Source organism: Amnibacterium sp., from assembly GCF_036559085.1.
Classification (GTDB): Bacteria; Actinomycetota; Actinomycetes; order Actinomycetales; family Microbacteriaceae; genus Amnibacterium.
Genome location: NZ_DATBTU010000064.1, coordinates 1 through 48,726, shown reverse-complemented (window position 1 = coordinate 48,726; position 48,726 = coordinate 1). Strand labels below are relative to the sequence as shown.

At 74.1% G+C, this 48,726-nt stretch carries 51 protein-coding genes and 1 pseudogene; 28 read left to right on the top strand and 24 right to left on the bottom strand.

Annotated elements, in window-relative coordinates; translation table 11 throughout:
• Window positions 1-586: pseudogene (locus tag VIG76_RS11555) on the top strand (thioredoxin domain-containing protein); the annotation flags it as partial.
• 294 nt (window positions 587-880) lie between these two features.
• Here VIG76_RS11555 and VIG76_RS11550 read toward each other — a convergent pair.
• Genes VIG76_RS11550 through VIG76_RS11540 form a run of 3 tightly spaced genes read right to left on the bottom strand, consistent with a single transcriptional unit; the run spans window position 881 to window position 4,591 of the window.
• Window positions 881-1,663, bottom strand: a complete 783-nt coding sequence (locus tag VIG76_RS11550) for a CPBP family intramembrane glutamic endopeptidase (protein WP_331954260.1) — start codon at window positions 1,661-1,663, stop codon at window positions 881-883.
• Window positions 1,664-1,709: 46 nt separating this feature from the next.
• On the bottom strand, window positions 1,710-2,462 hold the full coding sequence (locus tag VIG76_RS11545) for a PspA/IM30 family protein (RefSeq protein ID WP_331954258.1): 753 nt from the start codon (window positions 2,460-2,462) through the stop codon (window positions 1,710-1,712).
• A gap of 38 nt (window positions 2,463-2,500) precedes the next feature.
• A complete protein-coding gene (locus tag VIG76_RS11540) occupies window positions 2,501-4,591 on the bottom strand; it encodes a TPM domain-containing protein (protein ID WP_331954256.1) in 2,091 nt (696 codons plus the stop codon).
• A 156-nt stretch (window positions 4,592-4,747) separates the two neighbouring features.
• Between VIG76_RS11540 and VIG76_RS11535 the strand changes: the two genes are divergently transcribed.
• Together VIG76_RS11535 and VIG76_RS11530 are read left to right on the top strand one after the other, a co-directional pair.
• Window positions 4,748-6,136, top strand: a complete 1,389-nt coding sequence (locus tag VIG76_RS11535; RefSeq protein ID WP_331954254.1) for a GH1 family beta-glucosidase — start codon at window positions 4,748-4,750, stop codon at window positions 6,134-6,136.
• Window positions 6,137-6,402: 266 nt separating this feature from the next.
• Window positions 6,403-7,332, top strand: a complete 930-nt coding sequence (locus VIG76_RS11530; RefSeq protein WP_331954252.1) for a ferritin-like domain-containing protein — start codon at window positions 6,403-6,405, stop codon at window positions 7,330-7,332.
• A gap of 64 nt (window positions 7,333-7,396) precedes the next feature.
• On the opposite strand, the gene VIG76_RS11525 is transcribed toward VIG76_RS11530, so the two are convergent.
• Window positions 7,397-7,798, bottom strand: a complete 402-nt coding sequence (locus tag VIG76_RS11525) for an NUDIX hydrolase (RefSeq protein ID WP_331954250.1) — start codon at window positions 7,796-7,798, stop codon at window positions 7,397-7,399.
• A 50-nt stretch (window positions 7,799-7,848) separates the two neighbouring features.
• Here VIG76_RS11525 and VIG76_RS11520 point away from each other — a divergent pair, with 50 nt between their 5' ends.
• Window positions 7,849-9,063 carry an MFS transporter gene (locus VIG76_RS11520; protein WP_331954248.1) on the top strand — a complete coding sequence of 405 codons (1,215 nt, stop codon included), beginning with the start codon at window positions 7,849-7,851 and terminating at the stop codon, window positions 9,061-9,063.
• 21 nt (window positions 9,064-9,084) lie between these two features.
• Entirely contained in the window at window positions 9,085-9,219 is a 135-nt protein-coding gene (locus VIG76_RS11515; protein ID WP_331954246.1) for a hypothetical protein, read from the top strand.
• 169 nt (window positions 9,220-9,388) lie between these two features.
• Here the strand turns inward: VIG76_RS11515 and VIG76_RS11510 are convergent, their stop codons facing one another.
• Window positions 9,389-10,759: a protein kinase domain-containing protein gene (locus tag VIG76_RS11510; RefSeq protein ID WP_331954244.1), complete on the bottom strand. Its 1,371-nt coding sequence runs from the start codon at window positions 10,757-10,759 to the stop codon at window positions 9,389-9,391.
• Window positions 10,760-10,983: 224 nt separating this feature from the next.
• Here VIG76_RS11510 and VIG76_RS11505 point away from each other — a divergent pair, with 224 nt between their 5' ends.
• Window positions 10,984-11,499, top strand: a complete 516-nt coding sequence (locus tag VIG76_RS11505) for a MarR family winged helix-turn-helix transcriptional regulator (protein ID WP_331954242.1) — start codon at window positions 10,984-10,986, stop codon at window positions 11,497-11,499.
• Window positions 11,500-11,504: 5 nt separating this feature from the next.
• Window positions 11,505-12,506 (top strand): DUF389 domain-containing protein, encoded by a 1,002-nt coding sequence (locus VIG76_RS11500; RefSeq protein ID WP_331954240.1) that lies wholly within the window; start codon window positions 11,505-11,507, stop codon window positions 12,504-12,506.
• Here VIG76_RS11500 and malQ read toward each other — a convergent pair.
• From malQ to VIG76_RS11480, 4 genes are all read right to left on the bottom strand, one after another.
• A complete protein-coding gene (gene malQ / locus VIG76_RS11495) occupies window positions 12,463-14,565 on the bottom strand; it encodes a 4-alpha-glucanotransferase (protein WP_331954238.1) in 2,103 nt (700 codons plus the stop codon). The two genes, VIG76_RS11500 and malQ, sit on opposite strands and share 44 nt — an antisense overlap.
• Before the next feature lie 56 nt (window positions 14,566-14,621).
• Window positions 14,622-15,563, bottom strand: coding sequence for an SMP-30/gluconolactonase/LRE family protein (locus VIG76_RS11490; protein ID WP_331954236.1), 942 nt, complete (start codon window positions 15,561-15,563; stop codon window positions 14,622-14,624).
• Window positions 15,560-16,312, bottom strand: a complete 753-nt coding sequence (locus VIG76_RS11485) for an SDR family oxidoreductase (protein WP_331954234.1) — start codon at window positions 16,310-16,312, stop codon at window positions 15,560-15,562. Before VIG76_RS11485 ends, VIG76_RS11490 begins: the two co-directional genes overlap by 4 nt.
• 292 nt (window positions 16,313-16,604) lie before the next feature.
• A complete protein-coding gene (locus tag VIG76_RS11480) occupies window positions 16,605-16,859 on the bottom strand; it encodes a zinc-ribbon domain-containing protein (protein WP_331954232.1) in 255 nt (84 codons plus the stop codon).
• 81 nt (window positions 16,860-16,940) lie between these two features.
• Between VIG76_RS11480 and VIG76_RS11475 the strand changes: the two genes are divergently transcribed.
• Window positions 16,941-18,368: a serine hydrolase domain-containing protein gene (locus tag VIG76_RS11475; RefSeq protein WP_331954230.1), complete on the top strand. Its 1,428-nt coding sequence runs from the start codon at window positions 16,941-16,943 to the stop codon at window positions 18,366-18,368.
• 49 nt (window positions 18,369-18,417) lie between these two features.
• Here the strand turns inward: VIG76_RS11475 and VIG76_RS11470 are convergent, their stop codons facing one another.
• Entirely contained in the window at window positions 18,418-19,275 is an 858-nt protein-coding gene (locus VIG76_RS11470; protein ID WP_331954228.1) for a fumarylacetoacetate hydrolase family protein, read from the bottom strand.
• A gap of 64 nt (window positions 19,276-19,339) precedes the next feature.
• Window positions 19,340-20,047, bottom strand: a complete 708-nt coding sequence (locus VIG76_RS11465) for a hypothetical protein (protein WP_331954226.1) — start codon at window positions 20,045-20,047, stop codon at window positions 19,340-19,342.
• 142 nt (window positions 20,048-20,189) lie between these two features.
• On the opposite strand from VIG76_RS11465, the gene VIG76_RS11460 reads away from it, so the two are divergent.
• The 3 genes from VIG76_RS11460 (at window position 20,190) to VIG76_RS11450 (ending at window position 21,726) form a co-directional block, all read left to right on the top strand.
• Window positions 20,190-20,360: a hypothetical protein gene (locus tag VIG76_RS11460; RefSeq protein ID WP_331954224.1), complete on the top strand. Its 171-nt coding sequence runs from the start codon at window positions 20,190-20,192 to the stop codon at window positions 20,358-20,360.
• A 43-nt stretch (window positions 20,361-20,403) separates the two neighbouring features.
• The gene (locus VIG76_RS11455; RefSeq protein ID WP_331954222.1) at window positions 20,404-20,787 is read left to right on the top strand and encodes an HNH endonuclease; all 384 of its coding nucleotides are present in this window, start codon (window positions 20,404-20,406) and stop codon (window positions 20,785-20,787) included.
• Between the two features lie 123 nt (window positions 20,788-20,910).
• Window positions 20,911-21,726 carry an alpha/beta fold hydrolase gene (locus VIG76_RS11450; RefSeq protein WP_331954219.1) on the top strand — a complete coding sequence of 272 codons (816 nt, stop codon included), beginning with the start codon at window positions 20,911-20,913 and terminating at the stop codon, window positions 21,724-21,726.
• Window positions 21,727-21,819: 93 nt separating this feature from the next.
• Here the strand turns inward: VIG76_RS11450 and VIG76_RS11445 are convergent, their stop codons facing one another.
• Window positions 21,820-22,347, bottom strand: coding sequence for a hypothetical protein (locus VIG76_RS11445; protein WP_331954217.1), 528 nt, complete (start codon window positions 22,345-22,347; stop codon window positions 21,820-21,822).
• Window positions 22,344-23,387 (bottom strand): Gfo/Idh/MocA family protein, encoded by a 1,044-nt coding sequence (locus tag VIG76_RS11440; RefSeq protein ID WP_331954215.1) that lies wholly within the window; start codon window positions 23,385-23,387, stop codon window positions 22,344-22,346. Before VIG76_RS11440 ends, VIG76_RS11445 begins: the two co-directional genes overlap by 4 nt.
• A gap of 59 nt (window positions 23,388-23,446) precedes the next feature.
• Here VIG76_RS11440 and VIG76_RS11435 point away from each other — a divergent pair, with 59 nt between their 5' ends.
• From VIG76_RS11435 to folE, 7 genes are all read left to right on the top strand, one after another.
• A complete protein-coding gene (locus VIG76_RS11435; RefSeq protein ID WP_331954213.1) occupies window positions 23,447-24,175 on the top strand; it encodes an SGNH/GDSL hydrolase family protein in 729 nt (242 codons plus the stop codon).
• 3 nt (window positions 24,176-24,178) lie between these two features.
• Window positions 24,179-24,805 (top strand): uracil-DNA glycosylase, encoded by a 627-nt coding sequence (locus tag VIG76_RS11430; protein WP_331954211.1) that lies wholly within the window; start codon window positions 24,179-24,181, stop codon window positions 24,803-24,805.
• A 215-nt stretch (window positions 24,806-25,020) separates the two neighbouring features.
• Window positions 25,021-25,665 (top strand): TetR family transcriptional regulator C-terminal domain-containing protein, encoded by a 645-nt coding sequence (locus VIG76_RS11425; protein ID WP_331954209.1) that lies wholly within the window; start codon window positions 25,021-25,023, stop codon window positions 25,663-25,665.
• Window positions 25,666-25,779: 114 nt separating this feature from the next.
• Window positions 25,780-26,520 (top strand): hypothetical protein, encoded by a 741-nt coding sequence (locus VIG76_RS11420; protein ID WP_331954207.1) that lies wholly within the window; start codon window positions 25,780-25,782, stop codon window positions 26,518-26,520.
• Window positions 26,521-26,566: 46 nt separating this feature from the next.
• Window positions 26,567-27,373: a dihydropteroate synthase gene (folP, locus tag VIG76_RS11415; RefSeq protein ID WP_331954205.1), complete on the top strand. Its 807-nt coding sequence runs from the start codon at window positions 26,567-26,569 to the stop codon at window positions 27,371-27,373.
• Entirely contained in the window at window positions 27,370-28,221 is an 852-nt protein-coding gene (folK, locus tag VIG76_RS11410) for a 2-amino-4-hydroxy-6-hydroxymethyldihydropteridine diphosphokinase (protein WP_331954203.1), read from the top strand. Before folP ends, folK begins: the two co-directional genes overlap by 4 nt.
• Window positions 28,218-28,787 (top strand): GTP cyclohydrolase I, encoded by a 570-nt coding sequence (gene folE / locus VIG76_RS11405; protein ID WP_331954201.1) that lies wholly within the window; start codon window positions 28,218-28,220, stop codon window positions 28,785-28,787. The genes folK and folE overlap by 4 nt, the downstream gene beginning before the upstream one ends.
• Window positions 28,788-28,794: 7 nt before the next feature.
• Here the strand turns inward: folE and VIG76_RS11400 are convergent, their stop codons facing one another.
• The gene (locus tag VIG76_RS11400; protein WP_331954199.1) at window positions 28,795-29,097 is read right to left on the bottom strand and encodes a putative quinol monooxygenase; all 303 of its coding nucleotides are present in this window, start codon (window positions 29,095-29,097) and stop codon (window positions 28,795-28,797) included.
• A 120-nt stretch (window positions 29,098-29,217) separates the two neighbouring features.
• Between VIG76_RS11400 and pepN the strand changes: the two genes are divergently transcribed.
• From pepN to VIG76_RS11385, 3 genes are all read left to right on the top strand, one after another.
• Window positions 29,218-31,755, top strand: coding sequence for an aminopeptidase N (pepN, locus tag VIG76_RS11395; RefSeq protein WP_331954197.1), 2,538 nt, complete (start codon window positions 29,218-29,220; stop codon window positions 31,753-31,755).
• Window positions 31,756-31,917: 162 nt separating this feature from the next.
• Window positions 31,918-32,826: a hypothetical protein gene (locus tag VIG76_RS11390; protein ID WP_331954195.1), complete on the top strand. Its 909-nt coding sequence runs from the start codon at window positions 31,918-31,920 to the stop codon at window positions 32,824-32,826.
• A 35-nt stretch (window positions 32,827-32,861) separates the two neighbouring features.
• On the top strand, window positions 32,862-33,686 hold the full coding sequence (locus tag VIG76_RS11385) for a PPK2 family polyphosphate kinase (protein WP_331954193.1): 825 nt from the start codon (window positions 32,862-32,864) through the stop codon (window positions 33,684-33,686).
• 76 nt (window positions 33,687-33,762) lie between these two features.
• On the opposite strand, the gene VIG76_RS11380 is transcribed toward VIG76_RS11385, so the two are convergent.
• From VIG76_RS11380 to VIG76_RS11365, 4 genes are read right to left on the bottom strand one after another with little or no spacing between them, the layout of a single operon-like run.
• On the bottom strand, window positions 33,763-34,197 hold the full coding sequence (locus VIG76_RS11380) for an SRPBCC family protein (protein WP_331954191.1): 435 nt from the start codon (window positions 34,195-34,197) through the stop codon (window positions 33,763-33,765).
• Window positions 34,198-34,201: 4 nt separating this feature from the next.
• Window positions 34,202-34,507: a DUF503 domain-containing protein gene (locus VIG76_RS11375; protein ID WP_331954189.1), complete on the bottom strand. Its 306-nt coding sequence runs from the start codon at window positions 34,505-34,507 to the stop codon at window positions 34,202-34,204.
• A gap of 2 nt (window positions 34,508-34,509) precedes the next feature.
• Window positions 34,510-34,935 carry an SRPBCC family protein gene (locus VIG76_RS11370; RefSeq protein WP_331954187.1) on the bottom strand — a complete coding sequence of 142 codons (426 nt, stop codon included), beginning with the start codon at window positions 34,933-34,935 and terminating at the stop codon, window positions 34,510-34,512.
• A 40-nt stretch (window positions 34,936-34,975) separates the two neighbouring features.
• Window positions 34,976-35,149 carry an Rv0909 family putative TA system antitoxin gene (locus VIG76_RS11365; RefSeq protein ID WP_331954185.1) on the bottom strand — a complete coding sequence of 58 codons (174 nt, stop codon included), beginning with the start codon at window positions 35,147-35,149 and terminating at the stop codon, window positions 34,976-34,978.
• Window positions 35,150-35,276: 127 nt separating this feature from the next.
• On the opposite strand from VIG76_RS11365, the gene VIG76_RS11360 reads away from it, so the two are divergent.
• A complete protein-coding gene (locus VIG76_RS11360; protein WP_331954183.1) occupies window positions 35,277-38,303 on the top strand; it encodes a DEAD/DEAH box helicase in 3,027 nt (1,008 codons plus the stop codon).
• Window positions 38,304-38,372: 69 nt separating this feature from the next.
• Here VIG76_RS11360 and VIG76_RS11355 read toward each other — a convergent pair whose 3' ends face one another.
• Complete coding sequence (locus VIG76_RS11355; RefSeq protein WP_331954181.1) at window positions 38,373-39,449, bottom strand: trans-sulfuration enzyme family protein; 1,077 nt, start codon at window positions 39,447-39,449, stop codon at window positions 38,373-38,375.
• 81 nt (window positions 39,450-39,530) lie between these two features.
• Here VIG76_RS11355 and VIG76_RS11350 point away from each other — a divergent pair, with 81 nt between their 5' ends.
• Window positions 39,531-40,151, top strand: coding sequence for a GNAT family N-acetyltransferase (locus VIG76_RS11350; RefSeq protein WP_331954179.1), 621 nt, complete (start codon window positions 39,531-39,533; stop codon window positions 40,149-40,151).
• Here VIG76_RS11350 and VIG76_RS11345 read toward each other — a convergent pair.
• Window positions 40,148-41,263 (bottom strand): helix-turn-helix transcriptional regulator, encoded by a 1,116-nt coding sequence (locus VIG76_RS11345; protein ID WP_331954177.1) that lies wholly within the window; start codon window positions 41,261-41,263, stop codon window positions 40,148-40,150. The genes VIG76_RS11350 and VIG76_RS11345 overlap by 4 nt on opposite strands.
• 198 nt (window positions 41,264-41,461) lie before the next feature.
• Between VIG76_RS11345 and VIG76_RS11340 the strand changes: the two genes are divergently transcribed.
• Window positions 41,462-42,835 carry an FAD-binding oxidoreductase gene (locus VIG76_RS11340; protein ID WP_331954175.1) on the top strand — a complete coding sequence of 458 codons (1,374 nt, stop codon included), beginning with the start codon at window positions 41,462-41,464 and terminating at the stop codon, window positions 42,833-42,835.
• Between the two features lie 41 nt (window positions 42,836-42,876).
• Here VIG76_RS11340 and VIG76_RS11335 read toward each other — a convergent pair whose 3' ends face one another.
• Window positions 42,877-43,527 carry a histidine phosphatase family protein gene (locus VIG76_RS11335; RefSeq protein ID WP_331954173.1) on the bottom strand — a complete coding sequence of 217 codons (651 nt, stop codon included), beginning with the start codon at window positions 43,525-43,527 and terminating at the stop codon, window positions 42,877-42,879.
• 51 nt (window positions 43,528-43,578) lie between these two features.
• Window positions 43,579-44,145 carry a hypothetical protein gene (locus VIG76_RS11330; protein ID WP_331954171.1) on the bottom strand — a complete coding sequence of 189 codons (567 nt, stop codon included), beginning with the start codon at window positions 44,143-44,145 and terminating at the stop codon, window positions 43,579-43,581.
• On the opposite strand from VIG76_RS11330, the gene VIG76_RS11325 reads away from it, so the two are divergent.
• Window positions 44,138-44,398, top strand: coding sequence for a hypothetical protein (locus VIG76_RS11325; RefSeq protein WP_331954169.1), 261 nt, complete (start codon window positions 44,138-44,140; stop codon window positions 44,396-44,398). The genes VIG76_RS11330 and VIG76_RS11325 overlap by 8 nt on opposite strands.
• Here the strand turns inward: VIG76_RS11325 and VIG76_RS11320 are convergent.
• Window positions 44,395-45,138, bottom strand: coding sequence for a hypothetical protein (locus VIG76_RS11320; protein ID WP_331954167.1), 744 nt, complete (start codon window positions 45,136-45,138; stop codon window positions 44,395-44,397). The two genes, VIG76_RS11325 and VIG76_RS11320, sit on opposite strands and share 4 nt — an antisense overlap.
• Before the next feature lie 101 nt (window positions 45,139-45,239).
• Between VIG76_RS11320 and VIG76_RS11315 the strand changes: the two genes are divergently transcribed.
• The gene (locus VIG76_RS11315) at window positions 45,240-45,626 is read left to right on the top strand and encodes a DUF1304 domain-containing protein (protein ID WP_331954165.1); all 387 of its coding nucleotides are present in this window, start codon (window positions 45,240-45,242) and stop codon (window positions 45,624-45,626) included.
• 119 nt (window positions 45,627-45,745) lie between these two features.
• On the top strand, window positions 45,746-46,213 hold the full coding sequence (locus tag VIG76_RS11310; protein ID WP_331954163.1) for a BLUF domain-containing protein: 468 nt from the start codon (window positions 45,746-45,748) through the stop codon (window positions 46,211-46,213).
• Between the two features lie 34 nt (window positions 46,214-46,247).
• On the opposite strand, the gene VIG76_RS11305 is transcribed toward VIG76_RS11310, so the two are convergent.
• On the bottom strand, window positions 46,248-47,549 hold the full coding sequence (locus VIG76_RS11305; protein WP_331954161.1) for an HNH endonuclease signature motif containing protein: 1,302 nt from the start codon (window positions 47,547-47,549) through the stop codon (window positions 46,248-46,250).
• Between the two features lie 332 nt (window positions 47,550-47,881).
• On the opposite strand from VIG76_RS11305, the gene VIG76_RS11300 reads away from it, so the two are divergent.
• A partial coding sequence (locus VIG76_RS11300) for a DUF4232 domain-containing protein (RefSeq protein ID WP_331954159.1) occupies window positions 47,882-48,726 on the top strand: 845 nt, incomplete at its 3' end.

Below are 48,726 nucleotides of genomic sequence, written 5' to 3'. Positions count from 1 at the left end.
GGACGGCCTGCTCGCGCTCGCCGTCGCGACCGGCCGCGCGGACCTCGCGGTGGTCGGCCGCGACCTCGTCGACGCCTGCCTCGCCGACGGCCGCGTCGTCCTGCCCGGCGGCGGCGACCCGGTGCTCGGCGCCCAGGGCGTGACCGCCGACGCGGATGCGGGGGAGGGCGCGTACCCGTCGGGAACGACCCTGATGGCGCGGGCCGCGTGGCGGCTGCATCTGCTGACCGCGGAGCCCCGCTACCGGGATGCGGCGGCCGCGGCGATCGCCCCGCTCGCGGCCCAGGCGGCGGCGCGGCCGATCGGCTTCGGCGGCCTGCTCGGGGTCGCGCTGGCCATGGCCGAGCCGGTGCGGCAGCTCGTCGTCGTGACCGCGGAGCCGGACGGCCCGCTGGCATCCGCGGCCCGGTCCGTGCCGACGTCGGTCACCGCGATCGTCTCCCCTGATGCGGTGCGCGCGTTCGCGGATGCGGAGTTCGAGCTGTTCGCGGAGCGCGGGCTCGTCGGCGGTGCGGCGGCCGCCTACCTCTGCCACGACTTCGTCTGCCGCCTGCCCGTCACCGATCCAGCGGCCCTCGCCGGCTGACCCGATCCTTCCTCCTGCACGAACGACGGAGTTTCTGCGCCGGAGGGGCTGCAGTCGGGCTGAACCGGTCGACGAAGTGCGATTCCTCCGTCGTTCGCGCAGCCGTCTGCGCAGGGGATGCGCGGCGACGCCCGCCGTCAGGTGAGGCCGGCGCGGCGCAGGGCGCGGGCGACCCAGAAGGCCGCCACCACGACGAGCACTCGCAGCCAGAGCTTGGGCTTCTGCACGTCTCGACCGTAGCGGGTGGCCCTGCGCGCGAGCCTCGACCCGGTCGGATGACGCCGTCAGGTCCGGTCAGTGTGCCAGGGAGACGGCCGCCGCCAGCGCGAGTGCGTTCACGAGGGCGTGCGTGACGATGCCGGGCCCGAGCCGGCCGGTGCGCGTCGCGAGCCAGGCGACGACGAGCCCGATCGGGAAGATGCTGAGCACCAGGGCCACCGCCGTCACGAGGTCCGGCGCCTCGTGCAGGTGCAGCACCGTGAACACCGCCGCCGACAGCAGCACGCTGGCGTCCACCGCGAGGTGCCGCCGGACCTCGGTCGGCTCGACGGCACGGCGCAGGATCGCCGCGCGGATGGCGCGCATCAGCATGCCGCGGGTGATCAGCTCCTCGACAGCGGGCCCGACGAGCACGGCGACGATCCCGAGCACCACGTTCCCGGCCGTCGAGCCCGCCAGGTGCACGTTCGTCGTCGGCCGCAGCGGCGTGACCGACGTCAGCACCGCGCCGATGAGCACGCGGACGATCTCGATCCCGATCGCGGCGAGCAACCCGATCCCGAGGTCGATCGGGCGGATGGCGAGCCCGAAGTCGCGGCGGAGGGACCCGGATCCGGCGCGCCGCGAGACGAGGACCGCGTAGCCGACCGCCACTGCGTAGGCGCCGAGGCCGATCGCGATGCCGCCGGCGGTCGAGACGTGCACGCCGAGGGCCGCGAGGCCGACGCCGACGAGGGGCTCGAGGGCGAAGAACACGAGCACCACGACCGCGGCGGGCAGCCCCCACCGCATCGTCTGCGGCGGCCGCCACGCGATCGAGCGGTAGTCGCCCGGATCGGTGGCGGTGCGCAGCGTCATCGGGCCGTCCGGCGGATGCCGGACGGCCAGGTGGGCCGCAGCGCCGCTACTCGCTGATCGCGCGCCGCGGCGTCGCGGTCAGCTGGTTCGAGCCCGACTTCAGGGCGGCGAGCCGCGCCTCGATCTCCGTCTGCTTCCCGAGGTCCTCGAGGCTCTCGAACTGCTGGTCGAGGCTCGACGCGGCCAGCTCCTGCTGCCCCATGACCTTGGCCTCCTCGCGGCGCACCTTCGCCTCGAAGCGGCCGAGGTCGCTCGTCGGGTCCATCACGTCGATGCTGCGCATCGCGTCGTGCACCTGCGACTGCGCGGCCGCCGTCTTCGACCGGGCGACCAGCTCGTCGCGCTTGGACGTCAGCTCGGAGAGCTTCTGGCGCATCCCGTCGAGGCCGGCCTTCAGCTGCTCGACGACCTCGTTCTGCGACGCGATCGTCGGCTCCGCGGTGCGGGCCTCCTTCTCGGACTGCATCTGCTTGCCGATCGCGACCTTGGCGAGGTTGTCGAACTTGTCCGCATCCGCCGCCTTGCCGGCCGCGCGGAACTCGTCGGCCTTCGCGCTCGCGGCCAGCGCCTTGCGGCCCCAGTCCGCGGCCGCCGAGACGTCCTCGTCGTGGTCCTGCTCGAGCAGCCGCAGGTTGCCGATCGTCACCGCGACGGCGTCCTCCGCCTCCGCGATGCTGTTCGAGTAGTCGCGGACGAGCTGATCCAGCATCAGCTGCGGATCCTCCGCCTGGTCGATCATCGCGTTCACGTTCGCCCGTACGAGCTGTGAGACGCGGCCGAGGATCGATTGCTTCGCCATCGTCGAACCCTTCCGTTGTCTGTTCCAGAGTCTGCCCATCAGAACCCTCCACCACCACCGGAGTCGCCGCCGCCGAAGCCGCCCCCACCCCCGTCGAACCCGCCGCCGCCACCGAAATCGCCGCCGCCGACGTCGCCGCCCCAGCCGCCGCCACCGCCCCAGCCGTCGCCACCCCAGCCGCCGCCCCCCCAGCGGTCGCCGCCGAGGGCGCCGCCGAGGATGCCGCCGAGCAGTGCGCCGGTGAGGAACCCGCCGCCACCACCGCCGTACCGGCCGCCGCCGCCCCACGGGCCGCCGCGGAAGTCGTCGACGTCCTGCTGCGCGAGCTCGTAGGCCTCGTTCGCGAGGGACTGCGCACGCTGCGCGGCCGCGAGGGCGCCCACCGGGTCGTCGTGCTGGGCGGCGGTCGCCGTGTCGAGCTGGCGCTGCGCCTCCACGATCCGGGTGCGCGCGTCGGTGCCGACGCCGCCGCGTCGGGTGTCGATGTACCGGCGGGTCGCCTCGACGGAGCGCTCCGCGCCGTCGAGCACCCTGGGGAGCGCGGTCACCGCCCGCTTCGTGCTGTCGGCCCGGCTGCGGACGCGATCGAGCACGTCGTTGAGCGCCGCGTTCGCCTGCTCGAGCGGCGGGAGGGCCGCGTTCGGCGCGGTTCCGGCCGCGGCCGCCACCGCGGCATCCGCATCCTTCACCGCCCGCTCCAGCGCCTGGCGGTCGCCGCCGGCCCGAGGGAGCAGCCGTCGCGCCTCGTCGGCGTCGCTGCGGGTGTCCGCCACCGTCGCGTCGAGGCGGCGCTTCGCGGCCTCGAACTCGCCGGGCGCGGCGCTGATGCCGGCGAGCAGGGTGCCCGCCTGCCCGAGCGCCTGCTGCGCGCCGCGCAGCGCGACAGCGCCCTCACCGGCCTTGCCGCCGGCGGCGCCCGCGCGCATCAGCGCCTGCTGCGCGAACGCGAGCAGCGACCGCGCCTGCGTGAGGTCGTCGGCACTGCCGCGGGTCGCATCGTCGCCGTACCGGCTGCGCAGCTGCGTCAGTGCGGACTCGGCGGCGTCCGCCTGCGCGGCGAGGCGGGCTCGGTCGCCGTCCGCGGCCCGTACCGCGTCGGGCAGCTGCGCCTCGAGCTTCCGCAGCGAATCGAAGGACTCCTTCTGGGCGTCGAGGCCCGCGTCCGCCTCCTTCGCGAGCTGGATGATCCGCTGGGTCATCGCCCGCCGCTGGTCGGGCGTCTCGGGGATCTCGTCGTCGAGCTGCTGGCGGATGCCGAAGGCCTCCTTCGCCTTCGCCTTCGCCGTCTCGAGGGCGGCGCGGAAGGGCTTCGCGGCCTCCTCACCGAACTCCGCCTCGGCGAAGCCGAGCTCCTGGTCGCTCGTCGTCAGCTCGTCATCGAGCGCGATGAGGGCCCGCGCGGCCTGGGTGTCGAGCTCCTTCTGGTCGACCGGCGGCGCGGCGGGCGGCCCCACCGGCGACGGGCCCGCGCCCGCGCCGACGGTGACGGCCCGGCGGCGGCGCAGCACGCGCACGACGACCAGCACGACGGCGACGAGCGCGACGAGCAGGAACAGGGTGAGGAACACGGAGCCTCCGCTCGTGCCGGACGACGAGGCGCTCTGCCCCGGATCGGATCCGGACCCCGAGGATCCCGCGGATCCCGAACCGCCGCCTTGGAGCCGGGTGTCGAGCGCCTTCGAGAAGGAGATCGCGGCATCCGCCCACTGATGCTGCTTGAGGTCCGGGATCAGCGCCGAGTCGACGAGGCTCTGCACCTCGGCGTGGGAGAGCGGGTAGTCGTTCGAGCGGGCGAAGCCGTACTGGTGCGACTGCGTCGCGACCGCGACGAGCAGGTCGCCGCTGCCGAGCCCGCTGCGCTGCGCTGACGCGATCGCCCACGCCTGGTCGTTCGCCGGGTCACTGAACGTGTCGACGTAGACGACCGTGAGGTGGGTGCTGGAGTCGCTCGCCACCCGATCCACGGCATCGGTGACCTGCGGCACCTGGGCCGAGGTGAGCGCGTGCACCTGGTCGACGACCGAGGAGCCACCCGTGTCGACGGGCGTGGCGGCCTCGGCGGCGGCCGTGCCGGCCACCGAGAGCAGGACGCCGAGCACGAGGCCCGCCGTCATCCGGCGAAGACGCATCGCGCATCCCTCCTCAGGAACAGACCTCATGGTATCGAGCCAGGCTTCGCAGCGGGTGCCGGATGCCCAGGGAACCCCTATGCCGTGGGAGAACCGGCGTCGCGCTGCGGAATACTCGGTCGGGCTGGATTCGCGAGGAAGCGCAAGGAGTGTCGGATGGGATTCCCGGAGTCGTTCGTGTTCGGATCGGCCACCGCGTCGTACCAGATCGAGGGGGCGGTCGACGAGGACGGCCGCCGCCCGAGCATCTGGGACACGTACAGCCACACGCCCGGCAGGACGGTGAACGGCGACACGGGCGACGTGGCGGACGACCACTACCACCGCCTCGACGCCGACCTCGACCTCATGGCCGACCTCGGGCTGCAGGCGTACCGCTTCTCCATCGCCTGGCCGCGCATCGTCCCCGAGGGCCGGGGCGCCGTGAACCGGGCCGGGCTCGACTTCTACTCCCGGCTCGTCGACGGCCTGCTCGCGCGGAACATCTCGCCGGTCGCGACCCTCTACCACTGGGACCTCCCGCAGCCGCTCGAGGATGAGGGCGGCTGGACGGTCCGCAGCACCGCGGAGGCGTTCGCCGACTACGCCCGGGTCGTCGGGACGGCGCTCGGCGATCGCGTCGCCACCTGGACGACCCTCAACGAGCCCTGGTGCGCCGCCTACCTGGGGTACGCCTCCGGCGTGCACGCGCCCGGCCGCACCGACCGGCTGGCGAGCCTGCAGGCCGTGCACCACCTCAACCTGGCGCACGGGCTCGCGCTCACGGCGCTCCGTGAGGTCGTGACCAACGACCCGGAGTTCTCGGTCACGCTGAACCTGCACGTCTTCCGGCCCGAGGGGCCGAGCGGCGAGGCGGCGAAGCGCAAGGTCGAGGCGCTCGGCAACGAGGCGTTCCTCGGCCCGATGCTCGAGGGCCGGCTGCCCGAGGAGCTGCTCGAGGCCACGAAGGAGATCACCGACTGGTCCTTCGTGCAGGACGGCGACCTCGAGGCGATCCAACAGCCGATCGACGTGCTCGGCGTCAACTACTACTCGACGAGCCGGGTGCGCCTCTGGGACGGGGCGACACCGAAGCAGCAGGCGGACGGCCACCAGGGCGCCGAGGCGACGCCGTGGCCGGGCGCGGAGGACGTCGAGTTCCTCCCGCAGCCGGGCCCGTACACCGAGATGGGCTGGAACATCGAGCCGCAGGGGCTCGCGGACCTGCTCACCGTGCTGCACGAGCGCTACCCCGACCTGTCGCTGATGGTGACCGAGAACGGCGCCGCGTTCGACGACCGGGTCGAGGACGGCGCGGTGCACGACGCCGACCGCATCGACTACGTGCACCGGCACCTGCAGGCGGTCCTCGACGTGATCGACGCCGGGGTGCCCGTGCAGGGCTACTTCGTCTGGTCGCTGATGGACAACTTCGAGTGGTCGTGGGGCTACACGAAGCGGTTCGGGATCGTGCGGGTCGAGTACGACACCCAGGAGCGGATCCTCAAGGACAGCGCGCACTGGTACAAGCGCGTCATCGCGGAGCGGGCGCTGCCCGGATCCTGAGGCTCGGACGCGGCCGGGGAATCCCATTCCGACGGCACCGAAAGCGTTCTTCTCCGGGTCGGATGCGGCAGACCGCATCCGTCGGCATTCCGGTATTCGGAGCCGACTCTCGAATGCGGCCCTTCTGTAGGCGTTCTGCCAGGTTCGGCTACTTGCGGATGGCTTTCCCACTCCTACATTTCGGGCAGTTCACGGTGACGGCGACCCGTCGGCGCCGGGGCGGCGCGATCCGAGAAGGTCGCAAACCCGATGAAGGAGAACCCCACATGTACGACAAGCGATTCATCGCGAACGCGATCGAACGCAGCGCGGAGACCCAGGTCGACCGCCGCAGGCTCCTCACCCTCACCGGCCTCGCCGGCGCCGGCGCCGCAGCCGCGGCCTTCCTCCCGGCGGCGTCCGCGTCGGCCGACACCGGCGGCGTCAGCGACGGCTCGGTGCTGAACTTCGCCCTGAACCTCGAGTACCTCGAGGCCGAGTTCTACCTCCGCGCCGCCTACGGCGAGGGACTGCCCGACAGCATGACGACCGGTACGGGCGAGCGCGGCCGTGTCTCCGGCGGCCACCGCGTGCCCTTCCGTTCGCGGAAGATCAAGAACTTCGCTCACGAGATCGCGAAGGACGAGAAGCAGCACGTCGAATTCCTCCGCGCCGCACTCGGCAGCGCGCGGGTGTCGCAGCCGGCGATCGCCCTCGACGCCGCCTTCACGGCCGCGGCTCAGGCAGCCGGTCTCATCAAGCCGGGGCAGAAGTTCGACGCCTTCGCGAGCGACAACAACTTCCTGCTCGCCGCATTCATCTTCGAGGACGTCGGCGTCACCGCCTACAAGGGCGCAGCCCCGCTCATCACGAACAAGACCTATCTCGGGGCCGCCGCCGGCATCCTCGCGGTCGAGGCCTACCACGCGGGCCTCATCCGCGGCGCCCTCTACGACGAGGGCTTCGAGACGAGCGGCATCTTCGACGCCGTGCAGAAGATCTCGAACGCGCGCGACAGCCTCGACGGCAAGAGCGACGACGACCAGGGCATCGGCAACAGGTCCTACTCGAACATCGTGCCGACGGACGACAACTCGATCGCGTTCGGTCGTACCCCAGGGCAGGTGCTGAACATCGTCTACCTGAACCCGGGCAGGACGACCAAGGGCGGGTTCTTCCCGAAGGGCGTCAACGGCGCCATCACCACGAGCGCCTGACCCGGGCGCTCGCCCTCCGGCCCCGCCGCGCACCCAGCGCGGCGGGGCCGTTCCATGTCGCGGCTCAGCAGAGGGCGAGCAGGTGCCGGGCGAGCGGCGCGAGGCGCGGGCCGAGGTCGTCGGCCTCGGCGACGGTGCACCAGCGCAGCTCCGCGATCTCCGCTGCCGCCTCGACCGGGCCGGCCACCGTCAGCCGGAACACGTGAGCCACGAGCGCGTGCCCCGGCTCGTTCGCGGCGTCGGTCTCGAAGCGGCCGAGGTCCTCGAGCGCCGCCGGATCGACGTCCAGCCGCACCTCCTCGAGCAGCTCCCGCGCGAGCGCCTCCCGGAGTCCCTCGCCGGCCTCCGGCTTGCCGCCGGGTTGCATGAACCGGTCCGTGCCCCGCTTGCGGACGAGCAGCAGGCGGCCCGCCGCATCCGTCACGAGAGCCGCGACGACCGTGATGACGGGGCGCGGCTCGGGCACCGCGGCAGCCTACGGAGGATCCGGTCGGCGGCACCTGCAAGGCTCGGAGCATGGATGCGCGCCGGGCGGAGCTGACGTACCTGGCCGCGGCCGTGCCCATGCGCCTCGTCTCCGGGGGCGCTGGCGTGGCCCTCGCGCTCGCCGCGGCGATCCAGCTGCAGAACGTCGCCCTCGGCGGGGCGCTCATCGCGGTGCTCACTGCCCCGAGCGTCATCGCGGCGCCGCTGATCGGCGCGCTCCTCGACGCCGCCCGCTCGCCGCGGCACCTGATGCTCGGCGCCTCCGTGATGCTCGCCGGCGTGCTCGTGCTCTGCGCCTTTCTCACGGTCGTGCCGCTGCCGATCGTGTTCGCCGCGCTGATCGTCGGCGGCATCGTGATGCCGGTCTTCATGGGCGGCCTGTCCGCGTTCGTCGGCGAGGTGCTGCCGGGCGACGTCGCCCGGGGCACGGCCGTCGACGCGCTCGCCTACAACATCGCCGGCATCGGCGGCCCCGGCCTCGTCGCGCTCGCCACGGTGGTGCTCTCGCCGACCGGCGCGCTGCTGGCGCTCGCCGTCGTGGCGCTCGTCGGCGGCGTCGTGCTGCAGCTGCTGCCGCTCGTCCCACGCGGCGGATCGATGCACCCGGCCGCGCTGCTCCGCGGCATCGGCGGGGCGACCCGGCACCTGCTCACGCACCATCCGCTCACCCGCTCGACCACCGCCGGGACGATCGTGCAGCTCGGCGGCGGCGCCATGCCGGTGGTCGCGGTGCTGCTCGCGGTGCAGCGCGGCGGCGGCGAGAGCGGCGGCGGATGGCTGCTCACCGGCTTCGCCATCGGCGGGGTCGCCGGCGCGCTCGCGATCACGACCCCCGCCGTCACCCGCCTGCTCGGCCGGCTCCCCGCCCGCCGCGTGATGGCCATCGGCTTCACCGCCACGGGGCTGCTCACGCTGCTCGCCGCGGTGGTGCCGACCTTCGCCCTCACGCTCGTCGCCCTCACGCTGGCCGGGCTGCCCGACGCGCCCGGGGTCGCCGCGATGCTCCGCATCCGGCAGGAGGAGAGCCCGAGCGAGGTGCGCGCGCAGGTCTTCATCGTGGGCGCAGGGCTCCGCTCGGCGGCGGCGTCGATCGGGGCCGCGCTGGTCGGGCTGGTCACCCACGTCGACCCGGCGCTGCTGCTCGGGGCGATCGCGGTGCCGTGGCTGCTGTCCTGGCCGATCCTGCTCGCGGGCACGCGCCCGCGCACGGCGGCGACCGCCGACGGGCTCCCCGTCGCGCGGTAGTCCCGATGCCGCCGCTCAGTCGTGGCGGAGGACGACCCGGCGGCGGCGGCGACGATGGAGCTGCGGGTGTCGTGGCTACGCTTCGCGGGCCTCGGCTTCATCGCCGCCCCGGTCACGGAGACCTCGCGACGCCGCCGCGTCTCCGTCACCTCGTGAACGTGCGCGCGCCCAGGTGAGTTCTCGCCCTCGAACGGGCGTTTCGGGGGCCAGAAGTGGCAACTCACCCCATCGGGACATCGATGAGGGGCGCATCACCCAGGTGGGTTGCAACTTCTCGCGTCGCCACGGCTACCGCGCGACGGTGATCCACGGCGGATGCGGCGCCTCAGTCGCGGCGGAGGACGACCCGGCGGGCTGCGAGCCGCAGCTCCATCTCGTGCAGCACCATCGCGGCGAGGTCCTCGAGGATCGCGACCTCGCCCTCAGCCATCTTCCGCGGCTTGTAGTCGATGATCTGCAGGTTGCCGAGGTTGTGGCCGTCGGGCGTGATCAGGGGCACACCCGCGTAGAAGCGCAGGCCGGAGCTCGACACGGCCTGCGGGTACACGCCGATGCGTGGATCCGTGAGCACGTCCTCGATCACGAGGGTCTGCTCGTGCAGGCCGCCGCCGGTCGCGAGGCCGCGGGACCGCTCGACCTCGGAGATGTCGACGCCGAAGTGCGACTTGAACCAGATGCGGTTCGCGTCGACGATCGAGACGATCGCGACCGGGACGTCGAAGATGCGCGCCGCGAGCGACGTGATGCGGTCGAAGGCGCCGTCGGGCGGCGTGTCGACGAGGTTGTAGCGCTGCACCGCCTCGAGGCGGGAGGTCTCGGCGTCGTGCGGAGCGGGGCGCGACCCGCCGAGGTCGTCGACGAGCACGTCGCGGAGCGCGACGGCGACCTCCGGCGTCGTCGGCCGGTTGCGCGGTTCGCGCTCGACCATCGAGGCGATCACGGCGGCGAGCGGCCGGGGCACGGAATGCGGGATCTCGGGCTGCCGGTCGAGGCGGGCGAGCGCGGAGTCGATGACGGATCCGGGGTAGACGACGCGGCCCGACGCGGCCTCGAGCAGCACGAGGCCGAGGCTGTAGACGTCGGTCTCCGCGTCGAGCTCGTGGCCCTCGACCTGCTCCGGGCTGAGGTAGGCGGCCGTGCCGGTGGTGAACTCGCTCGGCAGCACGCCCTGCGCGCGGAGCATCGCGATGCCGAAGTCCGCCAGCTTCGCGCGCATCGGCCGCTCGATGCCGGCCTCGAACAGGAGCACGTTCGCGGGCTTGATGTCGCGGTGCACGATGCCGTGCTCGTGCACGTACTCGAGCGCGCCCGCGATGTCGTACCCGATGTACGCCACCTGGCGCGCGTCGAGCGGGCCGCGCCGGATCCGCTCCCGGAGGTCCGAGTCGCGGATGAGCTCCATCACCAGGAAGACCTGCGGGGCGTCGATGTCGGTGAGGTCGATGCCCGCGTCGAGCAGCGTGACGAGGCCCGGATGGTTCAGCGCGCCGAGCATCCGCGCCTCGGTCTCCTGCGCGCGCAGGTCCTGCGGATCCGCGGCGCGGGCGGTGAAGACCTTGATCGCGACGTCGCGGCCGAGGAGCTGGTCGCGGGCCCGGTAGACGACCGACGCGCCACCCTTGCCGATGACGGTCCCGAGCCGGTACCGGCCCTGCAGCACCGCCGGAAGAGCCGCGGTGCGGGTCTCCTCGGTCATGCTTCCGTCCTCGCCGGGCGGCAGGCGCCCGTGGTCTCGGAACGGCACTGTCCCGATGCGCACGGAACCTCCGTACATCGGCGAGTGTACCGGTGATGTCTCGGTTGCCGAGATTATCCGGTTCTCGCCTTGCGCGTCGCGCGAGGAGTCGCTACACCACCGACTTCGAACCTGGGTGTCGGTGCGGTCTCTGCCTGTACGGTGACCAGCGAAGGGTGGTGCCGATGAGCGACCCGAAGGCGGCTGCCGTGCCGTCCGAGCTCGTCGCCGGGGAGCTCGTTCCCCAGGCGAGCGCGATCGTCGTCGCGCTCCGCGAGTTCGACGACGCGGAGATGCGCATGCGCTCCCGCTTCCGTCAGCTGCTCGGCGTCGGCAGCACCGACCTCGCCGCCCTGCGCTTCATCCGGAGCCGTGAGCGCCGGGGCGAGCCCGCGCGCGGCACCGACCTGCGGATCCGCCTCGGCGTGTCGTCGGCGACCGCGACGACGATCACGAACCGCCTCACCGTCGCGGGCTTCATCCAGAAGCCGCGGCATCCCGTCGACGGCCGGGTGCGCGTGCTGCAGCTGACCGACGACGCCCGCGCGAAGATCGACGCCGTCGTGGGTGACACCGAGACGCGCCTCGACGAGGTGCTCACCTCCATCACCGCGGAGGAGGCCGAGCGGATCGTCGCGCTCGTCGAGTCCGCCACGCGGGTCGTCGAGGACGCCGGGCGACCGGACAGCATCCCCGACTGACCGCCGTGCTCCACCTCGCCGTCGTCGCGCCGGCCGAGCGCGCCTCCGCGGTGCTCGACGCGCTCACGGCCGAGCCCGGAGTGACGAACCTCGTCCGCCGATCCGGCACGACGGTGAAGCCCGAGGGCGAGCGGATCGAGGCCGACGTCGTGCGCGAGGCCGCGGACGCGGTGCTCGACCGGCTGCGCGGGCTCTGCGTCGAGCACGGTGGAACCGTGACCATCAGCGAGGTCGACGCGGCCTTCGGCGACCCGGTCGAGGCCGCGGAGCGCGACGCCCCCGGCGCCGGCGTGGACGCTGTGGTCTGGCAGGAGATCAGCCAGCGCACCGCCGCTGACGCGACCCTCTCCTCGACGTTCCTCGTCTTCCTGATCGCGGCGACCCTGATCTGCGCGGTCGGGCTGCTCACCGACAGCTCCGTGCTCATCGTCGGCGGCATGGTGCTCGGCCCCGAGTTCGGTCCGCTCGTCGCGGTCGCGGTCGCCGTCGTGCAGCGGCGCTGGGGCGCGGCCCGCCGGTCCATCACCGCTCTGCTGATCGGCTTCCCGCTGTCGGTGGCGGTCACCGCCGGCGCCGTCGGCCTGCTGAAGGTCACCGTCGGCCTGCCGGCCGGCTACCTGGCAGGCCACCGCTCGCTCACCTCGTTCGTCGCGCACCCGGACGTGTTCAGCGTCGTCACCGCGCTCATCGCCGGCGCCGCCGGGATGGTGTCGCTCACCGCGTCGAAGTCCGGGGCCCTGGTCGGCGTGTTCATCAGCGTCACGACGATCCCCGCGGCCGCGAACATCGGCACGGCCCTCGTCGCCGGGCGCCCCGGCGAGGCGTTCGGGGCGGCGATCCAGCTCGTCGTCAACGTCGTCTGCATCCTGATCGCCGCGACGACGACGCTGCTCGTGCAGCGCTGGGCGCTGCACCGCCGCTCCGCCCGACGGCCCGAGGACCGGTGGGAGGTGGTCGACCGGGTCAGCGGACTGCGGCGGCGAGCCGGGCGGCGCGCGCCGAGGTGAGCACCGCCTCGAGCGGGATGGGGCGGCCGTCCGGTCCCGAGAGCGGCACCCGCCAGTTCGGGTACTCGTCCTGCGTGCCGGGCTGGTTCTGGATGCGGCGGTCGCCGACGAGGTCGGGCAGCGCCACCGACAGCAGCCGCGCCGGGGTCAGCGTCAGGTAGCGGTGCAGGGCGATCACGGTCGCCTCCTCGTCCGCGTCGTCGGCCAGCAGGCCGCGCATCCGCAGCTCGTCGAGCCACCGCTCCCGCTCGTGCCGGTCCGCCTCGAGCTCCTCCTCGAGCGGGTTCGGCAGCAGCCCGAGCGCCGAGCGAAGCCGCACGTGCTCGCCGGCGAGGTAGCCGGCGGTGGGCGGCAGGTCGTGCGTCGTCACCGAGGCGAGGCAGGCCTCCCGCCAGCGCTCCGCGGGCAGCGGGCCCCCGGATCCGTCCGACTCGAACCACAGGATCGACGTGCCGAGGATCCCGCGGGACGCGAGGTAGGTGCGCGCGTTCGGGTCGACGACGCCGAGGTCCTCCCCGACGACGACCGCGCCGGCCCGCTGGGCCTCGAGGGCGAGGATGCCGACCATCGCCTCGTGGTCGTAGTAGACGTAGGCGCCCTCGGACGCATCGGTGCGCTCCGGCACCCACCAGAGCCGGAACAGCCCGATCACGTGGTCGACGCGGACGCCGCCGGCATGCCGCAGCACCGCGCCGAGCAGGTCCCGGAACGCGGCGTAGCCCGTCTCGGCGAGCCGGTCGGGGCGCCACGGCGGCTGGTTCCAGTTCTGGCCGAGCTGGTTGTACGGGTCCGGCGGCGCTCCGACGGCGATGCCTGAGGCGTACACGTCGGCGAGGCGCCAGGCGTCCGCCCCGCCCGGATGCACGCCGACCGCGAGGTCGTGCATGGTGCCGAGCGCCATCCCCGAGTCGACCGCGCGGCCCTGCGCGCGCTCGAGCTGCTCGTCGAGCAGCCACTGCAGCCACTCGGTGAAGCCGATCTCGTCCGCGTGCGCCTCGGCGAACGCGGCGACCTCGGGGTTCGCCGGGTCGCGCAGCTCGGCCGGCCAGGTGCGGGCGTCGTTGCCGTGCTCCTCGGCGAGCACGCTCCACGTCGCGAACTGGCGCAGCGCCTCGCCGCCGCGGCGGCGGAAGGTCTGGAAGTCCACCTCCCGGCCGGGCGTGCGGGGCACCCGCGCGATGATGCGGAGGGCGGCGAGCTTCACCGTCCACGCGGTGTCGCGGTCGATCGCATCCGAGCCGTCGAGCCGCGCGTGCACCTGGTCGGCGAGCTGGCCGACGACGCGGCGGTGCGACTCGCTGAGGTCCGCGTACTCGGGGATCGCCTCGATCCGCAGGTAGATCGGCGCGAAGAAGCGCCGCGAGCTCGGCAGGTACGGGGACGGCTCGAGCGGCGCGACCGGCTCCTGGGCGTGCAGCGGGTTCACGAGCACGAAGTCGGCGCCGAGCCGGCCGCCCGCCCAGACGGCGAGGTCGGTGAGGTCGCCGAGATCCCCGATGCCCCAGGAGCGCTTTGAGCGGACGCTGTAGAGCTGCGCCGCGAGGCCCCAGCCCCGGTGCCCGAGCCGTTCGGGCAGCGTGAGCCGCGCGGGCGTGACGATGAGCGGCACCTCGACGCGCGCCTCGCCGGAGACGCCGGCGAGCACGTGGTAGCCGACCGGCAGGTCCGCCGGGATGGCGAAGGTCGCCTCGCCGACGAGGGCACCGTCCACCTCGCGCGGATCGACCCAGTGCAGCACCTGCTCGAGGCGGCGCTCGCCGCCGGTCTCCAGCCGGACGGTGAGCTCCGCGGGGGCGCCGTGGGGCACGTGCATCCACACCCAGCGGGCCGTGCCGGCCGTGGCGACGACGCAGGGCGGCAGCATCCGCCGCCACGGCTCGAGCCAGTGCGCGTGCAGGGCCGCGACGGGGTCGCTCGTGTCCACGTCCATCGCGGCGAGCACCCGCCGGATCGTCTCCGGCGCGACCTCGACCGTGCGCCCGCGCCAGTCGGTGAACGACGTGGAGACTCGGTATGCGTGCGCGAGGTCGGCGAGCTCGGGGGAGAGGGCGGCGGTCACGGGGCGATCATGGCGCACGGAGCCCGCGCCCAGGTGGGGATCCTCCGCGGATCGCCTCAGGGCGCCTGAGCGCCGCGCACGTCGAGGTGCACGGCGTAGAGCGAGGAGGTGGCCGTCATCAGCAGCCGCGTCTTCTTCGGGCCGCCGAACACGAGGTTCGCGCAGCCCTCGGGCAGGTGGATGCGGCCGAGCAGCACGCCGTCGGCGTCGTAGCAGTGCACGCCGTCGTAGCCGGGCCCGCCCGCGGCGGCCGTCCAGAGGTTGCCCGCCGTGTCGATCCGGATGCCGTCGGACGTCCCCGGCCCCATGTCGACGAAGGGGCGGCCGTTCGCCGGCCGCCCGTCGACCATGTCGTAGACGCGGATGTCCTTGTCGACGACGTAGAGCAGGGACTCGTCGGGGGAGAACGCGATGCCGTTCGGCCGGGCCATGTCGGTGATGACGGCCTCGAGATCGAGGGTGTCCGGGTCGATCCGGTACACCTGGCAGGGGATCTCCTTCTCGGCCCTGTCGCCCTCGAAGTCGCTCTCGACGCCCCAGCCCGGGTCGGTGAACCAGATGCCACCGTCGGCCGCGACGACGACGTCGTTGGGGGCGTTCAGCGGCTTGCCCTCGAACCGGTCGGCGAGCACGGTGCGGCGGCCGTCGTGCTCGGTGCGGGTGACGCGGCGGGTCAGGTGCTCGCAGGTGATCAGGCGGCCCTGCCGGTCGCGGGTGCCGCCGTTCGCGTTGTTCGACGGCTGCCGGAAGACGCTCGTCGCGCCGGACTCCTCGGCCCAGCGCAGCATCCGGTCGTTCGGGATGTCGGAGAAGACGAGGTAGCGGCCGTCGCCGAACCAGACGGGCCCCTCGAGCCAGCGGCCGCCGGTCCAGAGCCGCTCGACGACAGCCTGGAAGGGCAGCATCGACCGGAACCGCTCGTCGATGATCTCGATCGCCGGGTCGGGGAGGCGCACGATGCTGCGGTCGCGCTCCCAGACCGTCTCGTAGGCGCTCATCCGCGGCCCACCAGCGGCATCGCGGTGGCCATGACGGTCATCGTCGCGACGTTCGAGGTGAGCGGCAGGCCGGCCATCAGCACGACGGCGGCGGCCACGTCGGCGACGGCCATGGTCGGTTCGGGCCGGACTGATCCGTCGGCCTGGCGGACGCCGTCGTTCATCGAGGCCGTCATGTCGGTGGACGCGTTGCCGATGTCGATCTGCCCGCAGGCGATGCCGTAGGGGCGCCCGTCGAGCGAGATCGACTTCGTGATGCCGGTGATCGCGTGCTTCGTCGCCGTGTAGGCGAGCGACAGCGGGCGCGGCGCCTGCGCGGAGATGGACCCGTTGTTGATGATCCGGCCGCCCTGCGGCCGCTGGTCGCGCATGATGCGGAACGCCTCCCTGGTGCAGAGGAACGCGCCGGTGAGGTTCGTGTCGACGACGGCACGCCACTCGTCGAGCCCGATCGCGTCGGGCTGGACCGCGGAGCCGCCGCGGCCGGCGTTGTTGAAGAGCAGGTCGAGGCGGCCGTGGCGCTGCACCACGCCGGCGAAGAGGTCGGCGACCGACGCCTCGTCGGTCACGTCCGCGACGGCGGTGTCGAGGGCGAGGCCCGGATGCGCGTCGCGCACGGCGGTGAGCGGCTGCTCGCGGCGGCCGGCGAGCACGACGGTCCAGCCGGCCTCGGCGAGCGCGATGCCGCAGGCTGCGCCGATCCCGGTGCCACCGCCCGTGACGACTGCGACGGATCCGGGCGTGACCACGCCTTCACCCTAGGCCCGCGCCCCGACGCCCCGCCCACCCCCTCAGCTGTTGCCACTTTCTGCGAGCATGGCGCGCTCAAGGTCGCGAAAAGTGGCAACTCCCCTGAGGTGGGCCCGTCAGCGCATGCCCGCCCGGCCCCCGTACGTCCACCATCGGTTGGGGTTGCCACTCGTGGTGACTTGCCGGCCCGAGAAGTCGCCAACAGTTCCAGCACCCCGTGGGTTGCCACTCGTGGCGACGTGCTGGCCCGAGAAGTCGCCACGAGCGGCAACTCCCGTGAGGGGGGAGCCGTCAGCGGATGGACTGGCTCGCGGCCCACCGCTCCGCGTTCTCCACCTGGTCGCGGCTGAGGTCGACCTCGCGGCCGCAGCTCATGCAGACGTTGACGTACGAGCGGGAGACGGTGAAGAGCGGCAGGAAGAAGAGGGTGAGCCGCGTGCGGCGCTCGACCACCTGCTGCGCGGCGTGGAAGCCGCAGAAGTGGCACACGAACCAGACCGTCGCGCGCAGCGCGACGCTCGTCCGCGTGCCGAGGAGCAGGATCACGGGACGGAGGGTACCGGCCGCACCCTCCGGCCGGCGGCGCTCTCGCCGGATGCCTGGGGAGGGGTCGGTAGCGTTCCCCGGGTGACGACTCCGCTCCACCCCAGCACCCCATCCGCCGAGGGCGTCGACGCCCGCGGCATCGCCCGCTTCCTCGACGCGCTCGAGGCACTGCCCGGCACCGTGCCGCACGGCGTGGTGCTCCTGCGCCACGGCCGCACGATCGCGGAGGGCTGGTGGGCGCCGTTCACCCCGGACCGGCTGCACCTGCTCTACTCGCTGAGCAAGACCTTCACGAGCACCGCCCTCGGCTTCGCGATCGCGGAGGGCCTCGTCGGCCTCGACGACGCGGTCGTCGACCACTTCCCCGAGTTCCAGGCCGAGATCACCGGCCCGCGCGCCCGGCGGATGCGGGTGCGCGACGTCGTCGCGATGTCGAGCGGCCACCTCGTCGACATGATCAACGCGGCGACGTCCGGCGATCCGCACGAGCCGATGCGGGGCTTCCTGCTGCACGAGCCCGAGTCGGAGCCGGGCAGCGTCTTCACCTACAACCAGCTCGCGACCTACTCCGTCGCGTCGATCGTGCAGAAGGAGTCGGGGCAGCGGCTCGTCGACTACCTGCGCCCGCGCCTGCTCGATCCGCTCGGCATCGGGCCGGTCGGCTGGCAGCAGTACCCCGAGGGCCGCGACATGGGCTTCAGCGGCCTGCACGCGACGACCCGCGACATCGCCCGGCTCGGCCAGGTCTACCTCGACGGAGGCCGCTTCGAGGGCCGGCAGGTGCTGCCGGAGGGCTGGGCGGAGGAGGTGCCGCAGAAGCGGATCGAGACGGCGCCCGGCGAGACCGAGCCCGACTGGGCGCTCGGTTACGGCTACCAGGTCTGGCTGTCGCGGCACGGCTGGCGGATGGACGGCGCCTTCGGCCAGTTCGTGCTCGTGCTGCCCGAGTTCGACGCGGTGCTCGCGATCACCGAAGCCGCCGAGCCGGCCGGGCCGGTGCTCGAGGCCGTGTGGGAGCACCTGGTGCCCGCATTCGCGGGTGGCGGGGACGCCGAGGCGGATGCGGCGCTCGCCGAGCGCCTGCGCGGCCTCACCGTGCCGGTGCCGGCCGGGACCGCGGCGCCGGGCGGCGAGGAGCACGCCTGGACCGGCGCCTATCCGCCGGCCGAGGGGAGCGAGCCGCCCTTCGTGCGGGTCGAGCTCGCGCGCGGCGGCGACGGCTGGACGCTCGTGGTCGACGACGGGGACGCCCAGGCGACGCTGCCCGTCGGCCGGCCCGGCTGGTCGACGGTGGAGGGTTCGGACGGAGTCGGTCCCATCGGGATCGGCGGCGGCTGGCGCGACGGCACGCTGGCGCTCGAGGTGCTGTTCCTCGAGACGCCGCACCGCATCGAGCTCGAGCTGCGCCGCGAAACCCACGACTTCATCGCGCGCTGGGTGCCGGAGCCCCTCGGCTTCCTGCCCGACCAGCGCGCGCTCGGCATGGCGGCGCCCCCGGTCCTCGGCTGACTGGCCGGCCCGGGTTCATCCGGCTACCGCGTGAGGGTGAGGTGAGGGGTCAGGCCGTGAAGGTCTGGCGGATGCTGCCGACGCCCTCGATCTCGGTGACGAGCACCTGACCCGGCTGCAGGAACCGCTGCGGCGTCCGACCGAGGCCGACGCCCGACGGCGTCCCGGTGAAGATCAGGTCGCCGGGGCGCAGCTCGACGATCGCGGACAGCCGCGCGATCAGCTCCGGCACGGCGAAGACCATGTCGGCGGTGGTGCCGTCCTGCAGCACCTCGTCGCCGTCCGGGCCGGTGAGCCGGCAGCCGATCCGCAGCGCGCCGAGGTCGCGGCCCTCGCCGACCTCGTCGACCGTCACGACGGCCGGACCCGTCGGCGCGTAGCCGGCGAACGACTTGCCGAGCCCGAACTGCGGCCGGTCGCCGCGGTTCTGCACCGTGCGGTCGGAGAGGTCCTGGCCGACGGTGAGGCCCGCGACGGCGTCCCAGCCCGCGGGCAGGTCACGGCCGCCCTCGCCGATCACGACGACGAGCTCGGCCTCCCAGTCCACCCGGTCGCCGCGCAGCCGCACGGTCGCCTCCGGCCCGGTGAGCGACGACGGGAACTTCGTGAAGACCAAGGGCTCCGTCGGCAGCGCCATGCTCGTCTCGGCGGCGTGGTCGGCGTAGTTCAGCCCGATCGCGAACACCTGCTGCGGCACCGGCACCGGGGCGTCGAGGTCGCCGACCTCGAACGGCTGGGCGGCCGGAGCCGCGTCGACGTCGACCGTCGACGCCCACTGCCGGAACGCCTCCCAGTCGGCCCAGACGGACATCGGATCGGGGCCGAACCGGCCTTCGCTCGCCGTCGCCACGTCGACGGCGGCCGTGCCGAGCAGCACGGCCCGTCCAGCCAGGTTCGCGATCCGCATCCTCGAGTCCTTCCTCGCAGCCTGCTCCCGACCGTAGCCCGACGGCCGAGGTCTCGCCTGCGGGTCAGCCGAGCAGTGAGACGGCCCGGGCGATCACGAGCGCGAGCATCACGAAGGCGGTGAACGCCTCGACGCCCATCAGCGCCTTCGCCCGGGACCTGAGCGGCATGACGTCGGTCGGCGAGAACGCCATCGAGTTCGTGAGCGAGAAGTACAGGTAGTCGAGGTAGCCGGCCGCCCAGTCGGACTTCTCGGAGGATCCGACCGCGACCTCGTCCACGGCGTCCGCATCCTCGTCCTGGGGGAAGCGGAAGTCGGCGGGCGGCAGCTCGCCGCGCGCCTTGCGCCGTCTCGAGACGGGGCCGCCCCGGTCGAGCTCCCAGTAGACGAGCGCGAACGCGATCACGTTGGTCGCCCACACCTGCAGGGTCGCGAGCAGGATCGCCGGGCCGTCCTTCCTGTCCGACGTGATGAGCGCATGGATGAGGATCGCGAGCGCCACCTGGTTCGCGACGAGCAGGATGAGCGCCTGCACGACCGAGAGGATCCGCGACCAGCGCGTCTGCTTGTCGAGGCGGCGCGGGTTCAGCACGAGCACCGGCACGAGCAGCACGAGCCCGAGCACGACGACGACGATCCGCAGCCAGACCGGCACGCTGCTCGGCAGGGCGCCGTACGCCGCGAGCGCCACGAGGACCCCCAGGACGGCCGGCCAGCGGGACTCCGCCAGCACGGTGCGGGACGGCTGCGCCGCCGATCGCCGCCCCGTCATGCCCGCGATCCTCGCTTCCGGCCCCCTCGGGAGCGGCACGCCGCGCCGGGCGGAATGGGTGGAACCACGTATGGAGGTGCCGGTCGCATCGGCCTACCGTGCGTTCGGGGCCGCAGCAGCGGGCGGCGTGGGGGAGGGATCGGTGGTTCTCGAATCGGTCACGCGCCCCGCTCCGGCCGAGGTCCGGCTCATCACGGTCTCGGTGGCGGTCCTGCTGGGGATGGGAGCCGTGATCGCGGTCGTGCCGGTGCTGGCGCCGGCGCAGCAGGCCGGCATGCACGCGCCCCACGTGCCGCGCGCGCATCCGCGCTGAGGCGTCGCGCACGTCCCGACGGCGGCGGGCGCACCATGGACCCGTGGTGCAGCAGGGGCGGGCGGAGCGGCTGCGCGAGGCGCGCCGTCGCGACGGCGACACCTGCATCTGGTGCGGGCAGCCGTTCACCGACCGCACGCGCCCGACGCGGGAGCACGTCGTGCCGCGCGTGAAGGGCGGGCCGTCGTGGCTCGAGAACGAGGTGGCCGCCTGCCGACGCTGCAACGGCGAGCGTGGCCACCGAGGCGCGGTCGAGTGGCTCGAGGAGTGCGAGCGGCGCGGCTGGACGCCCGACGCCGACCGGCTCCTGCGCGTCCTCGAGGCGCTCGCGGCGGCGATCGCGGTGCGCGGCGGCCAGCGCCGGGCGCGCCCGGTGCTCGACGCGCAGCTCCGGCGGCTGCGGAAGCGGGCACGGGCCGCCGCCTGACTCGAGCCTCCATCGCGCCGTTCCGGAGAAACCGGGCGACACGCCGCGCTGCGCGCGCGAACAGCGGCGTGTCGCGCAGGAACTCCGGAACGGCGCGATTCCGGGGGGCTCTACCGTGAGCGGATGAGCGCAGCGGCGAGCATCAGGACGTCCGACGGCCGCACCCTGCAGGTGGCGGATGCCGGCGGCGCGGGCTTCCCGCTGCTCTGGCAGGCCGGTTCCCCGCACACCGGCGACCTGATCGGGCCGGTGCGGGCGGCGGCGGAGGCGGCGGGGCTCCGCTTGATCGGCTGGGCGCGGCCGGGCTACGGCGCATCCACGCGGTGGCCGGACCGCCGGATCGCCGACGCCGCAGCGGATGCCGCGGTCGTCGCGGACGCGCTCGGCATCGACCGGTTCGCCCTGGCCGGCTACTCGGGCGGCGGCCCCCACGCCCTCGCCGCCGCAGCCCTGCTCCCGGACCGCGTCGCCGCCGTCGGCACGTTCGCGTCCGTCGCGCCCGACACGGGCGGCGACGACTGGCTCGCCGGCATGGCCTCCCCGGAAGCCCTCACCGCGGCCCGGCAGGGGCGCGCGGCGCGGGAGGCGCTGCCCGACGACTTCGACCCCGAGAGCTTCGTCGCCGCCGACTGGGCGGCGCTCGGGGGGCCGCTCGCCGCGATCGGCGAGGACGCCGTCCGTGCCGGCAGCCAGGGGACCGACGGCCTCGTCGACGACGACGTCGCCTTCGCGCAGCCGTGGGGCGTGGATCTCGCCCGCGTCACGGCCCCGGTGCTGCTCGTGCAGGGCGACGCCGACCGCGTCATCCCGCCGGCCCATGCGCGCCTGCTCGGCGCCGCGATCCCGCACGCCGAGGTGCGCATCCGTCCGGGCGACGGGCACGTCAGCGTGCTCGCCGCGCTGTCCGAGGTGTTCGCGGCCCTCGCCGCCGCCCGGTGACGACGTCGAGCCGGCGCGGGGCCGCGACCGAGCCGGCGCTGCCGGCGCTCGCGGCCCTCGGCCTCGTGGCGGCCCGAGCGATCCGCGGTCGGGTCAGGCGCCCTGCGGCGGATGCAGCAGCAGCTCGGCCCGCTCGCTGAGGTAGGGGTCGAACGGGGCGGCCGCCTCGTCGCCGAGCGACGCGCTCCACTTCACCAGCACCCGGCCGTCGCGGAGCAGCAGCGGGCCCGCGGATGCGGCGAGCGCCTCGACGGTGAGCGGGATCGGCCGGGCGTCGTAGTTCACCGTCTCGCCGCGCGTGAACGGCCCCCGGTACGCGGCGGCGCGATGCTCGCGGCGGTCCTCGACCGAGAGGGCGACATGGCCGGGATGTCCCGGCTCGACCGCGCGGGTGGTCGCGCCGGTCGCGAGCAGCGACCCGTCCGGGGTCAGCAGCACGACGCCGAGCCGCCAGACGCGGCCGAGCGGCCGCATCTGCGACGGCCGGTCGATCAGCAGCACCCGGCGGGCCGGCACGTACTCCGCCAGCGCCTCGTCGCGGGCGCCGGCGGCGGTGAGGGCGTCCGCGGTGCGGCGGGCGAGTGCCGCGACCGCCCGGACCGCTTCCTCGTCCGCCGTCATGCGGTCCAGCCGGGCGGATCCGCGTAGCCGAGCTCGTGCCGGGCCGCGTCGAGGGTCTCGAGCACCGCGATCGCGCGCTCGGCGGGATGCTCCGGGCATCCGGTGCGTCCCTCCACGATCGCGCGGGCCGTCGCCGCGCCCTCGTAGCAGAGGCCCTGCCGGAACGGGCGCCCGTACGGGTCCTCCCAGCGGTCGGCCACCGCGCCGTCGGCGCCGAACAGCGTCAGCCCGCTCGCCGCCCAGTAGGGCGAGTCGACCTCGACGCGGCCCGCGGCGCCGACCACGGATGCCCTCCAGGCGGTGCGGCCGCGGAGCCCGACGACGCCGATGCCCTGCGCCTCGCCGGCCTCGAGCAGCAGGGTCGCCTGCTCGTCGACGCCCGTGGGCCCGAGCGCACCGCGGGCCGTGACCGCATCCGGGGTGCCGAGCGTGAACTGCGACCACCAGGCGACGTAGACGCCGAGATCGAGCAGCGCGCCGCCGCCCTGCGCGGGATCGAGCAGCCGGCTCGACGGATCGCGCGGGGCCGGGCCGCCCGCGAAGTCGGCGGTGGCGAGGGAGAGCCGCCCGAGCGCGCCGTCCTCGAGCAGCTGCGCGACGACGTCGGTCTGCGGCAGGAACCGCGTCCACATCGCCTCCATGGCGAAGACGCCCGCGGCCTCCGCAGCGGCGAAGATCGTGCCCGCGAGGTCGGCGGTCACCGCGACGGGCTTCTCGATGAGCACGTGCTTGCCGGCCGCGATGGCCAGCAGGGCGTTCGCGGTGTGCTCGCTGTGCGGGGTCGCGATGTAGACGACGTCCACCTCGGGATCCGCGACGAGCGCCTCGTACCCGACGTGCACGTTCGGCACGGCGTAGGTCGCGGCGAACGCCGCCGCGCGCTCGGCGCTCCTGGAGCCGACGGCGACGACCCGCTGCCGCGTGTGCCGCTGGAGCGCGGCGACGAAGTCGCCCGCGATCTCCCCGGGTCCGAGCACGCCCCAGCGGAGGACGGGGGCGTCGGCGGGATCGGGGGTGCGGGTGGCAGGCAGGAGCGGCACGCCGCCATCCTCGCCGATCCGGCTTCCGCTCGTCTGCGCTCGCAGGGCATGCTGGAGGGGTGTCCCCGCTCTCCCGGATCGTGATCGCGGCCGTCGCTGCGACCGCCCTCACCGGTGCGGACCTCGCCCGGGCCGCCCCCGCCGAGGCGGGCGGTCGGCTGTACGCGATCGGCGACTCCTGGGCGGCTGGATACGGCGCGGATCCGATCCATGCGCTCCTTCAGGATGCGGCGGATGATCTCGGCATGACGGCGGTCGTGGACGGTGAGGGAGGGAGCGGGTACCTCACCGCGCCGCCCGGCACCCGCACCTACCCGCAGCGGGCGGCGTCGGTGCCCGCGGGCACCGCGGCCGACATCGTGGTGGTGCAAGGCGGCAGCAACGACGACCTCGCGGATCTCGGTGCACTGCCCGCCGCGGTGGACGCCACGATCGAGGGCGTCCACCGGTCGCTGCCGCACGCGGCGATCGTGCTGCTCGGTCCCGGCCCGGACCCCTGGCCCGTCACCGCCGTGCAGCTGCGGGTCGACCGGATCATCGCAGCGGAAGCGGGCCGGCTGCACGTGCGCTACGTGTCCCCGCTTCGTGAGGGCTGGTTCACGGGCCAGGACATCGACACGATCATCGACCCCGTCACCCTCCACCCGAGCGTCGCCGGGGACGAGATCCTCGGCGCCCGATTCGCTGCGGACCTGCGGCCGCTGCACCATCGGCATCCGGCCCGCGTCGCGACGCGGTCAGGGGCGGGCGCCGCCCGTCGCGCCCTCAAGCGACAGCGCCGCGCCTAGCGGATGCCCGACCTCTCGCGCTTCCTCGAGCTGCTCGCCGTCGTGCCGGTGCCCGCGGATGCCGAGCCGCTCTGGGACGCGAGCACCCCGGCCGGCGCGCTGCGCCTGACGAACCTCCGCCGCTACCTCGAGCTCGTCGGCGACGCCGACACCGCCCTCATCGCCGAGGCGCCCGGCCACCGGGGCGCGACCGTCACCGGGGTGCCGTTCATGAGCCTCCGCGAGCTCACGGCCCGGCCGGGCCTGCTGACCGGGGACCCCGGCGGCGACGGCTTCGCGGTCCCGGACGGCCCGGCGCCCGCCTGGGAGGCGTCCTCAGCGATCGTCTGGTCCGCGCTCGCGACCTGGGGGCGCCCGCTGCCGGTGTCGTGGCCGATCGTGCCGCACCACCCGTTCCGCGCCGGCGACGCCGCCTCGAACCGCACGCCGCGACCGCAGGAGGTGCGGGACGGCACCCCGGCGACCCTCGAGCTGCTCGCCGCCTTCGGCATCCGCCGCGTCGTCGCGGTCGGCCGGAAGGCGGAGGCGGCGCTCGCGGCCGCGGGTGTCGAGGCCGTGGCGGTGCGGCATCCGGCCCAGGGCGGCGCGGCACGCTTCACCGAGGGCATCCGGAGCCTCTCACCCGGCTGATCGGCCGGTGCGCCCCCGGTTCCCCGGGGCGCACGAACGGGGGCAGGCGGACCGCGCCGATCCAGGCCAGGATCGTGTTCGCACCGCACGACTCGCGGGGTGCCGCTTCGGCACGAACCGGCGCCCGGCGTGGACCATGTGGTGCACGTTCGACGGTGCGCCGGGCCCGGATCCTGCTCCTCCCGCATCGGTGACGCCGAGACCGTGGAGGGACCATGAGGCGCAAGCAGAGCCAGGTGTCGATCGACGAACTCGTCGAGGCGGCGGTCAGCATCGCGTTCGACGAGGGCCTGCACGCCGTCACGCCCACCGCGGTGGCGGCGCGCTGCACCACGACCCCGAAGGTCGTGCTGCAGCACCGCCCCGATCCCGACGCGTTCGTCGCCGAGGTGTTCGGGCGGATCGTCGGCGCGGAGCTCGCCGAGGTGAAGCGGGTCGTGCTCGCGCATCCGGCGCCGACAGTGCAGCTCACCGCCCTGCTCGAGACGCTCGCGCTGCCCGTGCGGATGGACGTCGACTCGGTCTGGCTCGAGTCCTGGAGCCTCGGCCGCCGCAACGACGCCCTCGCCGCGGCCGTCCGCGAGGAGGAGGGGGCGTGGCACACGTTCGTCTCCTCGGTCATCCGCCGCGGCGTGCGCTCCGGTGACTTCCTTCCCGCCGACCCCGACACGGTCGCCCACCTGCTGCTCGCGGTCATCGACGGCGTGAACGCCTACTCGCTCGTCGGCTACCACTCCGACCTCGACCGGATGCGGCTGCTCACCTCCGTGGTGCGCAGCGAGCTCGGCGTGCTGTCGGAGGGCCAGGCGGAGACGAAGGAGGGCTCGCTCGACCGGGGCTCCGCTTCCGTCGAGGCCTGAGCCCCAGCTCGAGGACCCCGCGTCTGCTGTCCGCACGGACGACTGCTCGCGTTTCGGCGGCAGCAGATGTCCGCACGGACAGCACGCATGGCAGTAGTCGGCAGACTCTTCGTCGTGGAGACGGATCCGGGACGGCTGCGCCTCATCGCGGCGATCGGCGCGGCGGTGCTGCTCGCCGAGGTGATCGTGCTCGGGATCCTGCTCGCGACCGCGCCGCGCCCGGCTGCCGCGCTGCCCGTCGGCGTGACCCTGCGCGGGGCGGACGGATCCATCGTGCGCGTGCCGCTCGCCGCGGTCTCGGCCGGACCCGCCGCCGTCGTGGTGCTCGTGCTCGCCGCGGCCGCGCGGCTCGTCGCGCTGCCGGGCGGCGCAGCCCGGCGTCGATGCGACGCCGTCGCGCGCAACCGGCATCCGCTCCGCTGGTGGGAGTGGTCGTTCACCCTCCCGATCACCGTGTTCCTCGTCGCGCAGCTGAACGGGATCGCCGAGGTGCCCGCCCTCGTGCTCGTCTACGCGGTCACCGCCGGCGCCGTGCTGATCGCCGCCCTCCAGGAGGCGATGCCCGCCGGCCGGCCGCTCGCCCTGATGCTCGCCGCCGCGCTCGGCATCGTCCCGTGGGGCGTGATCGCCTTCGTGCAGATCGGCGCCGGGCTCGCCGGGCATCCGCCGTCGGGCGCCGTGCGGGTGCTCACGCTGCTGATGCTCGCGGCCGCCGCCGGCTTCCTCGTCCTCGTCTGGCGCGAGCAGTCGCGGGTGCGGCGGGACGTCGTCGACGCGCGGATGGAGCGGTGGATCTCGCTGCTCGGCGTCGTGACCCCGTCGGTGCTCGCCTGGATCGTGGTGCTCGCGGGCTGACGGGCACCCGTCCATCGCCCGGCCGTGGTCGCTAGCCTGATCGACCGTGCCTCCCGCCCCTCCCGTGCTCCTCGGCGTGCTGAACACGACGCCCGACTCCTTCAGCGACGGCGGACGCTACCTGGACCCCGCCGCCGCGATCGCGCACGGCCGCGCCCTCGTCGCCGCCGGGGCGGATGTCGTCGACGTCGGCGGCGAATCGACCCGGCCGGGTGCGCGCGCCGTCGGCGAGGCGGAGGAGCTGCGGCGCACGGTCCCGGTCGTCGCGGCCCTCGCGGACGACGGCATCCGGGTGAGCATCGACACCCGCTCCGCCGCGGTCGCCGAGGCCGCGCTGGCCGCCGGTGCGACGATCGTGAACGACGTCTCCGGCGGCCTGAAGGATCCGCGGATGCTGCGGGTCGTCGCTGCGTCGTCCGCCGAGCTCGTGCTCATGCACTCCCGCGGTCCCGCCGGCGACGCACCGCACTACAGCGACGTCGTCGGCGAGGTGCGGGCCGAGCTCGCGGCGCGCGTCGCGGCCGCCCGCGCGGCCGGCATCCCGGACGAGCGGCTCGTGCTCGACCCCGGCATCGGCTTCGCGAAGGGCGCGAAGGAGAACTGGGCGCTGCTCGCCCGCGTCGACGAGCTCGCCGTCGACGGCATCCGCCTGCTCGTCGGCGTCTCCCGCAAGCGCTTCCTCGCCTCGCTCGCGCCGGACGGCGCGCCCGCCGAGGCGCGCGACCTGCCGACCGCGGTGCTCTCCGCCCTCCTCGCCGGCCGCGGCGTCTGGGGCCTGCGCGTGCACGACGTAGCGGGCACGCGCACCGCGCTCGACGTGGTGGCTGCGCTGCGCGGGGCGGTGGCCGCATGAGCGGCGATCGCATCCTGCTCTCGGGCATCCGCGTGCGCGGCTTCCACGGGGTGCACCCCGAGGAGCGGGAGCAGGGGCAGGACTTCGTCGTCGACGTGGAGCTCGTCGTGCCGCTCGACGTCGCCGCCGCGACCGACGACGTGCTCGGCACCGTGCACTACGGCGAGCTCGCCAGGGCGATCGTCGCCGAGGTCCAGCGCGACCCGGTCGGCCTCATCGAGACCGTCGCGGATCGCGTCGCGCGGCTCGTGCTCGCCGACCCGCGGGTGGAGCGGGCGATCGTCACGATCCACAAGCCGCAGGCGCCCATCGGGGTGCCGTTCGGCGACGTCGCGGTGAGGGTGGACCGGACCGCGGCGCGCCTGCTGCCGCAGGAGCGCGTCGTGATCGCGCTCGGCGGCAACCTCGGCGAGCCCGCCCGCACCCTCGAGGCCGCCGTCGCCGCGCTCCGCCGCCTGCCCGGCCTCACCGTCGTGGCCGCGTCGGCGCCGATCGAGACCGTCGCGCTCACGAGCACCGGCCCCGACCCCGCCAAGCCGCGCTACGTGAACCGCGTCGTCGTGGGCACCACCACGCGCGAGCCCGATGCGCTGCTGACCGCGCTGCTCGGCATCGAGCGCGTCTTCGGCCGGCAGCGGCTCGAGCACTGGGGCGACCGCACCCTCGACCTCGACCTCATCGCCTACGGCGACCTGCGGATCGACCGTCCCGGCCTCACCGTCCCGCATCCGCGCGCGCACGAGCGCGACTTCGTCCTCGCCCCCTGGCTCGAGATCGAGCCGGACGCCGTGCTGCCGGGCTACGGGCCGGTGCGCGACCTGCTCTTCGCGATCGAGGGCCGGTCGTGACGGTCGACTCGGCCCGCGCCGCCGCGGCGGTCGCCGAGTTCCTCCGCGCGATGGGGGAGGACCCCGACCGGCCGGCGCTCGCCGCGACGCCCGCCCGCGTCGCGGAGCTCGGCGCCGAGCGGTTCGCCGGCGTCGGCGTGGACCCGGTGCCGGCGCTGGCCGCCGCCGCCGTCGCGGATGTCGCGGCACGCGGCCCGGTCGCGTTCCGCGCCATCCCGTTCGTCTCGACCTGCGAGCACCACCTGCTGCCGTTCGCCGGCACGGCCTCGATCGTCTACGCGCCGTCCGGGCCGGTCGCCGGCTTCGGCGCGCTCGCCCGGGTCGTCGACACCGTCGCCGCGCGGCCGCAGGTGCAGGAGCGGCTCACCGACGAGATCGCCGCGGCCGTCGCCGCTGCGCTCGACGCCGCCGGTGTGCTCGTCCTGCTCACCGCCGAGCACGACTGCGTGTCGCGGCGGGGGCGCCGCCTGCCCGGCACCTCGGTCGTCACCCTCGCCGCCCGCGGGATCTACGAGGGGGAGCCCGCCCGGGCCGAAGCCCTCCTGCTGGCCGGCGCGACGGGCTGACCTGCTGTCACGGCGTCAGCGGCGAGCCCGTGATGTCGAACTTCATGCTCACCATGTCGCCGTCGAGCAGCGGCAGCGCCTCGTGCAGGCCCTCCCGGACGGACCCGATGCCGAGCGACGCGCGATGCGCATCCGCGCTCTCCCAGACCTCGAGCACGTAGACGCGGTCGGGCGTCGTCTCGTTCACGCCCACCTCGTAGACGAGGCAGCCGCTCGTCGCGAGCTCGGGCTTGTACCGCGTCAGGATCGCGACGAGCTCGTCCCGCCTGCCGGGCATCGCCCGGAGGCTGCCCATGTTCCCCCACGTCACCGGACCATTCTTGCCTCAGCCCCGGCCGTCGCGCCCCGCCTCGGCTCACAGCGAACCGGCCGGGCGGGCCAGGATGCTGTCCTGGCGGATGCGGATGCCCGCCCACGAAGGGAGAGAGCCGTGCCCGGCCTGAACCTGACCCGCGCGGAGGCCGCCGAGCGGGCCGCGCTGATCACCGTCGACTCGATCGACATCGAGCTCGACCTGACTCGCGGATCGACCGAGTTCGGCTCCACGACGACGCTGCGGTTCGCCGCGACGGAGGGCGCCTCCACGTTCGTCGACGCCGTCACCGCCCGGGTGCACTCGGTGCGGCTGAACGGCGAGGACCTCGATCCGGCCGAGGTGAGCGACGGCATCCGCATCGCCCTGCCGCGCCTCGAGGACGAGAACGAGCTCGTCGTCGTCGCGGACGCCCGCTACGTGAACACGGGCCAGGGCCTGCACCGCTTCGTCGACCCGGTCGACGGCGAGGCGTACCTGTACACGCAGTTCGCGGTGCCCGACGCCCGGCGGATGTTCGCCGTCTTCGAGCAGCCGGACCTGAAGAGCACCTATCGGCTCACCGTGACCGCGCCCGCGCACTGGCAGGTCGTGTCGAACCAGCCGACGCCCGAGCCCGAGCCGGTCGCGGACGGGGCCGCCCGCTGGTCGTTCGGGCCGACCCCGCGCCTGTCGAGCTACCTCGTCGCCCTGATCGCCGGACCCTACGCCGTGCAGCGGGGCGAGCTGACCTCGTCCGACGGCCGCACGATCCCGCTCGGCGCCTTCGCACGGGCGTCCCTCGAGCCGTTCCTCGACGGCGAGGAGATGTTCGCGAAGGCCGCCGCGGGCGTCGCCTTCTACGAGTCGGCGTTCGGGGTGCCGTTCCCGTTCGACAAGTACGACCAGCTCTTCGTGCCCGAGTACAACATCGGCGCGATGGAGAACGCGGGCGCCGTCACGTTCATGGAGGCCTTCGTCTTCCGCTCCCGGGTGACCGAGGCGATGCGCGAGTCCCGCGCGATGGTCGTGCTGCACGAGCTCGCGCACATGTGGTTCGGCGACCTCGTGACGATGCGCTGGTGGGACGACGTCTGGCTGAACGAGTCGTTCGCCACGTTCGTCTCCTACCTCGCGACCGCCGAGGTGACCGAGTGGCGGGACGCGTGGGCGTCGTTCAACGCGGATGAGAAGAACTGGGCGTACGAGCAGGACCAGCTGCCGTCCACGCATCCGATCGAGGCGGAGATCCCCGACATCGACGCGGTGCAGGTGAACTTCGACGGCATCACCTACGCGAAGGGGGCGAGCGTGCTGAAGCAGCTCGTCGCCTACGTGGGCCGCGAGCCGTTCCTCACCGGGGTCGGCGCCTACCTGCGGAAGCACGCCTGGGGCAACGCGACGCTCGCCGACCTCTTCACCGAGCTCGCGGCGGCGAGCGGGCGCGACCTCGACGCCTGGAGCCGCGCCTGGCTGCGCACCTCGGGCGTGAACACGCTCGTGCCGGAGCTGGCGATCGCCGACGACGGGGGCGTCGTGCGCCTCGACCTCGTGCAGACCGCCACCGACGGGGAGCTGCGGCCGCACCGGCTCGCCGTCGGCTTCTACGACGAGCAGGACGGGCGCCTGGTGCGCACCCAGCGCATCGAGCTCGACGTCGAGGGGGAGCGCACGCCGGTGCCGCTGCCGGATCCGGTGCCGGCGCCTGCGCTGCTGCTCGTGAACGACGACGACCTCGCCTACGCGAAGGTGCGGCTCGATCCGGGCTCGCTCGCCACCGCCAGGGCCTCGCTGTCGCGGATCGACGACGCCGTCGCCCGCGTCCTCGTCTGGAGCGCGGTCTGGGACGCGACCCGGGACGCCGAGCTGCCCGCATCCGACTTCCTGACACTCGTGCTCGAGCACGCCGGCGCCGAGACGGTGTCGGCGACGCTGCAGATCGTGCTGAAGCAGGCCGTGCTCGCCGCGGAGGACTACGTGGCGCCCGCACGGCGGGGCGCGGCGCTCGAGGAGCTGGCCGACGGCCTGCTCGCCCTCGCCCGGGCTGCGGATGCGGGGTCGGACGCGCAGTTCCAGCTCGCGACGACCTTCGCGCGGATCGCGCGCTCGCCCGCGCAGCTCGACGCGGTGCAGGGGCTGCTCGACGGCACCGCCGGCCTGCCGGGGCTCGAGGTCGACACCGACCTCGGCTGGCGGCTGCTCGTCGCCCTCGTCGCCGGCGGCCGGGCAGGGGAGCCCGAGATCGCCGCCGCCCTCGCGAAGGACGACACCGCGAAGGGCCGCGAGACGGCGCTCGAGGCGCGGGCCGCGCTGCCGACGCCGGACGGCAAGGCGGTGGCCTGGGCCTCGGTCGTGGACTCCGCGGCGCTGCCGAACGCACAGGTGCGGGCCACGGCGGCCGGGTTCCGGCGAGTGCTTGCGCCCTCGCTGCTGGCGCCCTACGTGGAGCGCTACTTCGACGTGATCGAGGGCCTGTGGGCGGACCGCGAGTTCGCGATCGCGGAGGCGCTGGCCCGCGGCCTCTACCCGCTGCCGCTCGCGAGCGCGGCGCTCGCCGACGCGTCCCGGCGGTGGCTCGACGTGCATCCGGACCCGACGCCGCTGCGCCGGATCGTGGTGGAGCAGCTCGCCCGCGTCGACCGCGCCCTGCGGGCCCAGGAGGCCGACGCCGGCTGAGTCGGCCGCCGCCTGCGGCCCCGGCGCGTCGCGCTGCCCCGACGGGCCACTTCGGGCGGAACGGGCGTCCGATGACGCCCACAGGTGTCCGAAGTGGCCCGGCGCACCTGCGGCGGTTTCGGGCCGCGACGCGGCGACGGTGGTGCGTCGTAGGGTGCCGCCATGCCGGAGCCGGTCGACGCGTGGTGGGAGCGCCGGCGTGCGTCCACGGGCCGCCCGGTGCCCTATCCGGTCGGCGCCTACCGCGACGACTGGGCCCGCTACCCGGTGCTGCAGAAGCAGTACCACCCCGACCTCAACCGGGGCATCGCGCTCAGCCAGGTGCCGCTCGCCGCCGACGTGTGGCTGCTCTGGGAGTGCGACAGCGGCCACCGGTTCATCGCGACGCCGGAGGAGCAGCGGATGCGGCCGGGCCGCGAGCGGCGCCGCTCCACCTGGTGCCCGACCTGCTCCGAGCGGGCCCGCGGCCGCTCCCCGAGGGCGCTGCCGATGCGGCCGGCGGCGGCGGTCGCCGCAGAAGCCGCGGGCGAGCCGCTGCCGGTCGCGCCGGCGCCGAAGCCCGCAGCGCCGCCGCCGAGGCGCGCCCGCGCGAAGCCGCAGCGGACCCTCTGCCCGAACACGCCCGCGCTGCCGGTCGGTGAGCCGTTCGTGAGCAGCTGCGCGCCCGCCCCCGCATCCGCCGCCGAGGGCTCGCTCCGCGCCGCGCTCGTCGAGCGGATCGCGTTCGACCTCGCGCAGAACGCTGTGCGGCTCGCGCAGCCGTTCTTCGACCACCTCGAGGCGTGGCCCGACCTCGTGCTCGGTGACCTGCGCATCGCGATCGAGTACGACACGACCGGGCGCCACGGCCTCGAGCACGTCGGCCGGCGCGAGGCCGTCGACGCCCGCAAGGACCGCCTGCTGCGGCACGCGGGCTGGGAGGTCATCCGCATCCGCACGGGCGGGCTGGCGCCGCTCGGCCCGTACGACGTCGAGGCGGCGGGGGTCTCCGGCAGGCTCGTCGACCGCGTGCTCGACCGGATGCGTGACGTGCGCGGTGCGCTCTTCGTCGACGCCTACCTCCGCGGCTGAGGGGAGCGCGCGGCAGGGGTCCCTAGTCTTCGCTCATGAGTGGACCCACGCCGGTCGGCGCCGACCTGCACCTCGCCGACATCGACCCTTCCTCCACCCCCGGGATCACGAAGGGCCGGCATGAGGCCGCCAGGAAGCGCGCCTACCACGGTGCCGAGCTCGCGGATCTGCAGGAGCGGCTCTACGCCGCCGGCATGGAGGGCGGCAAGCGCTCGCTGCTGCTCGTCCTGCAGGCGATGGACACGGCGGGCAAGGGCGGCATCGTGCGCCACGTCGTCGGCAACATGGATCCGCAGGGCGTTCACCTGCACGCCTTCAAGGCGCCGACCGACGAGGAGCAGGCGCACGACTTCCTGTGGCGCATCCGGGCGCAGCTGCCCGCGCCGGGGATGGTCGGGGTCTTCGACCGGTCCCACTACGAGGACGTGCTCATCGCGCGCGTCCACGGCCTCGTCCCTTCCGAGGTGATCGAGCAGCGGTACGGGCAGATCGCCGCGTTCGAGCGCGAGCTCGTCGCATCCGGCACCACGATCGTGAAGGTGATGCTGCATCTTTCGCGCGACGAGCAGAAGGACCGGCTCGCGCGGCGGCTCGACCGCCGCGACAAGCAGTGGAAGTACAACCCGACGGATGTGGACGAGCGCGCCCGCTGGGACGAGTACATGGCCGCGTACGAGCGGGCGATCCGGCGGACCACGGAGCCGTCTGCGCCGTGGTTCGTGGTGCCGGCCGACCACAAGTGGTACTCCCGCTGGGCGGTGCAGACGATCGTGATCGACGCGCTGCGCGGCATCGATCCGCAGTGGCCGAAGGTCGGCTACGACATCGAGGAGCAGAAGGCACGCCTCGCGGCCACCTGACCCCGGGTCCGACCCACCTGGCTGTTGCCACTTCTCGCGATCATGGAGCACTCAAGATCGCAGAACGTGGCAACAGTCAGGACTCGCGGTCGGCGTCCGTGTCGGGGTCGCGGGGCGGGGACTCCAGGATGCGCTTGAGGGTCGCGAGGTCGGCCCGCACCGCCTCCACGTCCGCGTCGAACGCCGCGTCGTCCACGCCGGCCTCCCGCCGCAGCGTGAACACGACCTCGGCGCCGTCCCCGTACGACAGCACGCGGAGGGGGTTCAGCACGGCGGTGCCGTCCGGCAGCACCACCTGGTGGTCGAGCACGCCGAGCTCATTGGTGCCGACGAACGCCACCTCCACATCGCCCATGGGGGAGTCGGCGAACCAGCGGCCCCGCTCCTCGCGGATCCCCGACGCGAGCCCCGCGGCCCACGCCGGCAGGTTCGCCGGGTCCGAGGCGTAGCGGTAGACGGCATCCGCGGGTCGGTCGATCAGGACGGTCAGGTGCAGGGAGGCGACGGGCACGCCGTCAGTCTGCCGACTCGTCCTCCGACGAGGCGAGGCCACGGCGGGCGGAGAGCAGCTCGGTCTCGGGCCGCTCGGCGACGAAGCGCTCCACCTCGTCGAGCACGTCGCGGACGTGCCGCGCGTCCGCGGCCACGAGCGAGACCCCGACTCCGGCCCGCCGGTGCAGGTCGAGGGTGCCCGTCTCCGCGGCGGCGACGGTGAACCGGCGGCGCAGCTCGGCCACGAGCGGCCGGACGACTGCGCGCTTGCCCTTCAGGGAGTGCACGTCGCCGAGGAGCAGATCGAACTCGATCCAGCCGACCCACACGGTCAGTCGGCGGACATCGTCGCCAGCCGGTCGAGCGAGCCCGCCCAGTTCGCCTCGGCGCGGGCGGCCGCCTCGGCTGTCGCGTTGCCGTCCTGCAGCAGCGTCACCCGGGTCTGCGAGCCGATCGGCTCGAGGCGCCACTCGATCGCGTGGTAGTTCTCCGGCCGGTCGTCCTCGCCGCTCATCGCGCTGAAGTGCGTCACGGCGAGCAGGGTCGGCTCGTCGACGGCGGTGATGACGCCGCGATCGGTGAAGGGCTTGCCCTCCCAGGTGCCGGACCACGTGATCGGTGAGCCGACCTGCCAGTCCGTCTCGACCTCGGCACCGAACATCATCACCGCGTGCCGATCGGGGGTGGTGAGGACGGCCCAGACGGCTTGGATGGGGGCGTGGATGAGGCGCTCCGTGTGGGCGATGTGCTCCTTCATCCGGCCATCCTGCCGCCGGGCCGTCCTCGCGGATAGGGGCCTACTGGCCGATCTTCCCGTCGGCCGCCTGCTCGGCCTCGTCGATCTGCTTCGTGTGGGAGCCGCCGGTGGCCTTGTCCGCCTCGTCCCCGCCCCTGCGCAGTGCCTCGTCGCTGAACTCCTCGCCCTTGTCGCTGTTCAGCGCGTTCTTCGCCATGTCGCCGAAGTCGGCCATGTCGTCTCCCCTCGTGGATCGCGGACGCCGGACGGCCGCCGCGGTCCCGAGCATGTGATCGGAAGGTGGGCGGCGGCCGGGAGCGGGCTCCGCAGTGGGCGTCCCCTCGGCGTGGCACCATCGACCGGTGCCGACCGAGGAGACCGCGCCGCGGCCCGAATGGCGGGAGGCGCTCGACGGGTACCTGCTGCCGGCGCCCGGCGGATCCGCCGCGGACTCGCAGCCCACGGCGCTCGGGCTCCAGTTCGAGCTGCGGGAGCTGATCGCCCGCACGACGTACCGCTGGAACGGGCCGACGTCGAAGGCCGTGACCGGCCGCAGCCGCAAGGACGACGAGCCCGGCAGCGGCGAGTACCGCCTCGGCGTCCGCCCGGTCACCCGCACCGGCCGAGGATGGGCTCGAGGCGCCCTCACGTGGTCGAACCTGCCGCACAAGCAGCGGCAGCTCGAGCTCGACCCGGCGCAGCACCGGTGGTTCAGCCAGTTCGTCGCGCTCCACCGTGCGGGCGTCGCGGCCACCGCGGGGCAGGACCTCGACTGGGTGTTCCTCGACGAGTTCGCGAACCCGGTGCTCTGGGCGCTGCTGCAGCAGGCGGGGGAGCTCGATGTGCCCTTCGTCGGCAGCGGCGGGGCGACGGTGACCGTCGCCGGCCGTGCGTCGCTGGCGCTCGACCTGGTCCGGCACGGGGACGGGCTGCGGATGGCGCCCTCCCTCACGATCGACGGCGTGCCGGTCGAGGTGCGCCGCGCGGGCGCCATCGGGATGCACGGGGTGCACCTCTTCGACCCGGCGGCGCCGCGGTCCCTCGTGCTGGCGGAGCTCGACGAGCCGCTCGACGCCGAGCGGCTGCGGCTGCTGAAGGCGCTCGGCCGGAACGACGCCCCGGTGGTCGTGCCGGAGGAGGGCGAGGCCGAGTTCCTCCGCGACTACCTGCCCGAGCTGCGGGAGCGGCTCGAGGTCGGCAGCAGCGACGGGTCCGTGGCGCTGCCCCCTCCGGCGCCGCCCGCGCTCGTGCTCACCGCCGCCTTCTCGCCCGGCCACGTGCTGCGGCTCGACTGGGCCTGGGAACGGCTGCCGCGCGGCGCGATCGTCCCGGCGCTCGCCGCCGTGCTGCCGGCCGATCTGCTGCCGGCGGAGTGGATGCACGAGACGGGGCCGGGCGCGGTTCCCGAGCCGGCGACGATCAGCGACCTCGACGCCGCCGACTTCGTCTCCGGCGTGCTGCCCGAGCTCGAGCGGCTGCCCGGCGTGCGCGTCGTGGTCACGGGCGCACGTCCCGACTACCGCGAGCTCACCGGGACGCCGCGGCTCACCGTCACGACCGTGCCGTCGGACCGCACCGACTGGTTCGACCTCGGCGTCGTGGTCACCGTGGACGGCCGCCGGGTGCCGTTCGGGCAGCTGTTCAAAGCCCTCGCGAGCGGCAAGCGGCGCATCCTGCTCGCCGACGGGCGGCATCTGCACCTCACGCATCCCGCGTTCGGACCCCTGAAGGCGCTGCTCGAGGAGGCGATGGAGCTCACCGAGTGGGAGACCGCCGCCGCCACCCCGTCCATCAGCCGATACCGCACCGAGCTCTGGGCCGAGCTCGAGGATCTCGCGGACGAGGCGCAGCCCGCGGTTCAGTGGCGCCGGATGCTCGAGGAGGTGCGGGGCGCGCCGGAGCCCGTCGCGAAGCCCGCCGGGCTGCAGGCGGATCTGCGCCCGTACCAGCAGGACGGCCTCGCCTGGCTCGCATTCCTCCACCGGCATGGACTCGGTGGCGTGCTCGCCGACGACATGGGCCTCGGCAAGACTCTGCAGTGCCTGGCGCTCGTGCAGCACCTCGCCGAGCAGCCCGGGCGGGAGCGCAGGCCGTTCCTCGTCGTCGCCCCGACCTCGGTCGTCTCGAACTGGGCGGCCGAGGCGGCCCGCTTCACGCCGGGCCTCGTCGTCCGCACCGTCACCGCGACGGAAGCGAAGGCGTCGCCCGTCGCCGAGGTGGCGGTCGGCGCCGACGTGGTGGTGACGAGCTACGCGCTGCTGCGGCTCGACGTCGACGCGTACCAGCAGGTGGGCCGGTCGGACGGATGGGCCGGGCTGATCCTCGACGAGGCGCAGATGGTGAAGAACCCGGCCTCGCGCATCCACGAGTGCGTGCGCGACCTGCAGGCGCCGGTGAAGCTCGCCGTCTCGGGGACGCCGCTCGAGAACTCGCTCACCGAGCTGCGCGCCCTGTTCGCGGTGGTCGCGCCGGGGCTGCTGCCCTCCACCCGACGGTTCGCGGAGGAGTACGTGCGGCCGATCGAGCAGCCGCCGGCCGGCATCCGCGACGGCGTCGGCGCCGGGAACGCGCCGGCCGTCACCGCGGAGCTGCGGTCGGAGCGGCTCGGCCGGCTGCGGAGCCGCATCCGCCCGTTCCTGCTGCGCCGCACGAAGGAGCAGGTCGCCGCGGACCTGCCCCCGAAGCAGGAGCAGGTGCTCGCCGTCGACCTCGCACCCGCGCACCGGGCGCTCTACGACGTGTGGCTGCAGCGCGAGCGGCGCAAGCTCTTCGACCTGCTCGAGGACCTGAACCGCAACCGGTTCATCGTCTTCCGGTCGCTGACGCTGCTGCGGCTGCTCGCCCTCGATCCCGCGCTGATCGGCGAGCAGTACGCCGACACCCCGGGCTCGAAGCTGCCGGTCCTGCTCGAGCAGCTCGAGGACGTGCTCGCGGAGGGTCACAAGGCGCTCGTCTTCAGCTCGTTCACCTCGTACCTGCGGATCGTCGAGCAGCGGCTCGCCGCCGCAGGCATCCGCACGGCGTACCTCGACGGCACCACCCGCGACCGGGACGGCGCCATCCGCGACTTCCGGGAGGGCGACGCCGGCGTCTTCCTGATCAGCCTGAAGGCGGGTGGCTTCGGCCTGAACCTCACCGAGGCGGACTACGTGTTCCTGCTCGACCCCTGGTGGAACCCGGCCGCCGAGGACCAGGCCATCGACCGCACCCACCGCATCGGCCAGGACAAGCCGGTGATGGTCTACAGGATGGTCTCGGCCGGCACGATCGAGGAGAAGGTCATGGCGCTGAAGGCCCGGAAGTCCGCGGTCTTCGACGCGGTGCTCGACGACGACGAGCTCTTCGGCTCGCTGCTCACCGCCGAGGACGTCCGCGGCCTGATCACCTGAGCCGTACGCCTTCGGGACATCTGTGCATCGGCGGATCCGTGCGGATGTCCCGAAGGCGCACCTGAGACCTCAGGCGGGGCGCGCGGCCTTCGTGAGGGCCGCGTCGAGGTCGGCCCAGAGGTCGTCGGGGTGCTCGAGGCCGACCGAGAGCCGCACGAGGCCTTCGGGGATGGTCGGCGCCTCCGCCGGCCAGCGGCGCCGCCGCTCGAGGGTGGACTCGACGCCGCCGAGACTCGTCGCGTGCCGCCAGAGCCGCACGCGAGCCACGAAGTCGTCCGCGATCGCCGCATCCGCGAGCACGATCGACACGATGCCGCCGAACCCCGGATACCGCACCTCCTCGACGACCGGATGCGCTTCGAGGCGCGGGAGGAGCGCCTGCGCGGTCGCCTGCGCGCGTTCGAGGCGCACGGGCAGCGTGCGCAGGCCGCGGAGGGCGAGGAAGGCCTCGAGCGGCGCGGGGATGGCGCCCCGCAGGCCGCGGGTGGACAGCAGGGCGTCGTGGTGCGAGCGGTCCGCGACGACCACGGCGCCCATCAGCACGTCGCTGTGGCCCGCGAGGTACTTCGTGACGGAGTGCACCACGATGTCCGCGCCCGCCTCGAGCGGCCGCTGCAGCAGGGGGGTGGCGAAGGTGTTGTCGACCACGACGATCGCGCCCGCGGCCTTCGCGGCCGGGACGACGGTCGCGAGGTCCGCGACCTCGAGCGCCGGGTTGGTGGGCGACTCGATCCACAGCATGGCCGCATCCGCGGTCGCCGCGACGACAGCCGCGCTGTCGGTGATGTCGACGAGCTCGAGCACGAGCCGGCCGCGCGCCGCGGAGTCGCGCAGCTGGGCGATCGTGCCGGTGTACGAGTGCCGGGGCGCCACGACGCGGGCGCCGGCCGGCAGCAGGTCGAGCACCGCGGCGATCGCCGCCATGCCCGACGCGAACGCGAGGCAGCGGCCGCCCTCGAGATCGCCGAGGGCGTCCTCGAAGGCGGTCCACGACGGGTTCGCGTAGCGGCCGTACTCCGCCTCGCCGCCCGCCCCGTAGGTCGAGGCGAGCACGACCGGCACGTTCAGGGGCGCGTCGGGCTCCGCGGCGGGGCGGCCGACGGTCACCGCCCGGGTGGAGATGTCGAGCGGTCTCGGTTCTGCCATGGGTCCATCCTGCCCGTCGCCGATCGACCCGGCCGTCCGCGTAGGTTGACCCTGCCCTCCACCGCTGGCACGCTCGAGCCGATGCAGCAGCCGTCCCCGCCCGCGCCCCTGGATCTCGTGGCGGTGCCCGGCAACGAGGCCTCCTGGTCCGACGTGCAGACGGTGTTCGGGATGCGCGGGGGACCGGCCGCCTGCTCCTGCCAGCGGTTCAAGGTGCCGGGCCGCGAGCACTGGGAGGCTCCGCCCGAGCAGCTCCGCGCGCGGTTCCGGATGGAGAACGACTGGGGGAACCCGTCGGCTGCGACCACCGCCGGCTTGGTCGGCTACCTGGACGGCCAGCCGGTGGGCTGGGTCGCGGTCGAGCCCCGCAACGCCTATCCGTTCCTGAAGCGGCAGCGGCTCGCTCCGAAGGAGCGCGGGGAGTCCCTCGCGGATCCGGGGGTCTGGTCCATCACCTGCTTCGTCACCCGCGCCGGATACCGGCGGCAGGGCGTGAGCAGCGCGATGCTGACGGCCGCCGTCGCCCACGCGCGAGCGCGCGGGGCTGCCGCGATCGAGGGCTACCCGATGCTCGTCGAGCCGGGCGTGGACGTGCCCTGGGGCGAGACGCACGTCGGTGTCGCCCGCCAGTTCGCGCGGGAGGGGTTCACCGAGGTGGCGCACCCCACCCTGCGACGGCTCGTGATGCGGCTCGAGCTCTAGCCGAACACCACGTGCTCGACGGGGGCCGTCGGTGCGTGCATGACCGGACCGTAGTGATCCGCGAAGAGCCGGGCGACGAGCTCGCCGCGGCTCGCGACGCCCACCTTCGTGAAGATCGCCTTGAGGTGGTCGCGCACGGTGTGCGGGGAGAGGAAGAGCTCCTCGCCGATCTCGACGTTCGACAGTCCGCGCGCCACCGCTCGCGTGATCTCCTGCTCCCGAGGCGTCAGCGAGTACGCCTCGACGATGATCGGGGCGATCTGCGACGACTTCGCCGGCTCGATCGTGAGCGCGATCGGCCCGCTGGCGCCGTCCCGGCCGCGGAGGCAGGATCCCTGCGCCGCGAGCCACCGTCCTGAAGCAGCGCGCACCCGCACGGTCGCCGGCCGCCGGTCGGTGCCCTCCTGCACCGCGACCGCGCGCGCGACCACGGCGAGGATCGGCGTCATGGGCAGCACCGGGTCCGCCCAGCGCGGGCCGGCCAGCTCCTCGAAGAGCCGCTCGGCGGTGTCGTCGAGCGAGAGCACCCGGCCGCTCGCATCGAAGAGCGCCGTGCCGGGTCCATCCGAGGCGCTGCCCGGGGCGGCGGCGGCGCTCGCGAGCGCGCGCAGCGCCAGCCCGAGCGTCGGAAGCACGGCTCGCACGATCCCGACCTCGCCCGGGGTGAACGCGGGCCGCGATCGGTCGCGGAAGAGGTCGACGACGCCCCAGGTCGACGTGCCGGCACGTGCCGTCGCCCGCACCTCGTCGCCGTAGCCCTGCGGAGCGAGGAACTCGCGGTAGCGGGCGCTCCGCGCCGGGTGGCCGTCGGTGACGCCGTAGAGGGTACCGATGCCGGAGTCGGTCCGCGCGAGGTCACGGTAGAGCAGCGCGTCCTCGACGAGGCACTCGCGCTCCCAGTAGGAGTCGCAGTGGCCGTCCTCGACGTTCTCGACCCGCACCGGACTGGTGGCGAGCATGGTGCCCGGGTCCATGCCGAACCAGGCCGCGCCGTCGAACGGCACGACCTTGCGCAGCCGCTCCGACACCTGCGCGAAGAGGTCCAGCTGGTCGGTGCTGCGGGCGCACGCCTCGCGTGCATCCGAGATCCCGCGTTCGATCGTCGTCGTCATGGCCGCCTCCACGTGGTCACAGCCCCCTGACTGACGAAGCGTAACCACTCCCAGCATCCGCACAACCCCACATCTGTAGGGGGTCCGGGCGCCGGAAAGGGACCGGATGAGGGATGGGCCCGCTGGGGTCGCCGAGGCCAGAGTCGTCGCCGGCGCCGCAGGGAGCGCCCACGAACCTCACCACGAAGGACTTCCGACATGACCCTCATCACCGATTCCGGAGATCGACTCGACGACCTCGCGCTCGATCTGGACGGACGCCTCGTGCGCCCGGACGACGCGGACTGGGACGTCGCGCGCACCGCCTGGCACCTCGATGTCGACCAGCGGCCCGCCGCGGTCGCGCAGGTCGCCTCGGTTCGCGACGTCAGCGCCGTCGTCGACGCGGCCCGTGAGCTCGGCCTCACGGTCGCGGCGCAGTCGACCGGCCACAACGCGGCCCCGCTCGGCGACCTCGCCGGCACGATCCTGGTCCGCACCGGCGCCATGCGCGGCGTCGAGATCGACCCCGACCGGCGGATCGCGCGGGTCGAGGCCGGCGCCTGGTGGGCGGATGTCACGACCGCCGCGGCTGAGCACGGCCTGGCCGCGCTCGCCGGCTCGTCCCACGACGTCGGCGTCGCCGGCTACGTGCTCGGCGGCGGCGCGAGCTGGCTGCTGCGCTCGCACGGCCTCGCCGCGAACACCGTCGTCGCGCTCGACGTCGTCACGGCCGACGGCCGCGCCCGCCGCGTCGATGCCGACCACGAGCCCGACCTCTTCTGGGCGCTGCGGGGCGGCGGCGGCGACTTCGCCGTCGTCACCCACATCGAGCTGCGGCTCTTCCCGATCGCCTCGGTGGTCGCGGGCGTGCTGTTCTTCCCGCTCGAGCGGGCGGAGGAGGTGCTGCAGGCGTGGCGGCGGTGGCTGCCGTCGGTGCCGGACGAGGTCACGTCCGTCGGCCGCATCCTCAACTTCCCACCGCTGCCGGACCTGCCGCCGCAGCTCGCCGGCAACTCGTTCGCCGTCGTGGAGGTGTGCTGCCAGCTGACGGAGGCCGAGGTCGACGCGCTCCTCGTACCGCTGCGAGCGCTCGGCCCCGCGATCGACACGGTGCATGTCACGCCGATGACGGAGCTCTCGCTGCTGCACATGGACCCTCCTGGCCCGGTGCCGGGCATCGGCGACGGCCGCCTGCTCCACGCGCTCGACGAGGACGGCATCTCGGCGTTCGTCGCCGCGACGCTCGCCGCCGGCTCCGAGCTGCTCTCCGCCGAGCTGCGGCAGCTGGGTGGCGCGGCGGGCCGTCGGCCGGCGGACGGCGGTGCGGTCGCGTCGTTCGACGCCGACCTGCTCATGTTCGCGGTCGGGATCACCCCGGTGCCCGAGGCGGTGCCGGTCGTGCGTGCGGCGATCATGTCCGTGCAGGAGGCGCTGCGCCCGTGGTGGACCGGCGGCAGCTACCTCAACTTCGCGGAGGAGCCCCGCACGCCGGACGAGCTGTTCGGTGAGGAGACCGCGGCACGGCTCCGCGCCGTGAAGGCGGCCGTCGACCCCACCGGGCTGATCCGTTCGAACCATCCGGTCCGCTGAACGGTTCGGCGCCGGTCCCCGCGTGGGGCCGGCGCCGATCGTCAGCCGCCGGCGCCCGTCGGGTCGGCCTCCGGGTCGGGCGGCGGCACCGGCTGCCCGACCGGCGCCTCGCGCCAGGCCCGCATCCGCCAGGCGCCGGGCTCGCCCTCGATGGCGACCATCGCGGTGTTGGGCAGCGGATGCGAGCCGAGGTGCTCGGTGTCCGCGCCCTCGACCGTCGCCGACCAGCAGCGGATGGCGGCGCCGTGGCTCGCCACGACCGCGTCCTGCGCCCCGGTCGCGGCGATCTCGGCGAGCGCCCCGTCGAAGCGCGCGAAGAACTCGTGGCCCTGCTCACCGCCCGGCATCCGCCGGTCGCGGTCGCCGGTCGCCCACGCGAAGACGGTCTGCATGTAGGTGCGCTGCGCGTCCCGCGTCCGCTCGCCCTCGAGGTCGCCGGCCCGGATCTCGCGGAGGCCGGGCAGCACCGCGATCGGCAGCCCGCGCGCTTCCGCGAGGGGCGCGAGGGTCTCGTGGGTGCGGACGACGACCGATGCCCAGAGCCCCTCGATCGGCTCGTCGGCGAGCGTCGTCACGAGCGCGCGGGCCTGCTCGCGGCCGAGGTCGGTGAGCGACGGGCCCGGCACATCCGTGTCGAGGATGCCGTGCACGTTCGACGGGATCTGGCCGTGGCGGACGAGGAGCAGACGCACCGCCTCAGCCTCGCACGGCGTCGTCGAGCGGATGCTCCAGGACGGGCGGCGCTACTCCCCGCTGGAGGCGACGATCGGCACCGACGCGCAGGTGGAGTCCCTGGCGATCCGGAGCGTCGCGCTGGTGCTCGCCGCCGCGGGGTCGACCACGGTGGTCGGCCCGTTCGTGGCGGTTCGTCCGTCGGGGGAGACCACGACCCGGGTGAAGGTCACCTTGTACGGGCCGGATGCGGACCCGACGGGCCGCGCGTCGTAGCCGCCCAGCTGGAGCGCGCCGTCCTGGGGGCGGCAGCCCACGCCGGTGCCGTTGCCGCGGAGGCGCTCCTGGTCGAACTCGTACTGGTGGCCCTGCGCGTCCTTGACGGGCCGGATCGCGCAAGCGCCGCCCGAACGCTGCAGCGAGTAGAGCATCGCCCCGCGCCCGTCGGCGATCGCCATCACGGTGGCGCCCCCGGCGATCGGAGCCGCCCAGCCGCTGTGCTTGCCGGGGCCGGCGAGGTCGTCCCGCACGGTGAGCACCGCGCCGGATGCGGTCGCGATGCCGAACACCGCGCTGCTCTGTGAGTAGAAGACCCGGTCGTCGCGACCGTCGCCGTCGAGATCGCCGTCGATGGCCACCTCCGCATCCGGGGGGCGCGTCACACCGTTCGAGGGGCAGCCCGCCTCGGTGCTGGCTGCGCTGGGTGCGGCGCTCGCGGTGCTGGGCGCGATGACCGGCGCGTCCGCGGTGGCCGTCGCGGAGGCCGTCGACGTCCGCGACGCGCTCGCGGTGGATGGCGGCACCGCCTCGGCGGTGCAGCCCGCCAGGGTCAGGACGGTGACTGCCGCGACGGTCAAGGACAGGTGGTGCAGCCGCATTCGGGGACGCTAGCCGCCTCGGGTAACGGGACGTTCAGGTTCCGCGGCCGGGCGTTCCGCGCCCGGCTGCCCGGCGTGATCCTGCGGCTCCCCTGCCTTCTCCGGTTCCTCCTCCTCCTCCTCGGGTTCGAGCGATCGCCGCATCCGCGAGGTGAGCAGCGGGATGACGACCGTGGGCAGCAGCACGGGCAGCAGCAGGAGCTTCAGCCAGTCCCAGGCCGTGTTGCCGCGGAAGCCGGTCCAGAGCAGCGGCACGGTGTAGCCGGCGAGCACGAAGGCCGCGAACACGGCGAGCGCGGTGCCGGCGGCGAGCAGGTGGCGTCGCTGCACGCTGTTCGCGCGAACCCAGACCGGGGCGGCGGTGACGACGAGGGGCAGGAGGGTGAGCTCGAACCAGTCCCAGAGGGTGTTGCCGCGGAAGCCGGTCCAGTCCAGCGGCACGAGGTAGCCGAGGACGACGAGCACCGCGAAGGCGAGCAGCGCGGCGAGCAGCGCGATGTGGTGCCCGCGGCGGAGTCGGCTGCGGTGCAGCAGCAGGAGCGGTGCGACGCTGAGGGCGAGCGGCAGCAGCAGCGCCTGCATCCAGTCCCAGAGGGTCACGGCTCGCGAGAGGCCGGTCCAGTGCCAGCCCATGCCGTACCCGCCGATCACGAGGACGAGCACGACGACCGCGGCCGCCGCGACCACCCAGCGACCGACGGTGCGCATCCGCTCGGCGGCCTCGGGTGCAGGACCGGTCGTCTCCTGGCTCACGGGCGCCTCCCTCGACAGCGGCTCGATTCTGACGCCGTGCGTGCTCCGGGGACCAGGGGTCGCGAGCTCGCCGTGCGACGCCCGGTACGGGAGGATGCGGCATGACCGTCGTCGGGCTCGTGCTGATCGGCATCGCCGCGGCCATCCATCTGTACGTCTTCGTGCTCGAGTCGCTGCGCTGGATGCAGCCGGCGACCCGCGCGACCTTCGGCATCCGGTCGGAGCAGGAGGCCGAGGCCACGCGGATGCTCGCGTTCAACCAGGGCTTCTACAACCTGTTCCTCGCGGTCGTCGCGGTCGCCGGGATCGTGCTCGCGGGTCCGCTGCCGGTCGCGGCCGGGGCGCTCCTCGTCGCGGGCGCCGGGAGCATGATCGGCGCGGGCGCGGTGCTGCTCGCATCGAGCCCCCGGCTCTGGCGAGCGGCGCTCGTGCAGCTCCTGCCGCCCGGCCTCGGGCTGCTGGCGCTCGCCGTCGGCGCGCTGCTCTGACCCAGTCGCACGAGGCGACCGGGCGGGTCGATCCCCACTACGGGGAGATGGGCCGCGCGCATCCGCTCCGGGACGATCGACCTGCCTGCCGCCCGTGACGCAGGCGGAGGAGAGCACCGGTGACCCAGACGCTTCCCGAGCGAGCAGCCGATCGGCTGCCCGGTGCACGATCGGACGACGAGGTCTCGATCGTGTACTCCAGCTCGGCGACCGTCCCGTTCTCGGACGAGGACCTCGCGGAGCTGCTCGGCCGCAGCCGCGCGGCGAACGAGGCCCGCGGCGTCACCGGCCTGCTGCTGCACCACGCGGGGCAGTTCATGCAGGTGCTCGAGGGCCCGGAGGCGGTCGTCCGCGCCGTGCTCGCGCGCATCGCCGCCGACCCGCGCCACACCGGCGTGTGGGTGCTGGCGGAGGAGCGGATCGAGACGCGCCGCTTCCCCGACTGGGCCATGGGCTACCGGCCGGCCGCGGATCTCACCTACCTGCCCGGCTTCAACGGCTCGATCATGTCAGCGGACGCGTTCGGCACCGACTGGCTCACCACGACCCGGGTCGAGGCGCTGCTGGACTGGTTCCGCCGGCGCTGACCCGACAGGTGATCTGTCTTCCCGGAGGGGCGGTTCAGGCCGCCTTCGCTTCGTTCGGTGGTGCGCCTCTCGGGCGGGTCTGCATCCGGTGGCGGGGTTCGGGTGGGCCGTTCCAGCGTTTGGGGACGAGGTGTGGGAAGCCGTTGTGGACCCGGATCTCGTGCTGGAACGTCTTGGCGTGGACGAGATGGTGGTGGAAGGCGCAGAGGAGCACCCCGTTGAGCACGTCGGTGCCGCCGTCGTCTCGGTGCCACCACTGGATGTGGTGGGCCTCCGTCCAGGCGGCGGGGGCGGTGCAGCCCGGGTAGGCGCATCCGCCGAACCGGACGACGAGGGCCTTGCGTTGGGCGGCGGTGAAGAGCCGTTCGGTCCGGCCGAGGACGAGGGGTTCGCCTGCCTCCCCGGTGACGAGCAGGCGGAGGCCGCCGCCACAGGCGAGCCGCTCGACGGAGGGGATCGAGATCCGCGCTCCGACGCCGTCGATGCTGCCGCAGCCACGCCCCGCCTGGAGGTCGGCCAGCGAGGTCGTCACGATGACCTCGTGGCCGGGCTTGGTCGGGCCGGCCTTCGCGTCATCGGACGCCGACATCCCGGCCTTCAGCAACGCCAGAACCGTGTCGAAGTCGAACTGGGCTTTGCTGCGCCGCTCGCCCTCGGTCTCCCGCCAGCCCGTCTCGAGGTCCTCGCTGTCGTCGCAGTCCTCGCGCTGCCAGTGCACGCCGCGGCGGACACTGTGCAACGCGGCGCGGATGACGGCGGCGTCCTCGGCGGCCGCGAGGCCACGGAACGGAGTCATCCCGTCCAGCCCCTCGCGGCCGAGCGTGAACGAGCGCTTGCGGTGCTGCTCGTCCTCGTCGGGCTCCGCGCCGTCCGGGTCGAGGTAGGCACGCCACGTGTCGGCGTGGATCCGCAGCAGCTCGGGACCGACCTCGCAGGCCACCTCGGTGAGCGCCGCTTCCGCGACCGGGACCTGCTCCGGATCCGCTCGCCGCCGAACGGCGTGCAGGGTCTCGACGATGATCCGCGCGGACTCGAGGCCGACCTCACCCGCCTGCACCGCTGCGGCGAGCTCGGGATAGCGGCCGGGCACCTCGTCACCGGCCAGCGTGAGCCGCGGCTGCAGCGCCAGGCCGATCCCGATGCGCCGCTTCGCCTCCCGCAGCCCGACCCGCGCGAGATCCGCGATCAGGTCCGCGGCGTCCTTCCGGCCACGCACGAACGCGAGACCCGCATCGCCACGAGCCGGCGCCGACCGCACCTCGATCTCCGCCGCCGCGGCGATTCGGCGGGCGTCGATGAGGCGGCCGATGGCCTCCCACGCCTCCGTCTCCGCCACCAGCTCATCATCGGAGCAGGTCCGGAACCGGGGCGTCGCAGCGAGCGCGGCAGCCAGCGCCGCCCGTGCCGCCGCCGCTGCTTCCATACCCGAAGTGCACCACAGGGGTCAGACACTCCCTGCCTTCCGACCAGGTAATCTGTGGATAACTTCCCGGCGCGCCGCCCACCCTGTTCCGGGACCCATCCGATGCTCCAGGGGTTGCCACTTTCTGCTGTCAAAGCAGGTCGATAACCACAGAAAGTGGCAACAGTCGAAGCGGGACGGCGGCGGGCGCCGACCCCGGGTTTCATCGGCTCGCATGGACCGCGCGCGTACGGAAGGGTGGAGGTGTGGGGGAGGGGGATGAGCGCGGCCGCGGCCGCGCGATCCTGCCCCCACTCGTCGCCGGCCTGCTCTGGCTGATCACCTCGGGCATCGGTACGGTGCTCACCTACCAGGAGGTGCTGCCGCCAGCGCTGGTGCAGATCGTGCTGCCGAACGGCCAGCAAGGGGCCTGGCTGTCGGCCGCCCCGCGCAACCTCGTCGAGCCGCTCGCCCCCGCGCTGCTGGTGGGCGCCCTGGTCGCCGTCGGCGCGGCGGTGCTCCGGCGCCGGTCAGGGCGAGGGGATCCCGCCACGTTCGCGACCTGGTGGTTCATGGTCGTGCTCGCCGCGACCGCCACGGGCCTGCTGTCGGGCCTCGGCCAGATCGTCGCCGCCTGGCCGCCGATGCGCGCTCGGATGGTGTTCGATCCGTTGCCGCCGTACCTGCAGCAGGCCGCCCTGTGGGGCGTCGTCTGGGGCTGGCTGCCCGCCCTCATCGCCCGTCCGGCCCGTGCGGCGGCAGCAACATCGGCCTCACGGCCCCGACGAGCGCTGCCCCTGACCGCGGCGATCGCGGTGCTCGCCGCGATCGCGGTCGTCGCGGCACCGGCGCTGCCGACCGCTCCAGCCCCCGTGACCGAGGCCGCGCCGAATCCGGCTCCTACCCGGGACGGCCCGACCGTGCCGCCCGTCGCTCCGGGGCAGCACGTCGTCCCGACCGACTGGTGCTCGGACGAGCAGGTGGAGGTGGCCGTGGTCCGCGGCGACGCCGCGATGGGGCACCGGGAGAGCGTGCTCAGCGTCACCAACCGCACCGGCGTGGACTGCTCGGTCCGGGGCTACCCCGACCTCGCGTTCGCGGATGCGACCGA

Bases quoted from the DNA above. Each gene is read 5' to 3' on its own strand.
- VIG76_RS11505 (WP_331954242.1), top strand. From the start codon at position 10,984: ATGAGCGACCCGAAGGCGGCTGCCGTGCCGTCCGAGCTCGTCGCCGGG.
- VIG76_RS11365 (WP_331954185.1), bottom strand. From the start codon at position 35,149: ATGGCCGACTTCGGCGACATGGCGAAGAACGCGCTGAACAGCGACAAG.
- VIG76_RS11445 (WP_331954217.1), bottom strand. From the start codon at position 22,347: ATGACGGCGGACGAGGAAGCGGTCCGGGCGGTCGCGGCACTCGCCCGC.
- VIG76_RS11530 (WP_331954252.1), top strand. From the start codon at position 6,403: ATGTACGACAAGCGATTCATCGCGAACGCGATCGAACGCAGCGCGGAG.
- VIG76_RS11425 (WP_331954209.1), top strand. From the start codon at position 25,021: ATGAGGCGCAAGCAGAGCCAGGTGTCGATCGACGAACTCGTCGAGGCG.
- VIG76_RS11520 (WP_331954248.1), top strand. From the start codon at position 7,849: ATGGATGCGCGCCGGGCGGAGCTGACGTACCTGGCCGCGGCCGTGCCC.
- VIG76_RS11540 (WP_331954256.1), bottom strand. From the start codon at position 4,591: ATGCGTCTTCGCCGGATGACGGCGGGCCTCGTGCTCGGCGTCCTGCTC.
- VIG76_RS11465 (WP_331954226.1), bottom strand. From the start codon at position 20,047: ATGACGGGGCGGCGATCGGCGGCGCAGCCGTCCCGCACCGTGCTGGCG.
- VIG76_RS11470 (WP_331954228.1), bottom strand. From the start codon at position 19,275: ATGCGGATCGCGAACCTGGCTGGACGGGCCGTGCTGCTCGGCACGGCC.
- VIG76_RS11550 (WP_331954260.1), bottom strand. From the start codon at position 1,663: ATGACGCTGCGCACCGCCACCGATCCGGGCGACTACCGCTCGATCGCG.
- VIG76_RS11355 (WP_331954181.1), bottom strand. From the start codon at position 39,449: ATGGCAGAACCGAGACCGCTCGACATCTCCACCCGGGCGGTGACCGTC.
- VIG76_RS11325 (WP_331954169.1), top strand. From the start codon at position 44,138: ATGGCCACCTCCGCATCCGGGGGGCGCGTCACACCGTTCGAGGGGCAG.
- VIG76_RS11340 (WP_331954175.1), top strand. From the start codon at position 41,462: ATGACCCTCATCACCGATTCCGGAGATCGACTCGACGACCTCGCGCTC.
- VIG76_RS11450 (WP_331954219.1), top strand. From the start codon at position 20,911: ATGAGCGCAGCGGCGAGCATCAGGACGTCCGACGGCCGCACCCTGCAG.
- VIG76_RS11385 (WP_331954193.1), top strand. From the start codon at position 32,862: ATGAGTGGACCCACGCCGGTCGGCGCCGACCTGCACCTCGCCGACATC.
- VIG76_RS11350 (WP_331954179.1), top strand. From the start codon at position 39,531: ATGCAGCAGCCGTCCCCGCCCGCGCCCCTGGATCTCGTGGCGGTGCCC.
- VIG76_RS11370 (WP_331954187.1), bottom strand. From the start codon at position 34,935: ATGAAGGAGCACATCGCCCACACGGAGCGCCTCATCCACGCCCCCATC.
- VIG76_RS11315 (WP_331954165.1), top strand. From the start codon at position 45,240: ATGACCGTCGTCGGGCTCGTGCTGATCGGCATCGCCGCGGCCATCCAT.
- VIG76_RS11510 (WP_331954244.1), bottom strand. From the start codon at position 10,759: ATGACCGAGGAGACCCGCACCGCGGCTCTTCCGGCGGTGCTGCAGGGC.
- VIG76_RS11345 (WP_331954177.1), bottom strand. From the start codon at position 41,263: ATGACGACGACGATCGAACGCGGGATCTCGGATGCACGCGAGGCGTGC.
- VIG76_RS11430 (WP_331954211.1), top strand. From the start codon at position 24,179: ATGCCCGACCTCTCGCGCTTCCTCGAGCTGCTCGCCGTCGTGCCGGTG.
- VIG76_RS11535 (WP_331954254.1), top strand. From the start codon at position 4,748: ATGGGATTCCCGGAGTCGTTCGTGTTCGGATCGGCCACCGCGTCGTAC.
- VIG76_RS11390 (WP_331954195.1), top strand. From the start codon at position 31,918: ATGCCGGAGCCGGTCGACGCGTGGTGGGAGCGCCGGCGTGCGTCCACG.
- VIG76_RS11545 (WP_331954258.1), bottom strand. From the start codon at position 2,462: ATGGCGAAGCAATCGATCCTCGGCCGCGTCTCACAGCTCGTACGGGCG.
- folK (WP_331954203.1), top strand. From the start codon at position 27,370: ATGAGCGGCGATCGCATCCTGCTCTCGGGCATCCGCGTGCGCGGCTTC.
- VIG76_RS11490 (WP_331954236.1), bottom strand. From the start codon at position 15,563: ATGAGCGCCTACGAGACGGTCTGGGAGCGCGACCGCAGCATCGTGCGC.